This window comes from Bradyrhizobium sp. USDA3010 (assembly GCF_056429065.1).
In genome coordinates this window covers 56,510-113,279 of record NZ_JBWJZD010000014.1, presented here as the reverse complement: position 1 = coordinate 113,279, position 56,770 = coordinate 56,510, and the positions used below count along the sequence as shown (strand labels likewise).

The 56,770-nt window shown below is 63.2% G+C and carries 52 protein-coding genes (2 of these 52 cut by a window edge); 33 read left to right on the top strand and 19 right to left on the bottom strand.

Annotated features, from left to right (window positions below; translation table 11 throughout):
- The 3 genes from AC066Y_RS22170 to AC066Y_RS22160 form a co-directional block, all read left to right on the top strand.
- A protein-coding gene (locus AC066Y_RS22170; protein ID WP_478275717.1) for a M20 aminoacylase family protein crosses the window boundary here: on the top strand, nt 1-13 show its 3' end. Its footprint begins 1,157 nt before the window's first position; only the last 13 of its 1,170 coding nucleotides appear in the window; the start codon falls outside the window, past its left edge; its stop codon occupies nt 11-13.
- Entirely contained in the window at nt 10-1,410 is a 1,401-nt protein-coding gene (locus AC066Y_RS22165; RefSeq protein ID WP_478275771.1) for an L-serine ammonia-lyase, read from the top strand. Before AC066Y_RS22170 ends, AC066Y_RS22165 begins: the two co-directional genes overlap by 4 nt.
- 172 nt (nt 1,411-1,582) lie before the next feature.
- Nucleotides 1,583-2,656, top strand: coding sequence for an AraC family transcriptional regulator (locus AC066Y_RS22160; protein ID WP_478275716.1), 1,074 nt, complete (start codon nt 1,583-1,585; stop codon nt 2,654-2,656).
- 328 nt (nt 2,657-2,984) lie between these two features.
- Here AC066Y_RS22160 and AC066Y_RS22155 read toward each other — a convergent pair whose 3' ends face one another.
- The 3 genes from AC066Y_RS22155 to AC066Y_RS22145 all read right to left on the bottom strand — a co-directional run bounded on the left by AC066Y_RS22155 (nt 2,985) and on the right by AC066Y_RS22145 (nt 6,048).
- The gene (locus AC066Y_RS22155; RefSeq protein ID WP_478275715.1) at nt 2,985-4,184 is read right to left on the bottom strand and encodes a CaiB/BaiF CoA transferase family protein; all 1,200 of its coding nucleotides are present in this window, start codon (nt 4,182-4,184) and stop codon (nt 2,985-2,987) included.
- Between the two features lie 109 nt (nt 4,185-4,293).
- Nucleotides 4,294-5,268 (bottom strand): 3-hydroxyacyl-CoA dehydrogenase NAD-binding domain-containing protein, encoded by a 975-nt coding sequence (locus AC066Y_RS22150; RefSeq protein WP_478275714.1) that lies wholly within the window; start codon nt 5,266-5,268, stop codon nt 4,294-4,296.
- Nucleotides 5,269-5,289: 21 nt separating this feature from the next.
- Nucleotides 5,290-6,048, bottom strand: a complete 759-nt coding sequence (locus AC066Y_RS22145; RefSeq protein ID WP_478275713.1) for an acetoacetate decarboxylase — start codon at nt 6,046-6,048, stop codon at nt 5,290-5,292.
- Nucleotides 6,049-6,196: 148 nt separating this feature from the next.
- Between AC066Y_RS22145 and AC066Y_RS22140 the strand changes: the two genes are divergently transcribed.
- From AC066Y_RS22140 to AC066Y_RS22085, 12 genes are all read left to right on the top strand, one after another.
- Complete coding sequence (locus AC066Y_RS22140; RefSeq protein ID WP_478275712.1) at nt 6,197-7,384, top strand: AraC family transcriptional regulator; 1,188 nt, start codon at nt 6,197-6,199, stop codon at nt 7,382-7,384.
- Nucleotides 7,385-7,737: 353 nt separating this feature from the next.
- A complete protein-coding gene (locus AC066Y_RS22135; protein WP_478275711.1) occupies nt 7,738-8,760 on the top strand; it encodes an AraC family transcriptional regulator in 1,023 nt (340 codons plus the stop codon).
- A gap of 180 nt (nt 8,761-8,940) precedes the next feature.
- Nucleotides 8,941-9,750: an esterase/lipase family protein gene (locus AC066Y_RS22130; protein WP_092122169.1), complete on the top strand. Its 810-nt coding sequence runs from the start codon at nt 8,941-8,943 to the stop codon at nt 9,748-9,750.
- A 60-nt stretch (nt 9,751-9,810) separates the two neighbouring features.
- Nucleotides 9,811-10,251, top strand: coding sequence for a TIGR01841 family phasin (phaP, locus tag AC066Y_RS22125; RefSeq protein ID WP_478275710.1), 441 nt, complete (start codon nt 9,811-9,813; stop codon nt 10,249-10,251).
- A 38-nt stretch (nt 10,252-10,289) separates the two neighbouring features.
- Nucleotides 10,290-11,057 (top strand): SDR family oxidoreductase, encoded by a 768-nt coding sequence (locus AC066Y_RS22120; RefSeq protein ID WP_478275709.1) that lies wholly within the window; start codon nt 10,290-10,292, stop codon nt 11,055-11,057.
- Nucleotides 11,058-11,086: 29 nt separating this feature from the next.
- A complete protein-coding gene (locus tag AC066Y_RS22115; RefSeq protein WP_478275708.1) occupies nt 11,087-12,796 on the top strand; it encodes a long-chain-fatty-acid--CoA ligase in 1,710 nt (569 codons plus the stop codon).
- Between the two features lie 136 nt (nt 12,797-12,932).
- Nucleotides 12,933-14,486, top strand: a complete 1,554-nt coding sequence (locus AC066Y_RS22110) for a WS/DGAT/MGAT family O-acyltransferase (RefSeq protein ID WP_478275707.1) — start codon at nt 12,933-12,935, stop codon at nt 14,484-14,486.
- Nucleotides 14,487-14,584: 98 nt separating this feature from the next.
- Nucleotides 14,585-15,919, top strand: a complete 1,335-nt coding sequence (locus tag AC066Y_RS22105) for an MFS transporter (protein WP_478275706.1) — start codon at nt 14,585-14,587, stop codon at nt 15,917-15,919.
- A 94-nt stretch (nt 15,920-16,013) separates the two neighbouring features.
- Entirely contained in the window at nt 16,014-16,610 is a 597-nt protein-coding gene (locus AC066Y_RS22100) for an adenylate kinase (RefSeq protein ID WP_478275705.1), read from the top strand.
- Nucleotides 16,610-16,927 (top strand): hypothetical protein, encoded by a 318-nt coding sequence (locus AC066Y_RS22095; protein WP_478275704.1) that lies wholly within the window; start codon nt 16,610-16,612, stop codon nt 16,925-16,927. Before AC066Y_RS22100 ends, AC066Y_RS22095 begins: the two co-directional genes overlap by 1 nt.
- Nucleotides 16,918-17,715, top strand: a complete 798-nt coding sequence (locus AC066Y_RS22090; protein WP_478275703.1) for an SDR family NAD(P)-dependent oxidoreductase — start codon at nt 16,918-16,920, stop codon at nt 17,713-17,715. The genes AC066Y_RS22095 and AC066Y_RS22090 overlap by 10 nt, the downstream gene beginning before the upstream one ends.
- Nucleotides 17,681-18,559: an esterase/lipase family protein gene (locus AC066Y_RS22085; RefSeq protein ID WP_478275702.1), complete on the top strand. Its 879-nt coding sequence runs from the start codon at nt 17,681-17,683 to the stop codon at nt 18,557-18,559. The genes AC066Y_RS22090 and AC066Y_RS22085 overlap by 35 nt, the downstream gene beginning before the upstream one ends.
- A 27-nt stretch (nt 18,560-18,586) precedes the next feature.
- Here AC066Y_RS22085 and AC066Y_RS22080 read toward each other — a convergent pair whose 3' ends face one another.
- Together AC066Y_RS22080 and AC066Y_RS22075 are read right to left on the bottom strand one after the other, a co-directional pair.
- Nucleotides 18,587-19,507: a LysR family transcriptional regulator gene (locus AC066Y_RS22080; protein ID WP_478275701.1), complete on the bottom strand. Its 921-nt coding sequence runs from the start codon at nt 19,505-19,507 to the stop codon at nt 18,587-18,589.
- Between the two features lie 225 nt (nt 19,508-19,732).
- Nucleotides 19,733-20,797, bottom strand: a complete 1,065-nt coding sequence (locus AC066Y_RS22075; RefSeq protein ID WP_478275700.1) for a LysR family transcriptional regulator — start codon at nt 20,795-20,797, stop codon at nt 19,733-19,735.
- On the opposite strand from AC066Y_RS22075, the gene AC066Y_RS22070 reads away from it, so the two are divergent.
- The 5 genes from AC066Y_RS22070 to AC066Y_RS22050 are packed head-to-tail and all read left to right on the top strand — an operon-like array spanning nt 20,797 to nt 24,837.
- On the top strand, nt 20,797-21,624 hold the full coding sequence (locus AC066Y_RS22070) for a creatininase family protein (protein WP_478275699.1): 828 nt from the start codon (nt 20,797-20,799) through the stop codon (nt 21,622-21,624). The two genes, AC066Y_RS22075 and AC066Y_RS22070, sit on opposite strands and share 1 nt — an antisense overlap.
- Before the next feature lie 19 nt (nt 21,625-21,643).
- Nucleotides 21,644-22,075, top strand: a complete 432-nt coding sequence (locus AC066Y_RS22065; protein ID WP_478275698.1) for a cupin domain-containing protein — start codon at nt 21,644-21,646, stop codon at nt 22,073-22,075.
- Nucleotides 22,072-22,899 (top strand): cysteine hydrolase family protein, encoded by an 828-nt coding sequence (locus AC066Y_RS22060; RefSeq protein WP_478275697.1) that lies wholly within the window; start codon nt 22,072-22,074, stop codon nt 22,897-22,899. Before AC066Y_RS22065 ends, AC066Y_RS22060 begins: the two co-directional genes overlap by 4 nt.
- On the top strand, nt 22,893-24,251 hold the full coding sequence (locus tag AC066Y_RS22055) for an FAD-binding oxidoreductase (protein WP_478275770.1): 1,359 nt from the start codon (nt 22,893-22,895) through the stop codon (nt 24,249-24,251). The genes AC066Y_RS22060 and AC066Y_RS22055 overlap by 7 nt, the downstream gene beginning before the upstream one ends.
- 1 nt (nt 24,252) lies before the next feature.
- The gene (locus tag AC066Y_RS22050) at nt 24,253-24,837 is read left to right on the top strand and encodes an NAD(P)H-dependent oxidoreductase (protein ID WP_478275696.1); all 585 of its coding nucleotides are present in this window, start codon (nt 24,253-24,255) and stop codon (nt 24,835-24,837) included.
- Between the two features lie 63 nt (nt 24,838-24,900).
- Here AC066Y_RS22050 and AC066Y_RS22045 read toward each other — a convergent pair whose 3' ends face one another.
- Nucleotides 24,901-25,299: a RidA family protein gene (locus tag AC066Y_RS22045; RefSeq protein ID WP_478275695.1), complete on the bottom strand. Its 399-nt coding sequence runs from the start codon at nt 25,297-25,299 to the stop codon at nt 24,901-24,903.
- 285 nt (nt 25,300-25,584) lie between these two features.
- Here AC066Y_RS22045 and AC066Y_RS22040 point away from each other — a divergent pair, with 285 nt between their 5' ends.
- From AC066Y_RS22040 to AC066Y_RS22020, 5 genes are read left to right on the top strand one after another with little or no spacing between them, the layout of a single operon-like run.
- Nucleotides 25,585-26,580, top strand: a complete 996-nt coding sequence (locus tag AC066Y_RS22040; RefSeq protein WP_478275694.1) for an ABC transporter substrate-binding protein — start codon at nt 25,585-25,587, stop codon at nt 26,578-26,580.
- 56 nt (nt 26,581-26,636) lie between these two features.
- Complete coding sequence (locus AC066Y_RS22035; protein ID WP_478275769.1) at nt 26,637-27,443, top strand: ABC transporter ATP-binding protein; 807 nt, start codon at nt 26,637-26,639, stop codon at nt 27,441-27,443.
- The gene (locus tag AC066Y_RS22030; protein WP_478275693.1) at nt 27,440-28,240 is read left to right on the top strand and encodes an ABC transporter permease; all 801 of its coding nucleotides are present in this window, start codon (nt 27,440-27,442) and stop codon (nt 28,238-28,240) included. The genes AC066Y_RS22035 and AC066Y_RS22030 overlap by 4 nt, the downstream gene beginning before the upstream one ends.
- Nucleotides 28,237-29,598 carry an amidohydrolase family protein gene (locus AC066Y_RS22025; protein WP_478275692.1) on the top strand — a complete coding sequence of 454 codons (1,362 nt, stop codon included), beginning with the start codon at nt 28,237-28,239 and terminating at the stop codon, nt 29,596-29,598. Before AC066Y_RS22030 ends, AC066Y_RS22025 begins: the two co-directional genes overlap by 4 nt.
- A 15-nt stretch (nt 29,599-29,613) precedes the next feature.
- Nucleotides 29,614-30,639: an aromatic ring-hydroxylating dioxygenase subunit alpha gene (locus AC066Y_RS22020; RefSeq protein WP_478275691.1), complete on the top strand. Its 1,026-nt coding sequence runs from the start codon at nt 29,614-29,616 to the stop codon at nt 30,637-30,639.
- A 499-nt stretch (nt 30,640-31,138) separates the two neighbouring features.
- Here AC066Y_RS22020 and AC066Y_RS22015 read toward each other — a convergent pair whose 3' ends face one another.
- A complete protein-coding gene (locus AC066Y_RS22015) occupies nt 31,139-31,366 on the bottom strand; it encodes a hypothetical protein (RefSeq protein WP_478275690.1) in 228 nt (75 codons plus the stop codon).
- A gap of 195 nt (nt 31,367-31,561) precedes the next feature.
- Here AC066Y_RS22015 and AC066Y_RS22010 point away from each other — a divergent pair, with 195 nt between their 5' ends.
- The 3 genes from AC066Y_RS22010 (at nt 31,562) to pucL (ending at nt 33,891) form a co-directional block, all read left to right on the top strand.
- The gene (locus tag AC066Y_RS22010; protein WP_456719355.1) at nt 31,562-31,852 is read left to right on the top strand and encodes a hypothetical protein; all 291 of its coding nucleotides are present in this window, start codon (nt 31,562-31,564) and stop codon (nt 31,850-31,852) included.
- Between the two features lie 92 nt (nt 31,853-31,944).
- On the top strand, nt 31,945-32,826 hold the full coding sequence (uraD, locus tag AC066Y_RS22005; protein WP_478275689.1) for a 2-oxo-4-hydroxy-4-carboxy-5-ureidoimidazoline decarboxylase: 882 nt from the start codon (nt 31,945-31,947) through the stop codon (nt 32,824-32,826).
- A gap of 222 nt (nt 32,827-33,048) precedes the next feature.
- A complete protein-coding gene (gene pucL / locus AC066Y_RS22000) occupies nt 33,049-33,891 on the top strand; it encodes a factor-independent urate hydroxylase (protein ID WP_478275768.1) in 843 nt (280 codons plus the stop codon).
- Nucleotides 33,892-33,907: 16 nt separating this feature from the next.
- Here the strand turns inward: pucL and AC066Y_RS21995 are convergent, their stop codons facing one another.
- Entirely contained in the window at nt 33,908-36,628 is a 2,721-nt protein-coding gene (locus AC066Y_RS21995; RefSeq protein WP_478275688.1) for a molybdopterin-dependent oxidoreductase, read from the bottom strand.
- Nucleotides 36,625-37,446, bottom strand: coding sequence for an FAD binding domain-containing protein (locus AC066Y_RS21990; RefSeq protein WP_092122234.1), 822 nt, complete (start codon nt 37,444-37,446; stop codon nt 36,625-36,627). The genes AC066Y_RS21995 and AC066Y_RS21990 overlap by 4 nt, the downstream gene beginning before the upstream one ends.
- 132 nt (nt 37,447-37,578) lie before the next feature.
- Between AC066Y_RS21990 and AC066Y_RS21985 the strand changes: the two genes are divergently transcribed.
- A complete protein-coding gene (locus AC066Y_RS21985; RefSeq protein ID WP_478275767.1) occupies nt 37,579-38,928 on the top strand; it encodes an 8-oxoguanine deaminase in 1,350 nt (449 codons plus the stop codon).
- Between the two features lie 55 nt (nt 38,929-38,983).
- Here AC066Y_RS21985 and AC066Y_RS21980 read toward each other — a convergent pair whose 3' ends face one another.
- The 4 genes from AC066Y_RS21980 to AC066Y_RS21965 form a co-directional block, all read right to left on the bottom strand.
- A complete protein-coding gene (locus AC066Y_RS21980; RefSeq protein WP_478275687.1) occupies nt 38,984-40,060 on the bottom strand; it encodes a BMP family ABC transporter substrate-binding protein in 1,077 nt (358 codons plus the stop codon).
- Between the two features lie 70 nt (nt 40,061-40,130).
- Nucleotides 40,131-41,048, bottom strand: a complete 918-nt coding sequence (locus AC066Y_RS21975) for an ABC transporter permease (protein WP_478275686.1) — start codon at nt 41,046-41,048, stop codon at nt 40,131-40,133.
- Nucleotides 41,035-42,126 (bottom strand): ABC transporter permease, encoded by a 1,092-nt coding sequence (locus AC066Y_RS21970; RefSeq protein WP_478275685.1) that lies wholly within the window; start codon nt 42,124-42,126, stop codon nt 41,035-41,037. The genes AC066Y_RS21975 and AC066Y_RS21970 overlap by 14 nt, the downstream gene beginning before the upstream one ends.
- Complete coding sequence (locus AC066Y_RS21965; protein WP_478275766.1) at nt 42,110-43,681, bottom strand: ABC transporter ATP-binding protein; 1,572 nt, start codon at nt 43,679-43,681, stop codon at nt 42,110-42,112. Before AC066Y_RS21965 ends, AC066Y_RS21970 begins: the two co-directional genes overlap by 17 nt.
- A 543-nt stretch (nt 43,682-44,224) precedes the next feature.
- Here AC066Y_RS21965 and AC066Y_RS21960 point away from each other — a divergent pair.
- Nucleotides 44,225-45,319, top strand: coding sequence for a hypothetical protein (locus AC066Y_RS21960; protein WP_207833813.1), 1,095 nt, complete (start codon nt 44,225-44,227; stop codon nt 45,317-45,319).
- A 106-nt stretch (nt 45,320-45,425) separates the two neighbouring features.
- Here the strand turns inward: AC066Y_RS21960 and AC066Y_RS21955 are convergent, their stop codons facing one another.
- From AC066Y_RS21955 to AC066Y_RS21935, 5 genes are all read right to left on the bottom strand, one after another.
- A complete protein-coding gene (locus AC066Y_RS21955; protein WP_478275684.1) occupies nt 45,426-45,926 on the bottom strand; it encodes a nucleoside deaminase in 501 nt (166 codons plus the stop codon).
- Between the two features lie 186 nt (nt 45,927-46,112).
- Nucleotides 46,113-46,991 (bottom strand): ABC transporter permease, encoded by an 879-nt coding sequence (locus tag AC066Y_RS21950; RefSeq protein ID WP_478275683.1) that lies wholly within the window; start codon nt 46,989-46,991, stop codon nt 46,113-46,115.
- Nucleotide 46,992: 1 nt separating this feature from the next.
- A complete protein-coding gene (locus AC066Y_RS21945) occupies nt 46,993-47,874 on the bottom strand; it encodes an ABC transporter permease (RefSeq protein ID WP_092122254.1) in 882 nt (293 codons plus the stop codon).
- A gap of 66 nt (nt 47,875-47,940) precedes the next feature.
- Complete coding sequence (locus AC066Y_RS21940) at nt 47,941-49,233, bottom strand: ABC transporter substrate-binding protein (RefSeq protein WP_478275682.1); 1,293 nt, start codon at nt 49,231-49,233, stop codon at nt 47,941-47,943.
- Between the two features lie 17 nt (nt 49,234-49,250).
- Complete coding sequence (locus tag AC066Y_RS21935; RefSeq protein ID WP_478275681.1) at nt 49,251-50,285, bottom strand: ABC transporter ATP-binding protein; 1,035 nt, start codon at nt 50,283-50,285, stop codon at nt 49,251-49,253.
- Between the two features lie 361 nt (nt 50,286-50,646).
- Here AC066Y_RS21935 and atzD point away from each other — a divergent pair, with 361 nt between their 5' ends.
- The gene (atzD, locus tag AC066Y_RS21930) at nt 50,647-51,780 is read left to right on the top strand and encodes a cyanuric acid amidohydrolase (RefSeq protein ID WP_478275680.1); all 1,134 of its coding nucleotides are present in this window, start codon (nt 50,647-50,649) and stop codon (nt 51,778-51,780) included.
- 68 nt (nt 51,781-51,848) lie between these two features.
- Here atzD and upp read toward each other — a convergent pair whose 3' ends face one another.
- Entirely contained in the window at nt 51,849-52,481 is a 633-nt protein-coding gene (gene upp / locus AC066Y_RS21925) for a uracil phosphoribosyltransferase (RefSeq protein WP_249132048.1), read from the bottom strand.
- A gap of 531 nt (nt 52,482-53,012) precedes the next feature.
- On the opposite strand from upp, the gene AC066Y_RS21920 reads away from it, so the two are divergent.
- Together AC066Y_RS21920 and AC066Y_RS21915 are read left to right on the top strand one after the other, a co-directional pair.
- On the top strand, nt 53,013-55,277 hold the full coding sequence (locus tag AC066Y_RS21920; RefSeq protein ID WP_478275679.1) for a fused MFS/spermidine synthase: 2,265 nt from the start codon (nt 53,013-53,015) through the stop codon (nt 55,275-55,277).
- 192 nt (nt 55,278-55,469) lie between these two features.
- Nucleotides 55,470-56,770, top strand: partial view of a TadE/TadG family type IV pilus assembly protein gene (locus tag AC066Y_RS21915; RefSeq protein ID WP_478275678.1) — the 5' portion only. It continues 10 nt past the right edge of the window; only the first 1,301 of its 1,311 coding nucleotides appear in the window; it begins with the start codon at nt 55,470-55,472; the stop codon falls past the right edge of the window.

The following is a 56,770-nucleotide window of genomic DNA, read 5'->3' as shown; positions in this document are numbered from 1 at the left end:
GCCTGCTGCCTGATGCTTTCGGTCTTCGACATATTCAAGATCGGCATCGGCCCTTCGAGTTCGCATACGGTGGGGCCGATGCGCGCGGCCGGGCAATTCGTCCGCGCGCTCGAGCGCGATGGCCTTCTTTCGAGCACGGCGCAGGTCCGCGCCGACCTCTATGGCTCGCTGGGCGCGACCGGGCGAGGGCATGCGACCGATCTCGGCGTAATCCTCGGCCTGCTCGGCGAAAAGCCCGATACGGTCGATCCGGCCCAGGTGACGCCGCAGCTCGCGGAGATCCGGCGCTCCGGCGAGTTGCGGCTGCTCAATGTTCACCCGGTCCCGTTCCGGCGCGGGCGCGATATCATCTTCCAGCCCGACAGCACGCTGCCGGAACACCCCAACGGAATTCGTCTTGCGGCGTTCACGGCCGACGGCAGTCCGCTGGCGGAGCGCTATTATTTCTCGATCGGCGGCGGGTTCGTGATCGAACGTGGCTTGGGCGACGTGGCTGGCGGCGCAGGCGGCGAGCTTCCGGTTTGGCCGTATCCGTTCGGAACCGGCGCCGAGCTGGTCGCACGCGCGCAGTCGAGCGGGCGCTCGATCGCCGACATGGTGCTGGCCAATGAGTGCGTGCATCGCACCGACGCCGACGTCCGTGCCGGCCTCCTGAAGATCTGGGAGACGATGAAGCAATGCGTCGACCGCGGCTTTGGGATCGACAACGCGGGCGCGGCCGAACCGCTGCCTGGACCGCTGAACATTCGCCGTCGCGCGCCGGCTCTCTATCGCGAACTGTCGGCCCGCAACAGCGACACCGAGAGTGTCGATCCGCTGGCTGCGATGGATTGGGTCAATGCCTTCGCGATGGCGGTGAACGAGGAGAATGCCGCGCGCGGACGGATCGTGACCGCGCCGACCAACGGCGCCGCCGGCGTGATCCCGGCCGTGCTGCATTACTACGTCAAGTTCTGTCCGGGCGCGACCGATGACGGCGTCGTTACCTTCCTGCTCACCGCGGCTGCGATCGGCATGCTCTACAAGGCGAATGCCTCGATCTCCGGCGCGGAGGTTGGCTGTCAGGGCGAGGTCGGCGTCGCTTGCTCGATGGCCGCAGGCGGCCTGACGGCCGTGCTCGGCGGTGCGCCGGCCCAGGTCGAGAACGCCGCCGAGATCGGGATGGAGCACAATCTCGGTCTTACTTGCGATCCGGTTGGGGGCCTTGTGCAGATCCCTTGCATCGAGCGCAATGCGATGGGGGCCGTCAAGGCCATCAATGCCGCCCGAATGGCGCTGCGCGGCGACGGCAAGCATTATGTCTCGCTTGATGCCGTCATCAAGACGATGCTGCAGACCGGCGAAGACATGAAGTCCAAATACAAGGAGACGTCGCTGGGCGGGCTCGCGGTGAATGTTGTGGAGTGCTGACCAGAAGCACGGCGGCGCCGACGAAATACCTCGCGACCGAATTCGGCATCGCTGGATACGACCCGCGTGCGCGCTGCCCGTTGCTGGGGATAGGGGTAGCCGGCCAGCTGCCGCCGGCATTGCGAATGATTTCGATTTAAGCAAGACTCCAAGCCTAGGGAGGAATACGACCATGAGCGCTGGAAGGCGTCTGCGAGACGCCGTGCCGGAATGTCAATTGCCGCCGGATTTCGACCAGCATGTGTATTCGGCGCAGTTGATTGCTGCCATCATCGCCGAGCTCGGCAGGCAACAGGTTCGATCGTCCGTGGCGCTGGCGGGCACCGGCTTGACCGAGGATCAGCTCGAAGCTCACACGACGCGTATCTCGTACCGGCAGATCGACATCGTGGTTCGCAATGCATTGCGGCTGTCGAACGAACCGACCGTTGCACTCCAAGCCGGACAGCGCATGCGCGTGACGGCGCACGGAATGTACGGATATGCATTGCTGAGCAGCGCGACCTATGACGATGCGCGCGCCTTCGCCAATCGGTACCTTCGGGTCGTTGGCCCGTTGTGCGACGCGAAATATTCATATGACGGCGCGGCGGTTGTCTGTGCGTTCGAGCCGTTGCATTGGCCGAATCCGACGCAGGACGTGCATCGCTTCGCGGCCGAGTTCGCCCTTTCGTCGCATTTGACAACGATGAAGGACCTGGCGGGCGAGTCATTCCGCTTCTCGCAGATTTCCCTCGCCTATGGCGAACCGGCGCATGCCCGCGCCTACCAGGTGATCTTTGACTGTCCGGTCTTGTTTCGCCAGCGCGGCAACGAGTACAGGTACCAGCTGTCGCAGGCCGACGGGCCGGTGGCGTTGGCGGATTCTCGCACCCACGGAATGGCGCGCGAGATGTGCGAGCAGGTGTTGTCCGAGGTCAATCATGCGGGCGGGATCGCTGCCGATGTCAGGCGGGTGCTGATCGAGCAGCCCGGCAGGTATCCGAACATCGAGGCGATCGCCGAGAGGCTTTCGATGCATCCTCGCGCGCTGCGGCGGAGGCTCGAAGCGGAAGATACGTCATATCGTGAGCTGCTCGCCGAGGTGCGGACGCGGCTTGCGATCGAATATCTGCGCAAGACCGCGATGACCAACGAGGAGATCGCGAACCGGCTGGGCTATAGCGACGCCGCCAACTTCCGGCATGCCTTCATCCGCTGGACCGGAAAGAGCCCCTCCGACTTCCGGGTCTCTTCGCCGATGTGAAGACCGTGCGGGCAGGACGGCGCCGCGTCTGACCGCTCGTTACGCCGCGCTGTCCATAAGTCACCTCCGGACCGGCCTCGTCGAACCTCCTCCTGGTCGAACTCCACGCATAGATTGGCGATCGACAGTAAGCGCGATGGCTGGTCAAGGAGTTAGGGACGCGTCGGGCGCTGATCGCTTCTGCTCGGGGGCGTCCTCCGAACCTCAGCTGCGCCGCATCGCCGCTGTGGTGCCCCCCGGTTCGGGCGCCTCGAGACTGGCCGCGCTCCTCACCCGAGGGCGCGGCCTTTTCTCGTGCGCGCGATGAAGGCGGCCGGTGGTCAGCGTATCATGCCAGGATCTTGCTTTCGCGCATCCCGGCGATGGCCGCGTCATCGTAGCCGGCCTCGCGCAAGATCTGTGTGCTGTGCTCGCCGACCGCGGGCGCCTTGCGCGGCCTCACCTTGGTCGCACCGTCGACAAAGAACGGGCTGTCGATGGTCAGCATCTCGTCGTTCTCGAACGGCACCAGCACGCCGGCCGCCAGCATTTGCCGGTCGGCGCACAGGTCGCCCATCTCGGCAACGCATTCGAAGACGATGCCCGCTTCATCGAGGCGCGCCCGCCATTCGTCCCGGTCGCGTGCCGCGAATGCCGCGTCGAACAGGGCGATCAGTTCCGCGGAGCGGGCGAAGCGATCGGCCTGCTTGGCAAAGCGCGGATCAGTGAGCAGATCGTCGAGGCCCAGGCATTTCGCTACGGTCGGAAAGTCGCGCTGCTCGTTGACGATCGCGAGCAGCAGCCAGCGGCCGTCGCGGCAGCGGTAGTAGCAGCCGAGGGCATTGAACAGATTCTCGCGCGGTGGCCGCGGCGTGAACGTCGCCCCGCACAGCGCCGCCTGCGCCATGATGCCGTTCGACCAGACGCCGTTGGCGAGCAGCGAGGAGCCGACCCGGGTGCCGCGGCCGGTCCGCTCGCGCTGATACAGCGCCACCGCGACGGCCGCGAACAGCGAAACGCCCGACGGGTGATCACCCATGCCGGCGAGCGCCCGCGCCGGCGGCGTGCTGGCGTCGCTCCGCACCATGTCCATCAGTCCTGAACGCGCCCAGTAGGCAGTGACATCGAAGCCCGGCTTTCCCGCCTCGTCGCCGGTTTCGCCATAGCCGGTGAAGGATGCGTAGATCAGCCGATCATTCGCCGCGGCAAGCCGCTCGTAGCTGATCGCGAGCTTCCTGCGGACGGCGAGCGGATAATTGGTGATGAATACATCGGCGGTGGCGGCCAGGCGATGCAGCACCGCCTGGCCTTCGGGCTTCGATAGATCGAGCGCAAGTCCGCGCTTGTTGCGGTTATCGAGCAACCAGCCATAGGGTTGGTCGGATCTCGGCATGCCCGGTAGCTTCGGAACCTGACGGAACGCGTCGCCTGCGCCGGGCGGCTCGATCTTGATCACGTCGGCGCCGAAGTCTCCCAACAGTGTCGCGGCGGTTGGCGCGGCGATGAAGCTGCCGCAGTCGATGACCTTCAATCCCTCGAAGATGCTCATGAGCGTCCGTCTCCGCTTGATGCCCGAGGATCACCCCGGGCGCGTCTGGATTCCGAAAGATGGCGACCGCCTGTGTCCGCGAGCGCGCGCAGCTTTGAGGGCGAGCCGACTATGTGCGATCCCTGCCGTTGCGTGCCGCCAGCACGTGCAACAGCGCCACCTGCGTGTCGTCGCGCTCGCGCTCCATCCGCGGGATCGGCGTCCTGCCGAAAGACGCCGCAGCCTGGTCGATGATCCTGTGCTGTAGCGCCTCGTCGAGATCGACCTGCGGAATCACCTTGAACGACGCGGCCATGTTCTTGCCGAGATGCTGGAAGAACGATTCGAGTCCCTTCGGTCCACCGCCCATGTGGAACGAGCTGAACGGCCCATTCACGGCCCAGCGCAATCCGATCGAGCTGGTGACGATGTCGTCCAACTCGTCGACCGTCACGACGCCTTCCTGCACGAGATAGCAGGCCTCGCGCATGATCGCGCGCTGCAGCCGGTTGGCGACAAAGCCCTGAATCTCCTTTTTTAGCACCCGCGGCACCTTGCCGAGCGCCTCGTAGAACGCCACGGCGTCGGCGGTCGCCTGCGGATCGGTTTGCTCGCCGGGAACGACCTCGACGAGCGGGATCAGATGCGGCGGGTTGAAGGGATGGCCGACGAGCAGCCGGCTGGCATCCTTCATCTCTCGCGCCTGCTCGGTGGCCGGCCGCGCCGAGCTCGAGGACAACAGCAACGCATGCCTCGGCACCGCTGCCTCGATCTGTGCCCAGAGCTGCTGTTTCCATTCGGGTTTCTCCGGGCCGTTCTCCTGCACGAGGTCGGCACCGGCGACGGCGCGCGCGAGATCCGGCTCGAAGCGCAGATTGCGCTCCAACCCCTCATGCGGCAGGCCGAGCTTCAGCAATGTCGGCGCGATCTTGATCAGGGCGGCCTTGGTCGTGGCCTCGATGCCGGGCTGCGGATCGTTGATCACGACATTGAGCCCGTGCGCGAGAAACAGCGCTGCCCATGAGGAGCCGATGACGCCGGCCCCGATAACGCACACATTGCGATAGCGGTTGAGCGCCGCGGCGCGATCTGCGGATGATGGCATGGCTTTCTCCGACGTGTTCGCTTACCGCGGCTGATCGAGATAGTTGTGGCAGCGCTTGGCGCGGGACAGCGTCAAGTCGGTCATGATGTGGCTGCACGCGACGATCTCGCGCACCGGAAAATCGGCCATCGGGGCCAATGCGTGGGCGAACAGCTCCAGCCGGGCCGGGCCGGTCCAGGCGCCCTTGACGGTGATGTCGGTGATCTCGGAGCGCAGCAGCTCGCAGATGCGCGGCTCGCCCGCCGGCTTCGGACTGTCATAGGTCCACAGGATCTTCAGCATGAAGGTCGGTACGCAGATCTCGGCCTTTGCCTTTTCGAGGTCCAGCGCGCGGTGCTTGTAACCCATCGTCGCGGTGGCCACGCGCAGGCTGCCATAATCCATTGTGCCGACCAGCGTGTCGGAATCGATATAGAGCTTCGGCTTGCCGATCACCTTGGGATAGCCGCTGATTTCGCGGCCGGACGCCAGCGCCGGCAGGCTATCGAGGTACATCGCGTGAAGGTACTCACCCTTTTCGTCGCTAAAGCGCACCTGGACGGCCTGGCCGCATTCGGTGTAGTCGCCGAGACCGGAGGTGTCGGGCATCCGCATGATTTCCCAGCGGACCAGCGGATCGTCGATCTCCAGCGGCTCGGGAACGACGGCGCGCAACGCCTCGATGTCGGTGCGATACAGGATGTTGAGGTATTCGCGGTTGGTGAAGCGAAACGGTCCGCGGGGAAATGCCGGGGCGCCGATTGGCGTCGTCAGCTGCTTGAGAATGTCCTCCCGTCGCATCCGCTCCTCCCTTGATGGCGCTTGCCGTGGTCCGTGCGGGCCCTCCGGCTGCGTGCCGGTTGTCGAGCAAGGCATCGCGAGCGTAGCGATCTCGCGAGGCGGAGAAAGGTGCGATTGGACCGCCGACCGGGTGACTTCCGGACGCGGAATGCGGCGCGCGCAGCGCGCGGGTACCCCATCATTGCGTCGCCTGCGTGATCGGGCTTACGTTTGGAGCGGTAGATCAATCGTGGAGCGGAAACGCGCGGAATGCGAGGGACACGCGATCGGAATGACCAGGCAAGATTCGCACGCAAGCCAATCGCCGAGCCGAATGCTGCCCAGCTTCGCGCAGCGAATATTCCCGCCGCATTCGATCGCGGCCATCGCGGCCGAGCTTCGCGAGCAGGGCATTGATCCAGCTGAGGTTCTCGAGGGCACCGGGCTTGTGATCGGCCAGCTCGAGTCCCATACGACGCGAATATCCTATCGGCAGCTCGACACGGTGATCCGCAATGCGCTGCGGCTGGCAAGAGACCCCGCCATCGCGCTGCACTCCGGAGCGCGAATGCATGTTACCGCCTACGGCATGTACGGATACGCGCTGCTGAGCAGTGCAACGCATGCGGAGGCCCGCGACTTCGCAGCGCGATACATCCGCGTGGTGGGTCCGTTCTGCGATTTCGACCTCTCTTATGATGGTGAGACGGTGGTGGCGACGTTCCAGCCCATGCACTGGCCGAATCCGACCGAGAGTGTGCATCGCTTTGCGGTGGAGTTCGCACTGGCCGCGCATCTGACGACCATCCGCGACCGCTCCGGTCAGGGCTTCGGGTTCTCGCGCGTGCTGCTCGACTACGCACCGCCGCCATCCACAGCGGCGTATCGTGATCTTTTCGGATGCCCGGTCCTGTTCAATCAGCATCATTGTGGATACGAATACGCGCGCAATGACGGCCCGCGGGCGCTGGCAAATCCGCGTACCCACGCCATGGCGCGCGAGATGTGCGAGGAGATCCTCGGCGAGGTGAACCGCGCCGGCGGCGTTGCCGCCGATATCCGCCGGCTACTGATCGAGCAGCCGGGCAGTTATCCAAGTATCGAGGCGATCGCCGAGCAGCTCGACATCTATCCCCGCGCGCTACGGCGCAAGCTCGAGGCGGAGGGAACCTCATATCGCGGCCTGCTTGCAGAAGTGCGCATGCGGCTCGCGATCGAGTATCTGCGCAAGACGCGCATGACCAATGAGGAGATCGCGAGCCGCCTTGGCTACAGCGACGCGGCCAACTTCCGCCACGCCTTTTCGCGCTGGACCGGCAGGAATCCATCCGAGTTCCGGGGCGACGAGGGTCTTTAGACCCCGGGATATCCAAGAGGCGCTTCGCCGGCTCTGTCCGTAGTTCACCGGCAAATTGGTTCAATCGAACCTTTTGTGCGGCCGAAGCGCGCGTAAGCTCGGCGCCGTGGTTGCGCTCGCGATCGCGTTCTCCCAACCTGGACCGCCCTCCCTCGGCGGTCCTTCTTTTGGCCGGTCTTGTCCGGAACTCACCCCCAAACGCGACCAATCGAACCTTCCGTTGCCTGGTCCGGCTTACTACCCTCCCGGATTGCGGGACCGGAAACGGGCGCGCAAGGCGGACGAGGAAGCTCGTGTATCACCCGTCACCAAATCTCTTGCAGTGTCTCTATTCGCCGCAACGGATCGCTGCGGTGGTGGACGTCCTAGCCGAGGACGGGATCTCCGCGTCACGCGCGCTCGGCGGGGCCAATTTGACGAGTACCGACCTGAGGGATTCGTCGGTACGCGTCTCCTATCGGCAGGTCGCGACGGTCTTTCGCAATGCGATGCGGCTGTCGCGGGATCCGTCGGTCGCGTTTCGCGCCGGAGAACGAATGCATGTCATGGCTTACGGCATGTATGGCTATGCCATGCTGAGCAGCCGGACCCGAGCCGAAGTCATCGACTTCGCGGCCAAGTATGGTCGCATCCTCGGAACGGTCGCCGACATCGACCTTGCCCGCAAGGACGATACGGTGAGCTGTCTGCTCGAGCCTCTGCTCTCGCGCGATCCGGCCGATGACGTCTATCGGTTCGCGCTTGAATTCGCGTTTGCGACCTATCAGACGCTGAGCCGCGACGTCTATGGCAGCTCGTTCCGTTTCTCGAAGCTGAGCGCCGCCTATGCGCCGCCGCCGCATGCCGGGACCTACGATCGCATCTTCCAGTGTCCGGTCGAGTTCGACCAGTGCAGGAACGCGCTGGAGTTCGACGCGGCCTGGATCGACCATCCGGCGGTCTGCCCCGACGAGATGACCAGGGCGATGGCAGGCCGATTCTGTGATCAGCTTTTCGATCATGTCGTGCCGGACGACGGCCTCGCCGCCGACATCCGGCGGCGGCTCGTCGAGCATCCCGGCCGCTTCCCGAGCATCGAGGCGATGGCGGCGGAGCTCGCGATTCATCCGCGGACGTTCCGCCGCAGGCTACAGCTGCAGCGGAAAACCTACCGGCAGATCGTCTCCGAGGTCCGTATGCAGCTCGCCGTCGGCTATCTGCGCAACACGCAAATGACCAATGACGAGATCGCCACGCGGCTCGACTACAGCGACGCGGCGAACTTCCGCCACGCTTTTGTCCGCTGGACCGGCAAGAGCCCTTCGGACTTCCGCGATCGCCGGGCATCACGCATCGCAGAAGGGGCGCAAGATTTATTGGCGGATGTCCCAAACTAACCGGTCAAGCGGGCCAATTGCACCTTTTACGGGTCTGACCTGCTCGATAGCGTTTTGAGACCAAGAGGATGCGCGGTTGCGCGATCGGGTCCGCACGGAGCCGCTCGCGGAGCGAGGCAGCAATCATAAAATGTCGGGTCGTGCGGGACACGCTGCATGATTCGGGAGGGGACATTCTGCATGAATACGGTCGTCGACCGCTCTGCGCCGCCGTCGCAATTGCTGCTCGCGCTCGAGGTGCGTGGGATCTGGGAGCTGCAGGCGTTCTTCGCAAGCTACCCGCTGCTTCGCCGCGCGCCGCGCGGCGACGGACATCCGGTCCTCGTATTGCCGGGGCTCTCCGCCAGCGATATCTCGACGCGACCGTTGCGCGCCTACCTGAAGGCGCAAGGCTACGCGGTACATGGCTGGAAGCTTGGACCCAATCGCGGACCGCGTCCCGGCGTCGAGGCCGCCATGGACGCAAGGCTGGCCGAGCTCGCCGAGCGATACAAGCGCAAGGTCAGCCTGATCGGCTGGAGCCTTGGCGGCGTTTTTGCCCGCGAGATTGCACGGCGTGCACCCGATCTGGTCCGCCAGGTGATCACGCTCGGCAGCCCGTTCGCCAACGAGCCGAAGGCAAGCAATGCCTGGCGTCTCTACGAGATCCTGAGCGAGCGCCAGGTCGACGACTGGCCCGACAGGGACATGATGAAGTTGCCGCCGCCGGTACCGAGCACGGCGATCTACTCACGCACCGACGGCATCGTCTCGTGGTGGGGTTGCCGCGAGCAGCATGCCGACCGGACGCAGAACATCGAGGTCGAAGGCAGTCATTGCGGGCTCGGACACAATCCGGCCGTGCTCTATGCGATTGCGGACCGCCTCGCGCTCGGGGAGGAAGAATGGTCGCCATTCGACCGCAGCGGTCTCCGCGGCATGGTCTACCCCGATCCGGATCGAGCCGATGACAGCGTCGCCCTGTTTCGGCCGCGCTGGCCGGCGGCCTGACGCGTAGTCCACGGGTCGGCGTTTCGCCGCCGCCAGCCAAACACCAGAGGGAGGACGTCGATGGGGACCGATGACAGGCAATCCGACGCAGGTGGCACGGGCGCGATGCCGTGGCTCGGGGATCTGAAGAAAATGGCCGAGAAGTTCGCGCTGCCCGGGTTCGATGTCGCCGCGTTGGTCGAGTGGCAGCGCAAGGACATGGAAGCGTTGGTGGAGGCGAACCGGCAGGCCTACGAGGGCATCCAGGCGCTGGTCAGCCGGCGCAACGAGATCCTGCAGGAGACGCTCGCGCAGTGGCAGGCGGCGATGAAGGGCTTCGCAAGCGGTGAAGCCATGACGAAGCAGACGGAGACCGCCAGGCAGCAGGTCGAGAAGGCGGTCGCGGATTTCCGCGAGCTGTCGCAGCTGGAGGCGCAGGCGCGCAACAACGCCTGGATGGTCATGCAGGAGCGCATGCAGGAGAACCTTACGAACCTTCAGAAGCTGTTGCAGCCGAAGTAGTGCTGCACGTGTGAGGCGCCAACCATCGGGGGAAAGCCATGAGTCTGGCCAAGTTGCAGGACTTGACAGGTCGCGTCGCGCTCGTCACGGGCGGATCGCGAGGTCTCGGTCTTCAGATCGCCGAGGTGCTGGGCGAACTCGGTGCCAAGGTCGCGATCACCGCGCGCAAGCGGGATGAGCTTGATGCCGCGGCTGCTCACCTCAAAGGGCTTGGCATCGAGGCGCTTCCGGTGGTTTGCGACATGGGCAGGCTGGAGACAATCTCGCCGATGATCGAGCAGGTCGTGGCCGCGCTGGGCCCGGTCGACATCCTCGTCAACAATGCCGGGACTTCCTGGGGTGCCGCCACGATCGAGCATACCCTCGACGGCTGGAACAAGGTGATCAACCTGAATGTAACTGCGATCTTCATCGCCACCCAGGAGGTCGGCCGCCGCTGCATGGTGCCGCGGCGAAGCGGCAAGGTGATCAACATTGCGTCGATCCAGGGCCTCACCGGCTGCTATCCGGAAGGCACACCGACGCTGGCCTACAACACGAGCAAAGGCGCGGTCGTCAACCTGACCCGTACGCTCGCCAATGAATGGGCGCCGCTCGGCATCAACGTCAACGCGATCGCGCCGGGCTATTTCCCGACCAAGATGACCGCGCAGCTCGACCAGAGCGCGACCGCGCATATGGCGCCGATGAATCGCGAGGGCGGCCCCGAAGACCTCAAGGGCGTCGTCGCGCTCCTCGCCTCCGATGCCTGTGCATTCATCACCGGCCAGACCATTGCCGTCGACGGCGGCGTGACCGCCGTCTGATCCGAGAGACCATAGAAGGGAGAGATCTCATGAACGACATGCCCTGGATCCGATCCTATCCCGACGGCGTGCGCTGGGACATCGAGATCGCTGCTGGACCCGTGCAGAAGATATTGGGCGATGCCGTCGCCAAATGGCCGGATCGTCCCGCGATCGATTTCATGGGCAAGCGGATTAGCTACGCCGAGCTCGGGCGGCTCACCGATCGCGTGGCCAAGGGCCTGCAGCTCCTTGGCGTGAAGCCGGGCGTTCATGTCGGCCTCTATCTGCCCAACACGCCGCACTACATCATCTCGTTCTTCGGCATCCTCAAGGCAGGCGGCACGGCGGTCAACTACTCGCCACTAGACGCCGCCAAGGTGCTCGAACACAAGATCGAGGACAGCAAGACCGATATCCTGATCACGCTCGACATGGTTTCGCTCTATCCGCAGATGGCGGCGATGCTGGGCAAGACAAGATTGAAGAAGCTGGTCGTCGGCTCGCTTGGCGAGATCACGGCCGACCCCGACACCGTCGTCAACGAGATGAAGGCGGCCAAGCAGCTGAGCGAAGTCGCCTGGGATGATCGTCACATCAGCTTCGGCCAGCTGACCCATAATGATGGCGCCTACCGGGCCTATCCGATCGATGATCCGCGCGAGACGATCGCCGTGCTGCAATACACCGGCGGGACGACAGGGTTGCCGAAGGGGGCGATGCTCACCCACGCCAACCTGACCAGCGCGTGCCAGCAGTACCGGGCGACCACGGCCGGCTCGCCGCCGGTGCTGGTCGATGGGCAAGAGCGCTTCCTGGCTGTCTTGCCACCGTTCCACATCTACGCGCTTTCCGTGAATGTACTGTTCGGCGTCTTGATGGGCGCGGAGATCATCCAGCACGTCCGTTTCGATCCGAAAGCCGCGCTCGAGGAAATCTCGACGAAGTCGGTCAGTGTCTTCTGCGGGGTGCCGACCATGTTCACCGCGCTGATCAACCATCCGGAGACGCCGAAGCACAGCCTGCGCGCGCTGAAATATTGCGGATCCGGCGGCGCGCCGTTGCCGCTCGAGGTGGCGCAGCAATTCGCCTCGATCACGGGCTGCAATTTGAGTGAAGGCTGGGGCATGACCGAGACCTCGCCGAGCGGCACCTACACGCCGGCGCAGCATGGCGCCATGCGCAAGGCCGGCTCCTGCGGCATGCCGATGCCCGGCATCGTCATCAAATTCCTCAACGTTGACGACGGCAGTGGATACGTCCCGCTCGGCGAGCGCGGCGAGATCTGCATCAAGGGCCCGAATGTCATGAAGGGTTACTGGAATAAGCCGGACGCCACCGCCGAGGTGACGACCGCAGACGGCTACCTGCGCACGGGCGACGTTGGCTACATGGATGAGGATGGCTTCATCTTCATCGTGGACCGCACCAAGGACATGCTCCTGTGCAGCGGATACAATGTGTATCCGCGCGTCCTCGAAGAGGCGATCTACAAATATCCGGCGGTCGAGGAGGTCGCCGTGATCGGCATCCGCGACGAGTATCGCGGCCAGTCGCCGAAGGCGTTCATCAAGCTGAAGTCGGACGCCAAGCCGTTCAAGCTCGAAGAGCTGCAGGCGTTCCTGAAGGACAAGCTCGGCAAACACGAGATGGTGCAGGCGCTCGAAATCCGCGCCGAACTGCCGAAGACCGCGGTCGGCAAGCTTTCGAAGAAGGAGCTGTACGACGAGGAAGAGCGCGCGGCCCGGGCGCAGGCCTGAGAGCGCCTGCGTGAACCGGATCGGCAGCGGCGGAGAGGCGTCAGGCCCGACCGCAACGCAATGACCGTGACGCGCGAGATATCGGCATACAGTCATTAAGTCGGCGATCGCCGCCACAACGTCATGGGAGGGAAGAATGGATCAACTCAGCAGCATGGATGCATCGTTCCTGCATCTCGAAACGCCGGAGACGCCGATGCATGTCGGCAGTCTCATGATCTTCGATCTCCCAGAGGGCTATCAGGGCGACTACTACGAGGATGTCAAGGAGATGCTCGGCAAGCGTCTCCATCTCTCGGCATTGCTGAACCGCAAACTGGCGCAGATGCCCTTCCAGCTTGCCGAACCGGTCTGGATCGAGGACGATGATATCGAGCTCGATTATCATGTGCGGACCGTCACCTTGCGGCGGCCAGGCACCATGGCACAGCTCGAGCAGCTCGTCGCGCGATTGCACGCCTCGTTGCTCGACCGCAGCCGTCCGCTGTGGGAGATGTATGTCATCGATGGCCTCGAGAACGGCCAGGTCGCGTTCTACACCAAGGCGCATCACAGCGGCGTCGACGGCAAGGCCGGTGTCGAACTCGCCAAGGTGCTCTATGATGTCTCGCCCAAGATGCGCGAGGTGCCGCCGCCACGGCGCAAGCGCGCCGCCGCGCAATACCAGCTCGGCGTGACCGAGCTATTGCAGGCGGCGGCCAACAACGCGGCCCAGCAATATCGCAAGCTCGCGGAGCTCCTGCCGACGGCGGCCAAGGCGCTCGGCACGGCCGCGAGCGTGGTGGCCAGCCAGCGGTCGCAAAAGGGGGAGCGCTCGCTCAGCCTCGGGTTGGCCCCGAAGACGGTGTTCAACGACTCCATCACCAATCAGCGCTCCTACAGTACGATGTCGTTGCCGCTGGCCGACATCAAGGTCCTGGGCAAGCGTGTCGGCGGTACCGTCAACACCATCGTCATGGCGATGTGCAGCATCGCGCTGCAACGCTTCCTCGCCGAGCGCGGCCTGCTGCCCAAGGAGGCCCTGATCGCGATGGTGCCGGTTAGCCTGCGTGCCGAAGGCGACAAGGCGATGAACAACCAGGTTTCGGCGGTGCGCGTCGACCTGGCGACCGATATCGATGACCTGCCGACCCGCTTCAAGGCGATCCACGCGTCATCCGAGGCGGCCAAGGCGGTGGTGCGCGAACTCAAGCCGGTGCTCGGTGTCGATGTGCCGATCACAGGTTCGCCGTGGCTGATGACCGGGCTCGCCTCACTGCTCGGGCGCTCCAACCTCGCCAGCCGCATGCCGGCAGCGGGCAACGTGCTGATCTCCAATGTGCCGGGGCCGGGGCAGCATCTCTACATGGCCGGTGCACGGATGGTGCATTATTTCCCGGTCTCGATCCCCTATCACGGCAGCGCGCTGAACATCACGGTGCACAGCTATGCGGGCCTACTCGAATTCGGTCTGACCGCATGCCGGCGTGTACTCACGCAGGACGAGTCCTACGAGATGATCGAGCATCTCCGGGCGGCCCTACGCGCGATCGAAGCCCTGCCGCCGGTCGAGGCCGAGATCGTCGAGTTGACGACGCAGGCTGCGGCTCAATCGAAGGTGGCACCGGCGGCCGCGGCGTCGGTGACGGTCATCCAGACAGACGAGGTGCCGCCGGCCGCCGCAAACGACAAGGCGAGCCGGGCCAGCTAGGCGCCCGGGCCTTCAACGCGTCACATCGCCGGAGCTGGGGACGCCACCACGGTCTCCCGCTCGGCGTCGGACTCAAAAGAACATTGGAGGACACCAGGATGCACCCACCCGCCGCAAAGGGATCTCTGTCGGTATTGGAAAGTCCGGCGCACAAATCCCTGTTCTCGAAGATCGATTGGCGCCTGATCCCGCTTTTGTTGATCGCCTATATGATCGCCTATCTCGACCGCATCAATATCGGCTACGCACAGTTGCAGATGAAGCAGACGCTGCCGTTCGACGATGCGGTCTATGGTCTCGGCGCTGGCATCTTCTTCGTCGGATATTTTCTGTTCGAGGTGCCGAGCAACCTACTCCTGGAGCGGATCGGCGCGCGCAAGACCCTGCTGCGCATCATGGTGCTATGGGGGCTCGCGGCAGCCGCCATGATGTTCGTGTCGACACCGTTCCAGTTCTATCTCGTCCGGTTCCTGCTCGGTGTGTTCGAGGCCGGCTTCTTTCCCGGCGTGATCCTGTACTTCACCTATTGGTATCCGTCGGCGCGGCGGGGACAGGTGATCGCCACCTTCATGTCGGCGACGACGATCGTGTCTGTAATCGCCGGCCCGCTGTGTGGCTCGATCCTGAAATACCTCGACGGTGCCGGCGGTCTTCATGGCTGGCAGTGGCTGTTCCTCGTCCAGGGCCTGCCGGCGCTGATTCTTGGCATCCTGGTTTACGCCTTGCTCGAGGACAAGCCCGAGCGGGCCGCGTGGCTCTCGAAGGACGAGAAAGCCTTGCTCGAAGACGCCTTCCGGCGCGATGAGAAAGACATCGCGAGCGAACCCTCGGGAACGTTCGGGCAGATGCTCAAGGACCCCAAGGTCTATGTGCTGTCGTTCGTCTATCTGCTCCTGCTCGGCGCGACCTACACGATGGTGTTCTGGATGCCGACCCTGATCCAGAGTTGGGGCGTCAAGGATCTGTTCCTTGTGGGCGTTTATGCCGCGATCCCGAATGCCGCTGGCGTCATTGGCATGATCCTGATCGGCCGACACTCCGACAAGTGGCACGAGCGTCGCTGGCACTACGCCGCCTGCGTCGCGATCGCCGCTTTCGGCCTGTTCATCACGACGATGCTGCAAGGCAACCTCGTCGGGTCAATCCTTGCGCTGTCCTTTGCGGTGATCGGAATTGCGTCGGCAACGCCGCTGTTCTTCGCGCTGACCAGCGAATATCTTTCCACCGGCGCCGCCGCCGGAGGGCTTGCGCTGATCAGCAGTCTTGGCAACCTCGGTCCGGCGATCAGCCCTTCGATCAATGGACTGATCGTGCGAGGCACCGGCGACAACATCTACAGCATGTACTTCGTGATGGCGCTCTACGTGTTGTCGGGGTTGCTGTTGCTGCTGTCGATGCGGCCTGCTCCCAGTGCGCGGCTGGCGATGGCGTGAGGACAATTCGAGCAACCCGGCTCGCACGGAGCCAGATTGCTCGACGCTCCGTCGGAAAGCTGCCGGTGATCAAGCGAATATCGGGACACATGCGATGAGGATCGTTCTGCTGGGGCCGCCCGGTGCGGGCAAGGGAACGCAGGCGAGGCGCCTGGTCGAGGAGTACGACATACCGCACCTTTCGACAGGCGACATGCTGCGTGCTGCGGTCGACGCGGACACCGGCATCGGACGGAAGGTCAAGGATATCATGGTGAGTGGTGGCCTCGTTCCGGATCAGCTCGTGATCGCCGCGGTGATCGAACGCATCTCGCAAGCGGATGCCGAGCGCGGCTTTGTGCTCGACGGCTTCCCGCGGACGATGGCACAGGCAGTCAGATTCGATGATCTGCTCGATACCGAAGGTCTGGCGATCGACCACGTCGTTGAGCTCCGGGCCGACGAGACGGTGTTGTTGGACCGGATCGAGGCGCGGGCCCGCGAAGCGCGAGAGCAGGGCGGTGCGGTGCGCGCCGACGACAACCACGAAACGCTCAAGCTCCGTATCGACGCCTACAACGAGCAGACCGCGCCGCTGGTCGACTATTATCGATCGCGGAACATCCTCAGAACCGTCGACGGGCTGCAGCCAGTCGAGGCCGTCGCCCTCGACGTCGTCAGAGCGATCGGCCAAGATCGTTCGGTGACGTGATGCCGGCGATACAAAATCGCGATCCGCAGGCCCGACTGTCGAGCCATGTCGACCGGATCGAGGTGCTGGAGCCGTTGCGCAGGTCGCTTGGTGAGGTGAACGAAACGGCCGCTCAATTCGAGCAGGCCCAGGCGTTGCTGCGGGCGATCGAACGGTTCTCCCGCACATATGCTGCCGACCGGAAGTGCGCCGGCACGCCTGCCGAGCTGGTGTGGCGCGACGCACGTCGTCTGGCGCGGCGGCGGCTTGTTGCGCGCGCCGTTCGTGGATCGCGCAGAACCGTTCTGGCAGCGAAGCGAGGCGCCTCATGTCGGTGAGCGGAAATGAAGGTCAATGCGCGCTGGTGACCGGCGCAGCGGGCGGCATTGGTCTCGAGCTCGCGCGCGTGCTTGCGGCCAATCGATTCAGCCTCGTGCTGCTGGCGCGCAGCCGCGACAAGCTGCAGGAGCTTGCCCGCGAGCTCAAGGCCGATCACGGCACCAAGGTGACCATCGTTGCCGCCGATCTGAGCGAGCCGGCGGCGCCGCAGGCGGTGTTCGATTCGCTGAAGGACGCCGGCGTGCGGGTCGACCTCTTGGTGAACAATGCCGGCCTTCTGCTCGAAGGACGCGTCAGCGCAATCGGCCTCGATGACCAGTTGCGGCTGCTGCAGGTCAATGTCGTAGCCATGACGGCGTTGACTCGTCTCTTCCTCGCGCCGATGCTCGAGCGCAACAGTGGACGGATCCTGAATGTTGCGTCAGTCGCGGCGTTCATGCCGGTGCCAAACTTTGCGGTCTATGCCGCGTCAAAGGCCTATGTGCTGTCGTTCGGCGAGGCATTGTCCCAGGAATTGAGCGGCAGCAAGATCACGCTGACGACGTTGTGTCCCGGCGTGACGGACACCGGAATGGTCCACGGCACCAATCTCGGAAATATGCCGAGCATGATGATCATGGATGCGAAGACCGTCGCGCAGAAGGGCTATCGCGCCTGCATGGCGGGAAAGCCGGTACATGTCGCAGGAATTGCCAACGAGCTGGCGGTCCAATGGATCAAGTATCAGCCGAGTTGGCTGTTGCGGGCCATCGGTGGGGTATTCGGAAAGGCCGCGCCGCCGAACTGACGTCTCGTGCTCGCCGGCGATGCACGGTTGCCGGGCTATTCTTGACCATCAACAAGGGACGTTGCTCATGGGACGTGACGAGCAGACCGTCGAACCACCCTCGCTCGCGCTGCTTGCCGCGGAAGGGCGCGGTATTCTCGACATCCCGGCGCTTCTTGCCGTGGCGGCGCCGCTTCTGGCGACCGCGCCGCGGGGGCAGCGGCATCCGGTCATGGTTCTGCCCGGGTTGGGCGCCGATGACCGGTCGACATTGGCGATACGCTCATTCCTCGAGTTCCTCGGTTATCAGGTTCATGGATGGGGCCGCGGCCGCAACGTGCGCGCGCCGGACGCGGACCTCTCCGCCGTGGCGGCGCGAGTCATCGAACTCGAAAAGCAGGGCGGCTCGAAGGTCAGTCTGGTCGGCTGGAGCCGCGGCGGCATCATCGCGCGCGAGGTTGCGCGGCAGATCCCCACGGCGGTGCGGATGGTCATCACGCTCGGCAGCCCGTTCGCGGCTCCGGGTGCGAGCAATGTCCGCGCGATCTGGCGGCTCCTGACCGGTCAGAAATATGAGCCGCCGACCGCCGAGCGGATCAGCCGCCTCGCGCACCCGATCCCCGTGCCGACAACATCGATCTATACCCGCACCGATGGCGTGGTGGCGTGGCGCGCCTGCCTGGAGCAGGAGGGTGGGGAGCGCGAAAACGTGGAGGTGAACACGACGCATATCGGGCTTGGCTTTCACGCGCCGGCGCTGTGGGTGATTGCCGATCGCCTCGCCCAGCCGATGGGCAGCTGGAAGCCGTTTCGGCCGCCTCCGCAGGTCGCGTTCTGGTTTCCGGCAACGGCGCGTCGCGATTGAGGTCGCAAAGGCGCGGCCTGCCTCAGTCTACCGCGCACTGCTTCCCGGTGATCGCATCTCGCCGACCATCATCCGCAGCAGCTGCATCGCGGCGGGCGGCAACGTACGTCCCTGACGCGACACCACATGGGTGCGGCCACGATGCAGCAGCGCGTTCTTCATCGGCAGCGCCACCACCTTGGCGGCGTCGGCCTCCGTCATCGCAAGGCGCGACGCCAATGCGTAGCCAAGTCCGGCGGTCACGTAATGGGCGAGCGCATCGAACGAGGCAGTCGTAAACGCGAAATTGAGGCGGACGCCTTCGCTGATCTCGGCGGCCTGGACATGCTGGCGCAGGCCGAAATTCGGATGCATTGCGGCGCCCGGGTAGGGTGCGAGGTCGGCGAGCTTGAGCGGCCGACCGAGCTGGGTCAGCGGATGCCCGCGCGGCACCACGGCCCTGATCGGATGCGGCTGCGAATGGTGCGAGCGCAGTCGATCGTCGCGAGGCGGATTGAACAGGACACCGATATGTGCGCGTTCTCCGACGACTTGCTGCACGATCTCGTCGGTGCTCCCGATGTCGAGGCTGATCGTGATCTTCGGGTGGGTTTGCATGAAGCGGCACAGGCAGCTCCTGGCCAGCCAGTCGACATAACCTTCGCCCGTCACCAGATCGATATGACCCGACTCGACCTTGCGGATGCTGTCCATTTGCGCGAGCAGCGCCTGTCGTTCGCCCTGCTGGCGGTGCAGGTAGGCGGCCAGCAGCTGGCCGGCGTCGGTCGGCGCAACGCCGCGGCCTCGCCGTTCGAGCAGGCGCGCGCCATACTCCCTCTCGAGCAGGCCGAGCGCCCGGCTGACCGCCGAGGCATCCATGCCAAGCGCACCGGCGGCGCCGCGCACGGAGCCGCTATTGAGCACCTCCATGAAATAGTGCAGTCGACGCGGCTCCAGCTTGGCGCTCATCGGCATGGTCCTGATCGTTGCAAACAGTGCAGCGAATATTCAATCGTGCGGCCATTTATGCAAGCACGTCGGGGGTGGGCCCCGATAACGGCCAGGCATCGGGAGTTGGGTTCGCGATGCGGTCGCGCATCAGATATCTTTGCGCCGAAGCTCCAGCTTGTCGGATTGGCGCGTTTTCTTCCACGCGAACCGGTGTCTGCTTCGCTCGAAGCCGCTGCAGTCGGTCTACAAGATTGTATCCTGCATCATCGCCTTGAGCATCTCGGCGAGAACACTCGCAATGGCGCTGGTGCCACGCTCGTGGCCGATCAGCATCAGCGCCTGGGCATCATTGGTGAGCTCGCGGACCGGAACGTAAGCGAGCCGGCCCGCCCGGCGTTCGAACTCGATGTCGAACGGAGTGAGGAACGTGATGCCGTTGTCCAGGATTGCGGCGTGCCTCATGATCTCGATGGAATTTGTCTCGATGATCGGCCGGAGATCCAGCGCGGTCCTGGTGAAAGCGGCGTCGAGGTAGGGTCGTATCGCGCTACTGGTGTCGGCAATGATAATCGGAAAGTCGACACAGTCGTTGAGACGAATACTGGCGCGTTTCGCCAATGGATGGTCCGGGGCCATCACTCCGCCAAGCCTAGCGACCGCGCGCGCGAGCAACTTCAGGTTCGCATCTTTGGCGAAATCGAAGCCGATCCCGAGATCGGCCTCTCCGTTTGCGACCGCGGATTGGATCTCCGCCCCGGTATTGAAGAGCGTCAGGTTCAGCTTGACGCGGGGGTTGGCGAGGCGGAATTCCTTCACCGTGCCCGGTACGAGGTTGGAGGCGAGCCCGCTCATCATCGCGACCGTAATCTCGCCGCGGCGCAGTCCCTTGAGTTCCTCGATCTTTGCCTGAGCCCGCGTCAACTCCTTCAGCGTCTGCCGGATGTGCCCGATCAGGACTTCGCCCGCGGCGGTCAGGATCAGCTTCTTCGGCAGACGCTGGAAGATCGGGGTACCCAGTTGCGTTTCGAGGGCGAGGATCTGGCGACTGATGGCGGAGGCCGCGACGTTGAGGTGGTTTGCCGCCTTGCGGATCGACCCGGTCCGCGCGACCTCGTCGATGTAGCTCAGGAGGCGGCTGTGCAGCATTGTTACCGATCTGAAAGATGATGCGGCGACCATGGCGCGCCGTTGCCCAAAAGGCAACAGGGTTGCCGAATCTAAGCGCTTTGAAGTGATGGATGCACGTGCAAAATCCTCCGTCGGTGGTCGACGCATATGCGCGGCCGGCCAACGGCTTGGGTCTTGCAATGGCAGTCAAATCTCGCTGGTGGTGGGATCTCTCGACACGTGACTTTGCCGAACTCGACGGCGAACGAGCGGTCGCGATCCTTCCGGTCGGCGCCGTCGAGCAGCATGGACCGCATCTGCCGGTCAAGGTCGATGCGGCGATCGGATGGGGGATAGTGACCCGCGCGGTCGAGTTGATGCGCCCCGATTGTCCCGCGCTCGTGCTTCCGCCGTTGCCGTACGGCAAGTCCGACGAGCACCTGGCTTTTCCGGGCACGCTGACGCTCTCGTATGAAACGCTTGGGAAGGTGTGGTCCGAGATCGGAGAGTCGGTGTACCGCGCCGGGATCCGCAAGATCCTGTTCCTGAACTCGCATGGCGGTCAGCCGCAGCTGCTCGAGATCGTCTGCCGCGACCTTCGCGTCCGCCTGGGCATGTTCGCGGCGACGACGATGTGGCCGCAACTGATTGACATGACCGATCTGTTCGACGCGGACGAGATCCGTCACGGGATTCACGGCGGCCAGATCGAGACCAGTGTGATGTTGCATCTGGCGCCGGACTCCGTGGTGATGAGCCGGGCCGAGAACTTCGAGCCCGCGACGACACGGATCGCGCGCGATTTCGAGATGCTGGGGCTCGAAGGCGTCGTCAAATTCGGCTGGCAGACCCAGGATCTGCACCCCAAGGGCGCCTGCGGCGACGCCACCAGGGCTACCGCCGAGCTCGGCAGGATGGTGGTAGAGCGCGCGGCCGCGCGCCTGGTCGCGCTCGTCGACGAGATCGTCCGATATCCGCTGGCGGCGGTTGCGACCCGCACCGCGTTTGATCGGCCGGGGCCGATCTGACCACGACAGGAGCTGATGCATGGCATTCGGTATCGCGCAACTTGCCAAGGCCAAGGCCAAGGCCTTTCGCATCTCGCCGAACGACACGAACTATTTCGCAATCCTGTTCGATCATACGACCGATCAAATAGACAACATTTTCGTCATCGAGATTTTCCGGCCCGGCGGCGCCACGCCGCCGAACGAGCACGCCATTGCGCATGAGTTCTTCCACGTCCTGCACGGCGAAGGACTTGCCAGCTGCGACGGCAAGACGGTGCCGATCCGGAAGGGCGATTCGCTGCTGCTGCATCCAGGCTCCGAGCATCTGATCGAGAATACCGGTGCCGGCAAGCTCTACACGCTCACGGTGATGACGCCGAACGAGGGATTTGCGGAGCTGATCCGTGGCGGCGAGCCGGTCGAGCTCGATGCGGAGGATCTTCGCGTGCTGCAGGGGCACCAGGCATGAACTTCGCTCCCCGCCATGACCCGGCCGCCGAACCGCTGACGCCGTTGGGCTCGAGCGAGCGCAACCGCTGGCTGGTGTCGGAGAGCCGCGCCGATTTGGTACGACAGCCGGCCGCGCCGCGCCCGGTTAGGCTCCGGGCCGACGGCAAGGTGATTTCGATCGACCTTGCGCGCAGCGCAATCATCATCGTCGATATGCAGAATGATTTCTGCCATCCGGACGGCTGGCTGGCCCATATCGGGGTCGACATTGCGCCGGCGCGTGCACCCATCGAACCGCTACGGCGTCTGCTGCCGGTGCTGCGCGATTGCCGACTGCCGGTGATCTGGGTCAACTGGGGTAACCGGCCCGACCGGCTCAATCTCAGCCCGGCACTGCTGCATGTCTACAAGCCGAGCGGCGCCGGCGTCGGGCTCGGCGACGCGCTGCCGCGGTCCGGGGCGAGAGTGCTGGAGCGTGGCAGCTGGTCTGCCGCCGTCGTCGAGGAACTCGCCGTCAGCTCCTCCGATATCGAGGTCGCAAAATACCGGATGTCGGGTTTCCAGGATACTGAGCTCGACAGCATTCTGCGCAATCTCGGCGTCACGACACTGATGTTTGCCGGCGTCAATGCCGACCAGTGCGTGCTGTGCACGCTGCAGGACGCCAACTTCCGCGGCTACGATTGCCTGCTGCTGCAGGATTGCACGGCCACGACGTCGCCAGATTATTGCCTTGCTGCCACGCTCTACAACGTTCGCCAGTGCTTTGGCTTTGTCGTCAGGTCGGACGAGGTACTGTCCGAGCTCAGCCAGGTGCAATGCAGCCGGGGCGAGACATCGTGAGCGAAGTTTCAGCCGGCGCACTGGACAGGCTGGTCGCCGATCTCGGCGACATGACGGTGATCAGCGACCACAAGGTGGTGCGGCGCCGTTCGCGCGACTTCTTCTGGTACAGCCCCATCCTGAACGATCTGCTGAATGATAAATCAGCGGACCTGATCGTCGTCCCGCGGGACGAGCGCGACGTCCTTCGTCTCGCCGCGGCCTGCGCGCGCCATCGCGTGCCGCTGACAGTCCGCGCCGGCGGCACGGGAAACTATGGTCAGGCCGTGCCGCTCAAGGGCGGGGTGCTGCTGGATATCATGGCGTTGTCAGCCATTGAATGGACAGCGCCCGGAGCGATACGGGTTGGCGCGGGCGCCAAGCTCAATGCCATCGACGCCGAGCTGCAGCCGACGGGCTGGGAATTGCGCATGCATCCGTCCACCAAGCGCACGGCGACGATCGGTGGCTTCGTTGCCGGCGGCTCCGGCGGCATCGGATCTGTGACGTATGGTGGATTGCGCGAACCGGGCAATATCCAGGCAGCACGGGTCGTCACCGTCGAGGAAACGCCCCGGATCATAGAATTGCGCGGCGAGGCGGCACAAAAGATCAACCGCGCCTATGGCACCACCGGGATCATCACAGCACTCGAAATGCCGCTGGCTCCTGCCTGGCGCTGGATCGACGTCGTCGTCTGCTTCGACGACTTCCTGGATGCGGTGGCGGTCGGCTACGAGGCAGCTCTTGCCGATGGCATCACGAAGAAGTTGCTGTCGCCGGTCAGCTGGCCGCTTCCGTCCTACTTCGGTGCGTTGAGACCATGCGTGGCCGAGGGCCAGAGCATCCTGATCGCAATGATCGCCGAGCCGTCGCTCGAAAGCTTTAAATCGTTGCTCGGTCGTCGCGGGACCATCACGCTGGAGACCCCGACCGATGACGGCCCGGGCCAGGTGCCGCTCTACGAATACACCTGGAATCACACCACGCTGCAGGTCCTGAAGTCCGATCGCACCGTCACCTATCTGCAAAGTCTCTATCCGCATGATGCCCTGATGGAGAAAGTTGCCGAGATGAGGGCGCTGTTTCCCGATGAGGTGCTGCAACATCTCGAGTTCATCCGCTTTGGTGGTCGGGTCACCTGCAGCGGCTTGCCGGTCGTGCGCTACCGCAGCGCTGAACGGCTGAACGAGATCATCCGGATGCATGAGGAGCGCGGCGTTTTCATCGCCAATCCGCACGTCTACACGGTCGAGGACGGCAGCCGCTACAAGCGCGCCGACGCCGATCAACTGGGCTTCAAGCGCGAGGTCGATCCGCACAATCTGCTCAATCCCGGCAAGATGCGCAGTTTCGTCGCTGCCAGGCCGTGACATGCGCGTCCTCTATGTCTACTGCCATCCGCTTGCCGACAGCTTCCACGCCGCGCTCCGCGGGGAAGCGCTGGCTGGGCTCGCCGAAGCCGGCCACGCCGTTGATCTGCTCGATCTCTATGCGGAGGGGTTCGATCCGATCCTGACGGCCGAACGTCGGCGCGACTACCATGATCCCGTGCGCAACCGGCACAACAATCAGGCCTACGCCGACCGCCTGATGGCGGCCGACGCGATCGTAGTACAGTTTCCGACCTGGTCGTTCGGGCCGCCGGCCATGCTCAAGGGCTGGTTCGATCGCATGTTCGGCCCCGGCATCGCGCTCGATCTGTCCGATCCCGCGCGGGCGCGGCCGATGCTGCATCACATTCGTCGCATCTCCGGCATTGCGACCTACGGCCGCCCGCGCTGGCAGGCGATTGCGATGGCCGATCCGCCGCGCAAGCTCATCAAGCGATATCTGCCGTGGTTCACCGGCGCAAAGGCGACGACGCGCTATCACGCGCTCTATCACATGAACGTTGCCACGCCGGCCAAGCGTGCGCACTTTCTGGCCAAGGTCAGGCACGAAATGCGCCGGTTCTAGAGCCTGTTCCGTCCCAAGACGCGCTTTCTCCGCGAAGCGAGATGCACTTCGCTCGGAAGCTCTCTAGCTCGGGTCCGGCGCGGCCGCGACCGCTTCGATCTCGACCAGGAATTCCGGCCGGCTGAAGCCGGACACGATCATCAGGGTCGAGGACGGCGGCGTCCCGGGAAATTGCCGGTCACGCGACCGCATGTAGCCCTGCATGTGCTCGCGGGCCGTCACATAGGCGTTGAGCCGGACAATGTTCGCCAATGTCATCCGATCTTCGGCGAGGATCGCTGCGATGTTCGCAAAACAGAGATCGGACTGCGCCTCGCTGTCCGCAGGGACTGTCTCGTCGCCAGCGATGCCGAGCTGCCCGGACGTGAACACCAGGCGGTGTCCGGCCGGCACGACGATGCCGTGGCTGTATCGTGCGAACGGGGAACGAATTGCAAGAGGGGAAAGCGCGCGCAAGCTCATCGCCACAGGCTCAAAAGTTGTCATTGCTGCTGCGAGCTTAGGCCAAGGCGCCGACGCCGGCATGCCGAAATTTGGCTGATTGGCGCCGCCATTTGGTGCCCCTTGCTCAAAAAATTGGCGTTGCCGGAAAGGCAACAGATCGCTCGAATTAAAATGCTTTCGGGCGACAGTAGTCGCGTGCATCCTGAGTTCATCGAGGACGCGGCCCGTGCGAGCACATGCCCGTCCAGACAGTATTGACGTCATCCGCAGCCGGCATTCACCGGACGATCAAAGGTAGCCACGATGGCCATGACGATTGCCTCCCGAACGATTGCCTCCGCCCTGGTGGGGACCGCCATGTTTGCGATGTCGTTCGCACCTACTCTGGCCGCCGACAAGGTCACCTTCCTCACCAGCTGGTTCGCCCAGGCCGAGCATGGCGGATTCTACCAGGCCAAGGCGACCGGTCTCTATGACAAGGCCGGTCTCGACGTGACCATCAAGATGGGTGGTCCCCAGGTCAACGGCACGCAGCTCCTGCTCGCAGGCGATGCGGATTTCATCATGGGTTACGACATCCAGGTGATGAAAGGGCGCGAGCAGAATCTGCCGCTCGTGACTGTCGCATCGTCGTTCCAGTTCGACCTGCAGGGGATCATGACCCATGATGACGTGCCGGACCTTGCCGCGCTGAAGGGCAGGCCGGTGCTGATCGCCGGATCCTCGCGGGTGACGTTCTGGCCATGGCTCAAGGCCAAGTACGGTTACAGCGACGACCAGATCCGGCCTTACACGTTCAACTTGCAGCCGTTCTTCGCTGACAAGACCATGGCACAGCAGGCCTACCCGTCATCCGAGCCGTATCAGGCGCAGGAGCAAAAGGAGAAGGTGAAATTCTTCCTGCTGGCAGACGGCGGGTATCCACCCTACGGCTCGACGATCGTGACGACGGAGAAAATGGTCGCCGAGAAGCCGGATGTGGTGGCGCGCTTCGTCAAGGCGTCGCTCGAAGGTTGGCGCGACTATTTGCAGAATCCTGCTCCGGCGAACGGCCTGATCAAGGCTGACAATCCCAAGATGACCGACGGGCAGATCGCATTTGCGATCGAGAAGCTCAAGGAGAGCAAAGCGGTCGACGGCGGCGACGCAGCAAAGCTTGGCATCGGCATCATCACTGCCGAGCGCTACAAGCAAGTCTACGACTTCCTGGTGGCCGGCGAGCTGCTCGATCCCAAGACCGCCTGGCAAAAGTCGTTTGACGATCGTTTCGTCAAGGATCTCAGGATTGGCGTGAAATAGGGGCGGCCATGAACGTTCTGCCGCCGCCCTACACGTTCGACGACGATACCGAGCCCATGACGACCTCCGAAGGCCGCCCGCCCGTCGTCGAGGTGCTCTCGGCGGAGAAGCTGTTTCCGAACGGCACGCGGGGCCTTGCGCCGATCGATCTCACGATCGCGGACGGCGAATTCCTGACGCTGATCGGCCCCTCCGGCTGCGGCAAGAGTACGCTGCTCAAGCTGATCGCCAACTTGATCGAGCCAACCGACGGTCGGCTGTTGTGGTGGCGCGGCGACCACCGCCAGGTCGGGCAGCAGGGGAGGCGGCTCGCCTTCGTATTCCAGGAGCCGACCCTGATGCCCTGGGCGCGCGTCGAGGCCAATGTCCGACTGCCTCTGGAGCTTGCCGACATGCCCAGGGTGAAGGCGGCCCCGCTGGTCGAGGATGCGATCGCGCGTGTTGGCTTGTCGGCGTTCAGTCAACACTACCCGCGGCAGCTGTCGGGCGGCATGAGGATGCGGGTATCAATCGCCAGGGCGCTGGTGACGCAGCCCAACCTCCTCCTGATGGACGAGCCCTTCGGCGCGCTCGACGAGTTCACGCGCAACAGACTGGACGACGATCTCGTTCGGCTGTGGTGGGAACGCAAGCTCACGACAGTGTTCGTCACCCATTCGATCTATGAGGCTGTGTTCCTTTCGACCCGGATCATCGTCATGGCTGCCGGTCCCGGCCGCATTTTCCGCACCATGACGATCGACGAGCCGCAGCCGCGTGAGGTCGGGTTTCGCGACAGCCCGAAGTTCGCCGCCTATTGCCGGGAGCTTTCGACCTGGCTCGCTGAAGCTTCGCTGCCGCAGTCGGGCGGGGGCGAAGCATGAAGCCGCTCCTGCAATCGGACGCCTTCGTCCGGGTCGCGGCTCCGGTCGCCGTCGGGATCGTGCTGTTCGGCCTGTGGGAGGCCAGTTTCCGCCTGGCCTCCGTTCCCGTGTACCTATTTCCCAAGCCGAGTGATATCTTCATAAGTCTTATGCAGCACGGGCCGTCACTGCTGCGTGCCCTGCTGGTGACCTTGCGGGTGACGCTGCAGGCCTTCATTGCGGCGACCGTGTTCGGCACCCTGATCGCATTCTTGTTTGTGCAGAGCCGGGCGATCGAGGTCAGCCTGTTTCCCTATGCGGTGCTGCTGCAGGTGACGCCGGTGGTCGCGATTGCGCCGCTGATCATCATCCTCGTGAAGAACACCCAGCTGTCGCTGACGATCTGCGCAACCCTGGTCGCGCTATTCCCGATCATCTCGAACACCACGCTGGGTCTGCGCAGCGTCGATCCAGGCCTTGCCAATTATTTTCGGATGAACCGGGCCAGCCGCTTGAAGACCCTGATCAAGCTTCGTATCCCCGGCGCGTTGCCGTACTTTTTCGGCGGGCTGCGCATCTCGAGCGGCCTCGCGCTGATCGGCGCGGTGGTCGCCGAATTCGTGGCGGGCACGGGAGGGCGGTCGTCGGGCCTCGCCTATGAGATCCTCGATGCCGGCTTCACGCTCGATATTCCGCGCATGTTCGCGGCGCTGTTCCTGATCACGCTGACCGGCGTCGTGCTGTTCAGCGTCATGGCGGCGCTTTCGCGGTTTGCGTTATCAAGCTGGCATGAAAGCGAGATCCGGGCCGAGACATGACATCAATGCTGATCGAGAATGCCGCGGGGATCTTCACGGGCCTGTCGGGCGATGCGATGCGTGCGGCGGGTGCGATCCGGATTCGCAATGGTGTGATCGTCGCAATCGGCATGCTGCAGCCGGAGCCAGGCGAGCGCAGGCTCGACGCAGAAGGCTGCGTGATCTATCCGGGTCTCGTATCGACCCATCACCACATGTTCCAGAGCGTGCTGAAAGGCGTCCGCGAAGGCATCAATCTTCCGCTCGCAGGGTGGCTGCGGTCGGTGCCCTACCGCTTCTGGTCGGCCATCGACGAGGAGGCCTTGGCGATTGCTGCGCGGATTGCGCTCGCCGAACTGCTTTTCTCGGGCACCACCACGGTCGCCGATCACCACTATCTGTTCAGCGACACGTTTCGCTTCGATCCGGCGCAGGTGATTTTCGATGTTGCCCGCAGCCTCGGTATCCGCCTCGTGTTCTGCCGCGGGGGTGCCACCGTCAGCCGCCATTTCGATACCGATAAGTCCGTGCCGATGCCGGTCGAAACGCTGGACCGGATGCTGCAATCCGTCGAGGCCTGTGCGCAGCGCTTCCACGATCCGTCGCCAGATAGCCTGACCCACGTCGCGCTGGCGCCGACCACGCCCACCTGGTCGCTGGATCCGGGCGAGTTGCGCGAGGTGATCGCCGCCGCGCGGCGAATGAAGCTGCGGCTGCACAGCCATCTTTCGGAGACGTCGGATTATGTCGACTTCTGTTTGTCGGTTCATGGCAAACGGCCAGTCCACTGGCTCGCAGAGCACGACTGGCTCGGCGAGGACGTTTGGTTCGCGCACCTCGTGCATCTCGATCCGGAGGAGGTGGCGATCCTGGCCCGCTCCGGCACCGGCATGGCGCATTGTCCGCAATCCAATTGCCGCCTGGGTTCCGGCGTCGCGCCGGCGGACGCGATGGCGCGGCTGGGCGGCGCGGTGTCGCTCGGCGTGGATGGCGCAGCCTCCAACGAGGCGGCCGACATGATCAGCGAGATGCATAGTTGCTGGCACACACATCGCGCCGTGAAGGGAGCCGACGCGGTGACCGCGGAAGACGTCGTGCATTGGGCCACGGCGGGAGGTGCGCGCGTGCTGGGCCTGCCGCGGATCGGTACGCTGGCGCCAGGCCAGCAGGCCGATATCGCCATCTTCAGCCTGGACCAGCCACGCCACTTCGGCATGCACGATCCCATGGTCGCGCCGGTGACGTGCGCGGGTTCGGCGCACGTTCGCCATTTGCTGGTCGGTGGTCGCCCGGTCGTCGAGAACGGCGCGATTCCCGGCCTCGACCTGCAGAAGCTGAAATTCGATGCGGCCCGCGTTGTCTCGCGTCTGGCTGCCTGAACCGCGGAGGAAATGATGCTCGTTACCAAGCAACCCGTGTTGCGCCGCTTCTGGTACGCAACGATGCCCGTCGACCATCTCAAGGAGGGCCCGCAGCCCTTCACCCTGCTCGGGGAGCCGATCGTGCTGTTCCTGGATGCCAATGGCGAGCCGGCCGTGCTCGAGGATCGCTGCTGCCATCGCACCGCCAAGCTGTCGAAAGGCTGGTGCAACAACGGGAATATCGTCTGCGGCTATCACGGTTGGGAGTACGACCGCGACGGCAAGCTGGTCATGGTCCCGCAGTTTCCCTTCGAGCAGCCGATTCCCGATGCCAGGGCGCGCTCGTTCCGCGCCAGCGCACGGTATGGTTATGTCTGGGTCGCTCTGGATGAGCCGCTGCGCGGCATTCCCGACATTGCCGAAGAGAACAAGGCGGGCTACCGCCGCATCCATCAGTTTTATGAAAAGTGGGACACGGCGGCGCTCCGCCTGATGGAAAACTCGTTCGACAATGCCCATTTCGCATTTGTGCACAAGGGGACGTTTGGCGACATCAATCAGCCAAAGCCCGAGAAGTACGAGATCACCGAAACCGAGGATGGCTTCGACGCCGAGACGATCATCACCATCCGCAATCCGCCGAACTCTTTCCGGATCAGCGGCACAACCGATCCAACCACGAAGCGTCATCAGCGCAACAAGTGGTTCATGCCGTTCTGCCGCCGCCTCGACATGGAGTATCCGTCCGGCATTCGTCACATCATCTTCAATTGCGCGACGCCGATCTCCGATGGCCAGATCCAGGTCGTGCAGCTGCTGTTCCGCAACGATACCGAAGCCGATTGCTCCACCCAGGAGCTGATCGATTGGGACGCCGCCATCATCGCAGAGGATCGCGAGATGCTCGAATCGACTGACCCTGACGCGATCGTCGACATGAGCCGGAAGCTCGAAATGCACATGCCTTCCGATCGGCCCGGAATGATCATGCGAAAGCGCCTGCTCGAGCTTTTGGGCGAGCACAACGAAAGGGAGCAGCCGAGGGAGAGGGTTGCTTGAACCGCGACGAACTTCCGTCGTTGAGGCCTGGAGAGCCTGCGTTGCTTCGACGGAAGCAGGTCTGGCAATTCACCGACAAGACTGGCCGCACGCTGCCTCCGACGCTTAGAGCATAGACCGATCGATGCGCCCGGGTCTTGGAGTGGCTCTGTGAGATACACAGCGGGTGTTGTTCGGACCGCGCTCGTGCAGGAGTGCCTTCGGGAGATCCGGCTCTGGCCGGGGTGTGAAGCCGTGGAGGAGGTCGGGGTGCTTGGAGACCCAGACGGCGGCTTCTCGGTTCATGTCGTCCAGTACGGCACTGCGAAAAAGTGGCTCGCTGATCGCGCCATTCGTTGCATCACACGTGAGAAGCTCCGGTGGTACCACCTTGAAGCAGAGTAGCCATGTCTGACGGTCGAGCCATGTTGCGCGCAGCGAGCCGTTGTGGGCGCGACTTCGGCCGGACGGGCAGGCATCAGGCCGAAGTTGTCTTGGCGCGCCAGAGTCTGGAATTGGCCTAGTGTCCGGCCGGAGCCGAATAGCCGCCGGTGTAATAAGAGGAAACGGGGCTGCTTACCCTGGGTTGCTGCCAGGCCGCATAGGCGTCGGTCGGACGGGACTGCGATTGCTGAACCGGTGCAACCTGTGGCTTGCGGTGGCGCTCCGTGGCCATGGCGCTTTGCAAGGTCGATCCGAGCAGCAGACCGGCCGTCACGACGTAAACAACGCGAGTGTTTTTCTTCATTGGGTTCTCCCTTGGGCTCCTGGCCGGAGGAATCGCTCGGCCTGGTTTTTCGCAAATAGTGCTTGCAACAGCGTTGCTTAGCCCGGAGGCGATCACGAAGTGGTGCGCAAAATAATTGGGCGCGACTAAATTTTTGGCAGGGTCTATCGTTGGCGGACTCCAATCACGCACGCACCATCCGAGAACACACAGCCGATGAAGACGAAAATCTTGTTAGTCATGCTGTTGGCCGCTTCGCCGGCGGCGGCCGAGACGCGGCCAGCGCCCAAAGCCGTTCCGAAAGCTGCGGCCGTACCAGCAGACATTTGCGCCCCGATCGGCCGGACTGCGAAAGGCGAGCTGGTCTATTCGATGAAATGCCAAGACGTGCCGGTCGCCGCAGCGCCAGCGGCCGAGTCCAAGGAAGCGGCGCCGCCGCCCGAACCGGAAACGCAGCGGACCGGATTATTCGGTTTGTCCTACGACCGGCGGAAACCGGGGGACTAGTGCGTTACAGCATGCGGTGCATCGCGCGGAATGACCGTCCGGCGCGCCGCATGTCGAACAGCCATCCATCGAATGGACCAGCGGACGAATTCATGACGACGTTGATCGATCTCAACAATGCGAGCCGAGATGACTTTGTCGCGGCCCTCGCCAATGTCTTCGAGCATTCGCCGTGGGTCGCCGAACAGGTTGCGACGAAGCGGCCGTATACCGGTATCGCTCAATTGTTCATGGCGATGAAGGCGGCGGTCGAGCAGGCACCGTCCGAACTGCGACTGGCACTGATCAAGATGCATCCCGACCTCGCTGACAAGACGCAGCGTGCAGCCGGTCTCACCGATGATTCCTTTGCCGAGCAAAATAGCGCGGGGCTCGATCGGCTGTCGGGTGCGGAATACGATGCGTTTCAGCGCGTCAACAATGCCTACCGCGCCAAGTTCGGATTTCCTTACATCGTCTGCGTGCGCCGCCACACCAAGGATTCCATTCTACGTGATTTCGAGCGACGCCTGCCGAATGACATCGCGGTCGAAATGCAGACCTCGGTGGAGGAGATCTGCCGCATCGCGGCCCTGAGGCTCGACCAGATCGTGATGGCTGACGACCGGCTTGCGGTTCACGGGCGTCTCTCGACCCACGTGCTGGATACCCACAGCGGCAAGCCCGCTGCCGGGATTGCGGTCGAGCTGATCGAACTCGCAGGGCTGGGCACGAGCCGCGTGGTGGCGCGCGCCTTGACCAACGCCGACGGCCGGACGGACCAGCCCTTGATTGGCGGCCGTCCCGTTCCGGCCGGGACGTACGAGCTGCTGTTCAGCGTCGGCGATTATTTCGCCAAGCGTGGCGTGCCCTTGTCCAATCCGCCGTTCCTGGACAAGATACCGTTGCGCTTTTCGGTCAGCGAACCCGAAGGCCATTTGCATGTACCGCTCCTCGTGACGCCATGGAGTTACGCGACCTATCGCGGAAGCTAGGTACGGAATCGCAAGCGGCTGATGACTGCTGAAAGGTGCGGCAGGGATGGTGAAGATTCCGGCAGCGAGGCCATACCGTGGGTGCCACTTCCGGTGATCGAACCTGGTCTATCCATGACGCGGTGGGTGGCGCGAGCTTGCCGATGGCACGAACGTTGCTCGATACTGGCTACGAGAGGCGGCGGGCGTTGCCGGCCTGGTGCCATTGCTGGAGACTTTGACGTGCCGCTGATCAAGAACCGATATGGCAAGGGCCGGGTCCGCGTGATGCGGATTCACCGTGATGGGGAGCGGCAGGAGGTCAGTCAATTGAGCATCAGGGTGATGCTCGAGGGCGATTTCGCTCCCACCTTTACCCACGCCGACAACCGGATGACGGTCTCGACCGACACCATCAAGAACATCGTCAACATCGTGGCGCGCGAGAACACCGGTCTCTGTGCCGAGGAATTCTGCCAGGTCCTGGCCAGCAAATATCTTGAGACCTATCCGCAGGTTTCATCCGTCGCGATTACTTCGCACGAGACCAAATGGAGCCGGCTGAGTTTCGACGGCAAGCCACATCCACACAGCTTCGTGCTCGACGCCAACGGTCGTCCGACGGTTGAAGTCACGATGACGCGCACGGGTGGGCCGGCGCTGGTTTCGGGCGTCGATGGGTTCGCATTCATGAAGTCGACCCAGTCGGGCTGGGAGAAATATGTCAAGGATCGCTACACCACGATCCCGGAGACCGCAGATCGCATCTGCGCGACCAGCATGGTCGCGTCGTGGACATGGTCCGCAAAGCCCGAAAGCTATCCGGCAGCGAATTCAAATATCCTCGATACCTTGCTGAAGGTCTTTTCGACGACCTACAGCAAGAGCGTGCAGGACAGTCTATACCGCATGGGAGAGGCGGCGCTCGCCGCAGTACCCGAGATATCCGAGATCAGCATGGCTTGCCCGAACATGCACTTCATCCCGGTGAATCTTTCGCCGTTCGGGCTGGACAACAACAACGACGTGTTCCTCCCTACCGACGAGCCGCATGGCCAGATCGAGTGTACGGTGGGGCGGAGATAGGCCGGGCTGCCCAACGCTAGCCGAATTTCTTCAGTAGTGCCGGAAACAGCCGGTCAGGCTTGAAGGGAACGTCGGTAAAGCGGATGCCGGTGGCGTCGGCGATGGCGTTGCCGAGCGCGGCGGCGACGGGGTTGTAGGGGCTCTCGCTCATCGATTTCGCACCCATCGGGCCGACACTGTCGGAGGTGTCGGCAAAATAGACGTCGGTGCGCGGCACGTCTGCGAAAGCTGGCAAGTGATAGTCCCGGAAACTTGGATTGATCACGCGGCCGCCGCTGTCGATCACCAACTCCTCAAAGAGTGCCGCGCCCAGCGATTGCGCCACGCCGCCCTCGACCTGACCGCGGCACTGCATCGGGTTGGCGACACGGCCGGCATCGGCGGCCTGCACGCTCCTCAGGATCTTCAGCGCGCCGGTGCCCTTGTTCACTGCGACGCGAAACCCCTGCACGTTGAATGCGACCGAACGCGGCGTTCCGTCCGACGTACCGCTGGCTTGCAGGACCTGGCCGCTGCCGCGCGCCGAGCGCGCAAGCTCGATATAGGGCAGTCGCTGCCTGCCGCAGATCGCGTGATCGGCCTCCAGCACGCAGGTGCCGGGATCACCTCCAGCCAGACGGCAGGCCAGCGCCTTCAGGTCGCCCGCCAGATTCTCGGCCGCGGCCTGAGTGGCGCTTCCGGCCACGAAAATCCCCGCGCTGCCATAGGCGCCGGTGTCGTGGCCGCCATGCGCGGTATCGGATTGTCTCAGGCGGATACGATCGACCGACGTGGCGAGCGCGGTGGCCGCGATCTGGCGATGCACCGTGCTGGTGCCGTTACCGAATTCCGCGGTGCCGACGGTCAGCTCGAAATGCCCGTCGTCGCAGAGCCTGATCCTGCAATCCGCGAGGTGGCCGGCGGGTGGTACGGTATCGATCATGGTCAGCGCGATGCCGTCGCCGACCAGCCAGTCGGCGGAGAGCTGCGGTGTGGGGGTTTCCGCTGACATCGCGCGCTCGACCAGGTCGAGACACTGGTCGAGGCCGTAGGAGCCGTACGTCACGTCGTGATATTCGGAGCCGGGTGGCGAGAGCATCGGGTCGCCCGGCCTGACCACATTGCGACGGCGCATATCGAACGGCGAGATGCCGAGCTGCTTGGCGAGTTCGTCGATGGCCGCCTCGACGGCGATCAGCGTCTGCGGCAGACCATAGCCGCGGAAGGCGCCGGCCGGCAGCGTGTTCGTGTAGCAGGCAATCGCATCAACCTTCTTGTTCGGGCAGTTGTAGACGCTGATGGATTCGCTGACCGCGTGGAAGAGCACAGGGCCTGCGTGATTGCCATAGGCACCCGTGTTCGAGAGCACATCGAGCTGCAGGGCCGTCAGATTGCCGTCCTTGTCTGCCCCCGCCTTGACTGTCACCCGCATTGGATGCCGCGTCGAGGTCGCCGTGAATTGCTCTTCGCGTGTGAGTTCGAGCTTGACCGGCCGCCCCGTGCGGAGCGCGGCGAGCGCCAGGATGTCCTCGACGAGCATCTCCTGCTTGCCGCCGAAGCCGCCGCCGACGCGCTCGCAGAACACCCGGACCTTGTCGGCCGGCAGCTTGAAGAGGCCGGCCAGCGCGCGGCGGGTCAGGAATGGGACCTGCGTGCTGGAACGGATGTTGAGCACGCCCGAGGCGTCAAGCCATGCCAGCCCGCCATGGGTCTCCAGTGCGGCGTGCTGGACGCGCTGGGTGGTGAAGGTCCCCTCATAGGTGACAGCCGCCTCGGCGAATCCGCGTGTGACGTCGCCAAATTCGCCATGCGTTTCGGCGACAATGTTGCGCGCGGCATTGGCGACGCGATGCATGGTCGTCTTGTCGGCATGAATGGCCGGAGCGCCTGCGGCGATAGATTCGGCCGGATCGAACACGGCAGGAAGGATCTCATACGCGACCTTGATCAGCCGGCAGGCATTTTCGGCGGCGGCTTCGCTGTCCGCCACCACAGCTGCGACCTTCTGACCGATGAAGCGGACGGTCGTGTCGAGCACCCTTGTGTCATCGGGATCCATCCAGTCGCGCTCGTGGCGCGCGGTCGAGAACAGGCAATCAGGCGCGTCCTCATGCGTCAGCACCGCGTGGACGCCGGCGGCCTTCAGCGCATCCGTCTTGTCGATCGCGACTATTCTCGCGTGGGCGTGAGGAGAACGCAGGAGCTTGATGTGCAGCAGGCCGTCGATCGTCGTGTCGAAGGTGTAGGGCGCTGCACCGCGCACGATCAGGGGGCCCGCGGGGGCGGGCAGGCTGCGGCCAAAGGCCGTGCCGGCCGTGGCATCCTCTATCTTGGTCTTGCCGTCGAGCGCGTCCTGGATCGAACGATAGCCGGTGCAGCGGCAGATATTGCCCTTCAACGCCGCGTCCAGGTCCTGCCGTTGTGCCTGGTTCAGCGAGGCACATGTCAGGATCATGCCGGCAGTGCAGAAGCCGCACTGAAATCCCTGCGCATCGAGAAACGCCTGCTGCAGCGGATGCGTGCCGGTGGTGCCGGCAAAGCCCTCGATGGTGGTTATCGCATGGCCGTCGGCGCGGAATGCCGGGATCAGGCAGCTATGGACCGGCTCGCCGTCGAGCAGCACCGTGCAGGCGCCGCAGTCGCCGGCATCGCAGCCCTTCTTGACGCCGAAATGGCCGAGCTCGCGCAGGAACGTGCGCAGGCATTGTCCGGCACGCGGGTGGGTCGAGAACGTCTTGCCGTTGATCTCGAACGTCATGGGTGCGCCTGCAATTCGTCGCGGATCTCCTCGGCAAGCCGCAACGTCATGTGCTTGCGCCACAGCGGCCTGCCGTGGACGTCGGCGTGGTAGAGGCCATCCGCAATGCGCCGCTGGATCGTGTCGCGGAGTTGGTCGGCACGAGGCATGGCAGGAAACGACAATTGCACCGGCCGCACCGTCGAGGCGGTGACGGTCAGTGTGAAGCTGCCGTTGTTGTCAACGCTGCCGATCAGCAGCGCGGCTGAGCGGCCGACCGGCGTCAGCGAAATCTGGCGGAATGCGGAGCGCCGCTTCAGGGCAGCGATCGGGATATCGATTTGCCGCAGCAGGTCGCCGGGGGCCAGCACGTTTGCATGATCGCCGGTCACGAAGTCCATGACCGGGATGGTTCGCTCGCCGCCGCGGGCTGGCCAGATCGTGCACACGCCATCGAGCGCCGAGGTCAGTGAAATCATCGGTCCCGCCGGGAGCGACATGCAGATGTTGCCGCCGACGGTCGCGGTTTTCCAGATCTTGAACGAAGCGAGAAAAGCACGGCAGCACTGGTTGATCAGCGGCGCGGCCATCCAGTCCGGCGGGCAGGCCAAGGCATCGAGCTGCGCGACCGTACAGGTCGCCGCAATGCTCAGATGCGTGTCACCAATCGTGAGGGCCGGCCAGTTCAGCTCAGTGAGATCGATCAGGCGGATGAGATGCACCTGGGGCTCCGAGAACAGCCAGGTCCCGCCCGCGAGCCAGGCATCGCCTGCCGTCCAAACGGGCAGTTGCGCCCGCGAGAGCGGACGGACGACCTCGGTGATGGTGTTTAAGTCCATGGATACGCCAGCGCTTTCAACGAGATGCATCATTGACTATGAAGTCTTGCAAGAGCAACGCCAAGTCTCGCGGGACGTGGGACGGTCCTTGCAGGTCAGGAATGGCGTTCGCCGGCTCGGGAGACGAGAATGATGGATCAAATGCAGGCAACCTGGATCAAGGATCCCCTGTCGATTCTGGCCAACGGAGCCGAACGCGGCGTTGTGGTCCATGGCGGCAAGATCGTCGAGTGCGTGGGCGCCGGGCATCAGCCGACGACGGCGAATGTTGCGGTCTACGACGCGAGCGCCCATGTCGTGCTGCCCGGGCTGATCAATACCCACCATCATTTCTATCAGACGCTGACGCGGGCGCTGCCGGCTGCGATGGATCGCGAGCTGTTTCCCTGGCTGCAGGCGCTGTATCCGGTGTGGGCGCGACTGACCCCGCAATCGCTCGAACTCGGCGTCAGCGTCGCGATGTCCGAGTTGCTGCTGTCTGGTTGTACCACGACCACCGATCACCACTACGTGTTTCCGGCGGGCCTCGAGGAGGCGATCGACATCGAGGTTGCGGTGGCAAGGCGGCTGGGTATCCGTGTGCTGCTCACGCGCGGCTCGATGAATCTCTCGCAGCGTGACGGTGGATTGCCGCCAGACAGTGTGGTGCAGGACGAGGATGCGATCCTCGCCGACAGCGCACGGCTGGTATCGAAGCATCATGAGCGCGGCGAGGGCGCGATGGTGCAGATCGCCCTGGCGCCGTGTTCGCCGTTTTCGGTGACGACGTCGTTGATGCGTGCAACCGCCGATCTCGCCGATAGGCTGGATGTCCGGCTGCACACGCATCTTGCCGAGACCGAAGACGAGAGCAGGTTTTGCCAGCAGATGTATGGCTGTCGCCCGCTCGATTACCTCGAGCAGTGCGGATGGCTGAATGCCCGGACCTGGCTGGCTCACGGCATCTTCTTCGATGCACAGGAGATGAAACGGCTGGCCGGGGCCGGAACGACCATCAGCCATTGCGCCTGCAGCAACCAGATCCTGGCGTCGGGCTGCTGTCCGGTCTGCGAGATGGAGGACGCCGGCGTGGTGATCGGGCTCGGCGTCGACGGCTCTGCGTCGAACGACGGATCCAACCTGATGCAGGAGGTCCGTGCCGCGTTCCTGCTGCAGCGTGCCCGTTACGGCGTAACGAAGGTCAGCCATAAGGATGCGTTGCGATGGGCGACCAGGGGCTCGGCCGCCTGCGTCGGCCGTCCGGAACTGGGCGAGATCGCCGTCGGCAAGGCGGCTGATCTCGCGCTGTTCAAGCTTGATGAGCTACGCTTCTCCGGCTCTGGCGACCCAATTGCCGCGTTGGTGCTTTGCGGCGCACATCGTGCTGATCGGGTGATGGTCGGAGGGAGATGGGTTGTGATCGACGGAGCCATTCCCGGGCTCGATGTCCCGGACCTCATCCGACGTCACAGCGCAGCTGCGAATGCAATGCACGCGGGATAGCGCGCAGGGAGACTCGGGCCGGATCACCCGAGCCCGAGCCTGGTCGTGATCGGGTCTATTTCCCGGGGAGCTTGTCGTCGATCCCTTTGACGTAGAAATTCATGCCCAGGATCTGAGTGTCCTCGAGGTGATCGCCGCCCTTGCATTCGACGTCCTTGCCGTCCTGCGTGACGACGGGGCACTTGAATGGATGCAGCTTGCCGGAGGCGATAGCGGTCTGAGTGTCCTCCGCCATCTTCTTCACGTCGTCGGGCATGTTGGTGTAGGGAGCCATCTCGAACATCTTGCTTTCGAGGCCGCCCCAGGTGTCTTCGGACTTCCAGGTGCCGGCGAGCTCGGCCTTGACGCGCTCAATGTAGTAGGGCGCCCAGGTGTCGAGGATCGAGGTCAGCTGTGCCTTGGGACCGAACTTGATCATTTCAGAGTCCTGGCCGAATGCGAGCTTGCCGCGTTCGCTTGACACCTGCATTGCAGCCGGGCTGTCGGTGTGCTGCATGATCATATCGGCGCCCTGGTCGAGCAGGGCCTTGGCGGCGTCGGCTTCCTTGCCGGGATCGAACCAGGAGTTCACCCAGATGATCTTGACCTTGATGTTCGGGTTGATGGTCTGGGCGCCCAGCATCGTCGCGTTGATGCCCGACACGACCTCCGGAATCGGGAAGGAGCCGATGTAGCCGAGCACGCCGGCCTTCGACATCTTGGCCGCGATCTGACCCTGGATGTAGCGGCCCTGGTACCAGCGCGCCGAATAGGTCGACATGTTCTTGTCACGCTTATATCCCGAGCAATGTTCGAAGTGCACATTGGGATATTTCTTCGCGACCTTCAGCGTCGGATCCATGTAGCCGAAGGATGTGGTGAAGATCAGCTTGTTGCCGGCACGCACGAGCTGTTCGATCGCGCGTTCGGCGTCCGGTCCTTCCGGCACGTTCTCGAGGAACGTCGTTTCGATCTTGTCGCCGAGCTCCTTCACAAGAGCCTGGCGCGCCAGTTCGTGCTGATAGGTCCAGCCAAGGTCGCCGACCGGCCCGAGATAGATAAAGCCAACCTTCAGCTTGTCGGCGGCCCAGGCGCCGCTGTTGATGCATCCGGCCAGGAGAATCGCTGCCGCCGCAAATAATGTTCTCTTCATCTCAATCTCCAAACGGGGAAACCATAGTTCGGAACGTGGGCGCCCCATCGCGGCACGTACCGACATCAAGCTAGCGGTCCGGCACGAATACGGTTCCGAGCGCAGCGGGCGCCGTCGAGCCGCCGGTGCGCGCGCGAGAGAGCAGAACCAGAACGATGATGGTCGCGAGATAGGGCAGCGACGACATGAACTGCGATGGAATTCCGATGCCGGCGCCTTGCGCGTGGAGCTGAAGAATGGTGACGGCGCCAAACAGGTAGGCTCCGACGACCAGCCGGGCCGGCCGCCAACTTGCGAAAACCGTCAAGGCCAGTGCGATCCAGCCGCGGCCCGCCGTCATGCCGGGAATGAAGAAGGGTGTGTAGGCGAGCGGCAGATAGGCGCCCGCAAGCCCGGCGCAGGCGCCGCCGAACATCACCGCATAGAGCCGGATCCGCAGCACCGGATAGCCCAACGCATGGGCGGAGACGTGGTTGTCGCCGCAGGCGCGCAAGATCAGCCCGGCCCGCGTCCGATAAAGGAACCACCAGACGCCGACCACCAGGGCGATCGAAAGATAGACAAAGGCGTCCTCCCCGAAGAGGATTCGCCCCGCCAGCGGAATGTCGCTGAGGCCCGGAATGTGGAGATGCGGTGCAGGTGTGATGCGTTCGCCGACGAAGCCGGCGCCGATCAGGCCGGACAATCCGATTCCGAGGATAGTCAGCGCGAGGCCGGTTGCGACCTGGTTGACCGCGAGCCCGAGCGCCATCAGCGCAAAGATTAGCGACATCAGGATGCCGGCGACCATGCCGCAGAGCGCGCCGACGATGATCGAACCGGAGAGCCACGCGCCGCCGAAGCCGCAGGCGGCGCCGACGATCATCATGCCTTCGACGCCGAGGTTGAGCACACCCGAGCGCTCGGTCACAAGTTCGCCGGTGGCCGCGAGCAACAGCGGCGTGGAAGCTGCCAGCACCGACAGGATGATGGCTTCAATGAGCCCCACTTTGCACCTTTGGCGATGAGGAAATAAGCCGAAAGCGGTAGAGGATCAGGGAATCGCAGGCGAGCACGTAGAACAGCAGAATGCCCTGGAACACCTTGGTGACGTCCAACGGGATTTTCATCGCGATCTGGGCCTGCTCGCCGCCGATAAAGGTCAATGCGAGGAACAGTCCTGCAATTAATATTCCAATTGGGTTCAGTCGCCCGAGGAAGGCGACGATGATCGCAGTGAAGCCATAACCTGGCGAAATGCCGGGCTGGAGATGGCCGACCGGGCCGGCCACCTCGATGATGCCGGCGAGCCCGGCCAGCGCGCCGGAGATTGCAAAGGTCAGCAGCACCAGCTGATTGGCGTTGAACCCGCCGAACCGCGCTGCCCGCGGCGCGGCGCCGACGACCCGGATCTCGAAGCCCTTGATGGTCCTGCCGAGCAGCACCGCGCCGGCGGCCACCACGAACAGTGCGATGATCGAGCCAAGGTGCAGCCGGCCGCCTTCGATCAGCGTCGGCACGGTCGCCACCGGATCGAACTCGGCCGTGGTCGGAAAGTTGAAACCTTGCGGATCACGCCAGGGACCGCGCACGAGATAGTCCAGCAAGAGGTCGGCGACATAGACCAGCATCAGCGAGGTCAGGATCTCGCTGGCGCCGAACCGCACCTTGCAGATCGCCGGAATCAGTGCGTAGAGCGCGCCCGCGGCCGCGCCGAGCACGAGCATCGCCGGCAACACCCAATAGCCGGCATCGGTGCCCTGGGTCTTCACCGCGAGCCAACTCCCGGCCACCGCGCCGATCAGGAATTGGCCTTCGGCACCGATATTCCAGGCGTTGGCGAGATAGCACAACGACAGGCCGATCGCGATCATGACCAGCGGCGTCGCCTTGACCGCGATTTCCTGCAGGGAGTAGCCGTCGGTCAGAGGGGCGATGAAGTAGACGGCGAGCGCGGCAATCGGATTCTTGCCGAGCACCGCGAACACGATGCACAAGGTGGAGATCGTGAGCCCGATTGCGATCAGCGGCGAGATGAGCGCGATCGTGGCCGAACGCTCGGCGCGCTTCTCAAGCACGAGTTGCATGAGGTGTCTCCGAAGCTTCGATGCTGCTGCCGCCCATCAGCAGGCCGAGTGTCTCGCGGCTGGCTTCGGCGGTTGGCACGGGGGCCGACAAGCGGCCATGGAACATCACGGCGATGCGGTCGGTGATTTCGGCAAGTTCATCGAGGTCCTGGCTTGTCACCAGCACCGCGGCGCCGCCTGCGGCAAGATCGAGCAGGGCCTGCCGGATCACGGCGGCCGCACCCGCGTCGACGCCCCAGGTCGGCTGGTTCACGATCAGCACGACGGGATCGCGCAGGATTTCACGGCCGACGATGAATTTCTGCAGGTTGCCGCCCGACAGGCTCGCCGCCTCCGGGTCGCGCTTGGCTTTGCGCACGTCGAAAGTCTCGGTGGTGCGGTCGACGGTCTTCAGGGTTGCGGCCGTGTTCACGAAGCCATGAAGCACCATATTGCCGATGGCGTGGCCGGTCAGGAGGGCGTTTTCCGAGAGCCGCATGCGCGGCGCCGTGCCGTGGCCGAGCCGTTCCTCCGGGATGAAGGCCGCACCCAGCTTGCGGCGCCTGGTGATCGACAGGTGCCCCGCCGCATGTCCGTCGATCACGATCGTGCCGGGGTTTTTCGCCAGCCGCTCGCCGGAAAGGGCTGCGAACAGTTCGTCCTGTCCGTTACCGGCAACACCGGCGATGCCTAGAATTTCACCACCCCGGAGCTCGAACGAGATGTGCTCGAGCCGGATGCCGTGCGGATCGTCGGGTGTAAGGCTGAGATCATTGACCAGCAGGCGAGGCACGGTGATCTGGCGGCTCGCCGCAGCCTTCACTTCCATGATCTCGCCGCCGACCATCATGCGCGCAAGTGACGCCGCGGTCTCAGCCCTGGGATTGCAGGTCTCGACCTTCCGTCCGCCGCGCAGGATCGTTGCGGTGTCGCAGAGCCGCTTCACCTCGTCCAGCTTGTGGCTGATGTAGAGAATCGCGCGGCCTTCGGCCTTGAGGCGATTGAGCACGATGAAGAGCTGATCGGCCTCCTGAGGTGTCAGCACGGCTGTCGGCTCGTCGAGGATCAGGAATTGTGGATTCTGCATCAGCGCGCGCACGATCTCGATACGCTGCCGCTCGCCAACCGAAAGCTGCCAGACCTCCCGCTTCGGATCGAGTGGAAGTCCGTATGTACGCGACACCTGCTCGAGGCGCGCCGACATGTCCTTGAACGGCTCCTTGCCGTCGAGGCCGAGCGCAACATTCTCGGCGACCGTCAGATTGTCGAACAGCGAGAAATGCTGGAACACCATGCCGATTCCATGTGCCCGCGCATCGGATGGCCCAGACAGCACGATGGTCCTGCCCTGCCAGCGGATATCGCCCTCGCTCGGCTGGATCAGGCCGTAGATCGTCTTGACCAGGGTGGATTTTCCGGCGCCGTTCTCGCCGAGCAACGCATGGATCTCTTGCGGCCGAATATCGAGATCGATCTTGTCGTTGGCGAGAAACGAACCGTAGCGCTTGGTCAAGCCGACCGTCTGCAGAAGCGGCGTGGCACCTGTGTGCTGCGCGGCAGATGTCGTGTCTGGCATCCCGGGATATCGCATGCGTGGAGAGAGGAGCCGCAATAGTGGGCCAGTTTTCACGCACGCGTAAGTAGGGAAAAAGCGCCAGTGCTTGCTCAAGGCTTCGGCACGATTGAATCGCCCCGCAAATTTGCGGGGTCGACGGTCAGTCGGCCTTGCTGCCACGTCCGTGGAAGTTGTTGCAGAAATGTGACTGTCGATCCAATTCGAAAGTGGAGCGGTCAACGATGACGCAAAGTTGAGCAGCGTGTCGCTGCAGGATTCCAGCGGATTTCCCGCGCCCCGGCGGTACGTCCCCGCGCTGTGCGCAAATGTCGCGGAAGTCGAGCAATGATGGGCATAATTTGAAAAATCCCGAATTCCGTCGAAGCGAATTTTGCGGCCGTCAACCGCTACAGGACTGGCCCAACCAAACTGATCTCGCGGAGGTTGCTGATCAAACACGCGTCAGCGCGTGGAGAAACTTCGGGCTTCCTGTTCGCCCCGAAGCTGCGCCACGCTGCTGCATCAGCACGAATTCGTTGCGTTCACTCCTGGGGGTCTTTCACAATGTTCAACATCCGCCGAACCTTGTCGGCCGCGGCACTATCATTGGGGTTGATGCCGGTCGCTAACCTTGCAAGCGCCGCAGATCTGCCAGTCAAGGCACCCAAGCCGGCAGCTGATCTGCCATTCTTCCTGGTCATCGACGACCGCGTGACCTACTCCTACATCTTCTCCGGCACTGATCCGGGCGTATTCTCCGTCCGCCCTGACGGCAGCATCAACGGAAAGACCGCCAAGCAGGTCTACTCGTTCACGCATTTCGATATCTGGGCCTATGGCCAGAACTTCTTCACGATCTCGATGTACAAGTCGGATCATAACGACCCGGCGTCACCCTGCTCGAATGTCGGTGTGACCATCACGGGAGCTCCAGCAACCTGCGCCGGCGCGACCGAGATCTACGGGCTGTTCCGCTCGACCTTCGGCTGGAATCAGATCTTCAACACGAAGGCGTTCAGCATGGGGCCGCTGAACAACATCTCGTTCGAAGTCGGCATGGACGCCAACACGGAGAACAATTTCCTGGCGCCCGCCAAGCGGGACGTCGTCGCCGGTCTCCAGTTCGAGTTCAACCTTCCCTACAAGGGTTACATCAACGTGTCGCCGTTGATGTACTACGAGTTCTCCAATCACAACGCGTTCGACCAGTGCGGGCTGTTCGGCCCGGGCGTGCCCGGGGTGACCTGCCTCACCGACGGCAATACCAAGTTCAACCCGACCTGGGCCGTCGAAGTAAACTACTACATGGATCTCGGCTTCCTGCCCGAGAGCATGCAGTATTTCTCGATCAGTGGTCGCGCCGGCTGGTACGGCAAGAAGGGCACCGAGAACGAACCGATGGCGTTCAATCCGGTCACCAACATCAGTACGGCCGTCGAGCTCAACTCCGAACCGATCCGTCTGACCTTCGACGCGAGCAAGGCGCTCTGGGGCCCGAAGTATTCACATTTCGTGGACGTCTGGGTGGCCTACCGGTATTGGCAGAACAAGTTCGGCCTCGATCACGCCAAAAGCGTCGTCTGCAATGTCTCGCCCGGCGTCAGCAACAATTCCTGTACCGAAGAATCGCTCTACTCCGGTATCTCCGTGAAGTTCTGATCCACCCGATCCGTTCCACGGGTGGCTCCTGGTGGCGCCGCGACACACCGCGGCGCCACTTTCACGTCCGCGCGCGGAGGCATTCAGCTGAGGGATCACCGCGCGACTATCGCGCCCAGATGCCCTCGTGCACGACCGCGGCTTCGTCTTCAAGCAACGGGCCGACCACCATTGTCTTCCGTTGACCGCTATCGAACACATTGCGGCAGGGCAGATCGAGCGTCGGATTCTCGGGGTGATTGCCGGTCAGTTCGCGCAAGCGGTGTTCGCTCAGTCCGTAGACGACGCGGCCGATGCCGGCCCAGTAGATCGCGCCGGCACACATGGCGCACGGCTCGGCGGATGAATACAGCGTCGCAGTCGCGAGGACCTCCGCGGACAACGTCGTGCATGCCAGGGTCGCCAGCAGTCGCTCGGCGTGGGCCGTGCCGTCGCGCGATGGCATGAAGCCGTTCTCGGCCTCGAGCAGGACGCTGCCTTCGCGATTCACGAGAACGGCGCCGAAGGGATGATTGCCATGGCTGATCGCGCGGCGCGCAACCGCGAACGAGTGCCGCAGAAAGCTCTCGTCGTCGAGCAGGTGGTTCGAGTTGTTCGCGTCGCTCATGAACGGTCTCCTTGCCAGTCACATCTGCGCGGCGGCCGCGAATTTCCGGCCGGCGTCTTCCTTGCCTGAAATCGTGACGACGGTATTCTCGGCTCTCACGGCTGCAATAATGGCGTCGCTGGCCCGGCCATTCTCTCCCGGTCAAGGCGGCGGTGCCGTGCGACGATCCGGATGCGTGTGAGGATTTTACACCAGTCCCTTGCCCGCGTCCGATCCATGACGTCTCTGCCGGGCCTGAAGCACAAGAATGACAACCAGCGCCAGAAAGATGACGAGAAAGGAGACGGCGCTCGTCAATGTTCCGAGCGCATAGATATCTGGCTTCGTGACGGTGGTCGTCAGGCCCTGCAGGTCAAGCGGCAGCGTGTTGACAGGGCCGATGGTCTGGCTCGAGCGCGCGAGTTCGTCCCAGGACAAGGTGAACCCAAACAGGCCGATACCGACGACCGATGGCAATATGATCGGCAGCACAACATGCCGAAATGTCTGCCACGGCGTGGCGCCCAGGTCGCGTGCCGCTTCTTCAAGCCGGCTATCGAACCTGTTGAAGATCGCAAACATGATCAGGAGACCAAAAGGCAAGGTCCAGGTCAGATGTGCACCGAGGCCCGATGTAAAAAGCCCCATTGCCGTTGTCCAATCCGTGGCGCCGCTCTTGATGATGAAGTCGTCAAGCAGCCGGAATTCCAGGGCGATGCCGAGCGAGGTAATGATCGATGGCATGATCAGGCTGGCAATGGCCACGTAGAATAGCAAGGTCGCGCCGCGGAACGATCTGCGAAAGGCCAGGCCTGCCGAAACCGAGAGAACGACCGTAAGCACCATGACGACAAGGCCGAGCTGAAGCGATCGCCTGAAAGCCGCGGCGATGTCGACGATGCCTGAGCCGGAGAACACCTTGCCGAACCACACCAGGGACACACCATTCATGGGGAATGTCAGGCCGCCATCCGGCCCCTGGAACGACAGGATGTAGATCGCGAACATCGGTCCGTATAGAAACAGGACGTAAGCGGTGAAAAATGCGGCGAGAAGATAGAAGAATCGCGATCGCTTCTCGTTCATCTCACAGCTCCTTGCGAACATCGACGATTCGGGTCAGCGCCGAAATGATCAGGATCGTGATGCCGAGCAGGATGACCGCATTGGCCGCAGCGGCCGGGAATTGCAGCGCATTCAGGCGCGTCTCGATGATCTTGCCCGCAGATGCAATCTGTTGGCCGCCCATCACGCCGATCGTGACAAAATCGCCCATCACGATCGTGATCACGAAGATCGAACCAATGACGATTCCGGGTTTTGCCAGCGGAATAACGACGTTGACCAGGGTCTGCCATCCGGTGGCGCCGGCGTCATAGGCGGCTTCGATCAAACGCTTGTCGATGCGAATCATCGAGTTGAAGATCGGCACCACCATGAAGAAGGTGAAGAGGTGAACGAGGGCAAGTACGACGGAAAACTCGGAGAACAGGAGCCACTCCAGCGGTTGCCGGATCAGTCCCACGCCCTCGAGTCCCCTGTTGACCAACCCGTTCCGGCCAAGCAGCGGAATCCATGCGATCATGCGGATCACATTCGACGTCCAGAACGGGATGGTGCAAAGCAAGGTAAGTACGATCTGCCAGGTTTTGGACCGGACGTGGAATGCGAGAAAATAGGCGACGGTGAAGCCGATCAGAAGCGTCAGGCTCCAGGTCAGCAGGCACAATTTCAACGTCTTCAGATAGGTCTTCAGGATGGTGCAGAGGTTGGGCAGATCGGCGATGCATCCCTCGAACGTGTCGCTGTAGCCACGCAGGCTAAAGGCCGGGATCATTTCATACTCGTTGTAGTCCCACGCGCTGACAATCGTCACAAGAAGCAGCGGCAAGAGAAAGAACACCGAGAAAACGAGCATCATCGGTGCGGCCTGGAGCCAGGCAACGAAGGTCTTGCGGTCTTGCATCATCGAACGGAGAATCGCGGTGATGGCGCAGCAGGAGTTGTCAAACGCCTTGTCCTCCTGTGGATTGCATCAGGCGGCGATGAATTCATTCCACTTGCGCACCATGTAATCGTTCTCATCCATAACGGCATTCCAGCAGGCGACCGCGCCCATGCGGTCTTCGTAGGATCCCCCGTCGCGCTTGGTGCCGGCCTTCTCGAGAATCGTGCCGTCGGGTGCCTTGATGTCGCTGACGGCGGCCTTGCCTTCCATCCAGTAGCCCCACTCGTCCGCCGTCATGTTGGCCTTCGCAGTGGACAGCACAGCCGAATAGTAACCCTGGCGGTTGAGATAGGCGCCGGCCCAACCCGACAAGTACCAGTTCACGAATTCATAGGCCCAATCGAGCTTTGGCCCCGTAACCGCCTTCGATACGCAGAACCCCGACGCCCACGAGCGATAGCCTTCCTTGAGCGGCTGGAATGTGCAGGCGATCCCCATCGAGCGCACCTTGGTGACCGCAGGCGACCACATCGACTGGATGACGGTTTCACCCGAGGCCATCAGGTTGACGGATTCGTTGAAATCCTTCCAGAACGCGCGGAACTGGCCGGCCTTCTTGGCTTCCGTCATGATCTTCATGGTGAGATCAATCTCGGCCTTCGTCATGTTGCCCTTGTCGGCATAGGTGTGCTGACCGCTGGCTTCGACCACCATCGCGGCATCCATGATTCCGATCGACGGAATGTTGAGAATCGAGGCTTTGCCCTTGAATTCGGGATTGAGCAATTCGGTCCACGATGAAATTGGCCGTTTGATCAGATCCGGCCGGATACCGAGCGTGTCGGCATTGTAGACCGTCGGGATCAGCGTCACGAATTCGGTCGGCGTTTTTGAGAACGTCTTGGAGTTTGCACCCTCAAGATAAAGCACCTTCCACGGCGCGGTGCCCTGATCGCCGATCTTCTTGCCGTTCGGCAACTGACCCTTGGTGAACACCGGGGTGATGTTGTCGAATTCCTTGATCTTCCTGGCGTCCAGCGCAAAAATATTGCCCGACGGCACCAGCTTCCTCAGCGAGAAATATTCGGTATCCAGCACATCAAACGAGTTCGGCTGGGTGATCACGCGTTTGGTCACGTCGTCGGTGGTTGCCGTGATGTATTCGATCTTGATGCCGGTATCTTCCAGACACTTCTTTGAGATCTCGTCACCTTCGTTCACCGCCGTTCCGAGATAACGCAGAACCTTCGGATCGGCTGAATGGACGTGGGGAAATCCGGTAATTGCGCCCGAGCCCGCCGCAAGGCCGACCGCTCCGGCCGCGCCCTTCAGCATGGTGCGACGGCTAATGCGACGATCGAATTTCGAGGATTTGCTCATGATTGTCTCCTTGGGTGTCACGCCGCCCTTTCAGGCGACCGGGCGATTTCAGGACTCGTGGTTTTAAGAAGGCTAGCCTGCGTCGGGTCCCATGTGGCGAGAACACGTTCACCGACAGCGTAGTTGGCCGCGTCGAATTGGGTTTCCGTGACCTGGGCCGAGATCTCGGAGCCACCCTCGACGGCAATGACGACGCGGACATAGGTTCCCTGGTATTCGACCTCGCTGATGGTGCCTGCAACCGATGGACCAGCGACCGCTTCGCTCGGTCGCTTCAGCATCAGCCGGTCAACCCGAACGGCGAAGGTCTCGGGACCCACAGCAATAACATTGTGTCCGCCGATGAATTTCGCCGTGAATTCGGTTCGAGGGTGATTGAAGATTTCACGCGGCGAACCCTGCTGCTCGATCCGGCCCGCGTTCATGAGAACCACGATATCGGCCAGAGCCATCGCCTCGTCCTGGCCATGCGTTACATGGATGAAGGTAAGCCCGAGCTCGCGCTGCAGCTTCTTCAACTCGGCTCTCATCCGCAGCCGCAAGAACGGATCAAGCGCCGACAACGGCTCGTCGAGGAGCAGGATTTGAGGAGAGGTGATCAGCGCGCGCGCGAGTGCGACTCGCTGCTGCTGGCCACCGGAAAGCTGGCCTGGCAGCCTTCCCGCATAGGGCTGCATGTCGACGAGCTCCAGCAACTTGTTGGCCTCGGCATGGCGTGCAGCCTTGGCGACGCCTTTCATCTTCAAGGCGAAGGCAACATTGTCGATGACCGAGAGATGAGGGAACAGGGCGTAAGACTGGAACATCATCGCCGTGCTTCGATCGGCCGGGGGCAGGTCGGTTACATTCTTCGGCCCGACCAGGATGTCGCCTGAAGTGACCGATTCGTGGCCGGCCACCATGCGCAGCGTCGATGTCTTGCCGCAGCCGGACGGCCCGAGCAGGCAGCAATAGGAGCCGGGGGGAATCTTGAGGTTGATGGCGTCAACGGCGGTGACGCCACCGTACATCTTGGTCAACTGTACGAGTTCGAGCGCCGCCGTCGTCGTCATCCGCACCATTCCGCTTAGTCTTGCCAGGGATCTTGAGCAACACTGTCGCCCCGGCCCGCGATCCGGAGTTCGATGCAACAGATGTGCCAAATCTTGCGACAGACCAGACAAAAATTGGGCAGATTCCGCCGGCCGACGAGGTCGGCCGCGCCGCTGCGACCGAGATCGGAGGTCAGTTGCCGGGTGCGCTGTCTATGAGGCTTGAGTTCCGGACGTAGGCGATCGAGGCGATGTTGAAGGCCGATCCCTTTGCCAAAGCCATCTCGATGCGATCAAAACCGGTGCCGTGCCCGCAGGCGCCGGGAGACGTTTTGGCTTGCCATATCTTTTTGCGAGCCCGAAGATATCCGAGGGGAAGAGCATGCGCACAAAATCGGTCGACGTCGTTCGTATTTCCACCAAGGGCCCCGGTGACGTCTCTGGTCTGCTGAGCCTGATCGAGCAAGGCAGGATCGATCCAAAGTCGATCGTTGCGATCTTGGGGAAGACTGAGGGCAATGGAGGCGTCAACGATTTCACGCGTGAGTTCGCCGTTTCTGCTCTCCGTACGACCCTGGCGCCTTATCTGGATTTGCCGCCGCATCGCGTTGAGCAACGGATTGCGTTCGTGATGTCGGGTGGGACGGAAGGTGTGCTCAGTCCACATATCACCGTGTTTACGCGTGACGGTGCCGCCAATCACGATTCAGGTATCTCCGGGAAACGCCTAAGCATCGGGATGGCACAGACGCGGGATTTCCTGCCCGAGGAGATCGGTCGCGGCGTGCAGATCAGGGAAACCGCAAGGGCGGTGGCTGCCGCCATGGCCGATGCTGGGATCGTCGATCCGCAAGACGTTCATTTTGTGCAGATCAAGTGCCCGCTTCTGACCAGCGACCGCATCGAGGCAGCGGTGGCGCGGGGTCATGAGACCGTGACCAACAGCGCATACGGTTCGATGGCGTATTCACGTGGCGCGTCGGCGCTGGGCGTGGCCGTCGCGCTTGGCGAGGTTGAAGGCGAGATTGACGACGAACACGTTCTCCGGCGGTTCGATCTGTTTTCCTCGGTCGCCTCCACGTCGGCGGGCATCGAACTGATGCATAACGTGGTCATCGTGCTCGGCAATACGACGTCGTCGGCGGCTCCATTCGAGATCGGACACGCCGTGATGAGCGACGCCATTGATTCGACAGCGGTGATCGATGCGTTGAAAAGCGTGGGGCTGCACATCGACGATGCCTCCAGGCCGCCAACGGCGTCGCGGCAGCTCGTCAATATCTTTGCCAAGGCGGAAGCCGCGCCGAACGGGAGCATCCGCGGATTTCGTCACATCATGCTTGAGGATACCGACATCAGCTCAACCCGGCACGCTCGCGCTGCCGTCGGCGGATTGATCAGCGGCTTGTCGGGAACCAGCGCTGTGTATGTTTCCGGCGGAGCCGAACATCAGGGACCCCCAGGTGGCGGGCCGGTTGCCGTAATCGCTCGACTGTTGGCAAACGGGTCGGGCTGAGCATCGGGCGTCGTGTGCCGTTACGAACGGCATCTGTTCACGCACAGCACGAAAGCGCTGCCGACGGCTCACCTGGTGCCGAACATTCTGTCTCCTGCGTCGCCCAAGCCTGGCACGATATACCCGTGATCATTCAGTCTTTCGTCGATAGCAGCGGTCCAGATCGGAACGTCCGGACACTCGTCCTGGAATCGGGCAATTCCTTCGGGGGCTGCGAGCAGGCAGACGAACCGAATGTCTTGCGCGCCTCGCGATTTGAGCAGGCGGGCCGCCGCGCTGGCGGAATTTCCCGTAGCAAGCATTGGATCCAGCAAGATCACGATGCGCTCCGAAACATCCTGCGGCGCCTTGAAGAAGTACTCCACGGCTTGAAGCGTTTCCGGATTCCGGTAAAGGCCGATGTGCGCGACGCGTGCTGACGGGACGAGCGCCAACATTCCGTCGAGAAACCCGACACCCGCCCGCAAGATCGGAGCGAATGTGAGTTTCTTGCCCGCAATTTTGGGTGTCCTCATCGCAGCGAGCGGCGTATCGATGTCGACCATCTCCAGGGGTAGATCCCGGGTGACCTCATAACAGAGCAGCATTCCGATCTCGTTCAGTAGCTCGCGAAACCCCTTGGTGGAACGATCCTTGTCGCGCATCAGCGAGAGCTTGTGCTGCACGAGGGGATGGCTGACGAGGTTCACGTTCTTGGTCATGATATCGCTTTCTCAATAAAGGGGGCGCGTGCGAGTTCGTCCAAGTCGTCGCGTGTGCAAGTAGCGTGCCCCGCTTCTTCTGACTGTCGAGCGCGGCCTCATTCATTGGGCGGGAGGGCCATTCTTCAGGGCGATCCACCCGGCTCCTTCATCGCTTGGCTCGTTGTTCGTGTTTTGCGGAACACGATCATGGCCCATTCGGAGGATAGGGAATCTGCTCGTCGAAACCGATGCATTACTGCGCGAAGTCTACCAGGCTATCGAAAGTCCGGCGTGCGCGGCAGCCCCGAGGCAATGAACCGACATTATGGCTACGACGCAGAAGCCGTCGCGGCGACGCTGGAGGAAAAACCATGACCCGCGCTTTCCAAATCGCCTATGTCGATCTCGATACGCTGCCGCAATTGCTTTGTCATTCAACGAGATTGTCGGGCCCTCCCTCCGCCGCCGATGCACGCTCCCCGAACTGCGATTAACCCTTGCTTAGGCGTGGCTAACTACCTTGCAAGTAAAGATTGCAAGGGCCAACGAATGTCACTTTTCGAGAATGCGCCGGAGCCGACACTTCCAGAGGTATCGCGTTCTGCCGACGAAGCGCGCCTGTTGCCGGTTCTCAGCGTGGCGACGCTATTCGTATCCGCGCTGCTGCTGTTCCTGATTCAGCCGATGTTCGCGAAAATGGTGCTGCCGAAGCTCGACGGCGCGCCCTCGGTCTGGTCGGTGGCGATGGTGTTCTTCCAGGCGGTCCTGCTCGCCGGCTATGCCTATGCACATCTGCTCGGCCGGTGGTTCGGACCGCAGCGCGCGGGCCTCGTCCATCTGCTCCTGCTCGCGGTCACGGCCATGACCTTGCCGATCGCGATCGCGCCCAATTGGGGTGCGCCACCCGCCGATGGAACCGCGCTCTGGCTGTTCGGGCTGTTCGCTGCGTCAATCGGCCTGCCGTTCTTCGCGTTGTCGGCGAGCGCGCCCTTGCTGCAGAGCTGGTTCGCCGCAAGCGGCCATCGCGATGCCGACAATCCCTATGTGCTCTATGCCGCGTCGAATCTTGGCTCGTTCGCGGCCCTGTTTGCCTATCCTGTCGTTGTCGAGCCGCTGCTGGCGCTGAATATGCAGGCGAGCATCTGGTCGTTCGGCTTTGCGGTCCTCGCGCTGCTCGTCATGGCGGTTGCCTTCGTGCTCGGACGAGGTCATGGCCCCGGAAGGGCGACGCCGTCGCCGGAGACATCGGTCATCAGCGTGGCCGACAGGCTGCAATGGATCGCGCTTGCGGCCATTCCGTCCGGGCTGGTCATCGCGGTGACCGCGTATCTGACGACCGACGTCGCGGCAGCGCCCTTTCTGTGGGTAATTCCACTGGCGCTCTATCTGTTCACCTTCGTTGTCGTGTTCCGCGATCGGCCGTGGATCAGCCACGCGACCGTGGTGCGTCTCGTTCCGTTCGCCGTGGCCCCCCTTGCGATCAGTCTGGTCGGCGCCAAGGTGTTCTGGCTCACGACGACCGTGCTCCACTTCGTCGTGTTCACGCTGTTGGCGCTGCTCTGCCATGGCGAGCTCTACGCCCGGCGTCCGCACCCGCAACGGCTGACGGAGTTCTTCCTGTGCACCTCGTTTGGCGGTGTGCTGGGCGGCGCTTTCGCCGGACTGCTGGCGCCGCAGATCTTTTCCGGCAACTACGAATATCCGATCCTGATCGCGCTCGCATTGCTGGCGCTGCCCGGGATGTTCGCAGGCGGTGCGCGCCAGGCGCTGATCAAGGCGGCGCCGTGGCTGGCGGTGGCGATCGCGCTTGCCATGGTCTGGTACGTGACCCAGCTGCAGCTCCCGGCGTCGTTCGAGCTGCCGTTCAGGGCCCTGCTGGTCCTGCTCACGGCTTGCATGCTGTTTCTGCGCCAGCGGCCGGTGTCATTTGCCGGATTGGCGATCACCGGCCTGATGCTCACGACGTTCTGGCGTCCCGGCATGGCCCCGATCGAGACCGCGCGCAGCTTCTTCGGGGTCCATACCGTGGTCGACCTCGCGGACGGCCGCGCGCGGCTGCTGTTTCACGGCAACACGATGCATGGCGCCGAGCGGTTGCGGAACGACGACGGTACGCCGGTCGAGGGAGCGCCTCAGCCTCAAAGCTACTACTATCCGGGCAGCCCGCTAGCCGAAGGGGTTGCGGCGGCACGCGGCGCCCGGAGTGGCTTCGAGCGGGTTGCTGTCGTCGGTCTCGGTACCGGCACGCTCGCCTGCCTCCGTCGCGGCGCGGAGAATTGGACGTTCTTCGAGATCGATCCCGAGGTGATCCGGATCGCGAGCAATCCAACCTTCTTCACGTTCCTGTCGCGCTGCGCGCCGAAGGCTAGCCTCGTGCTTGGCGATGCGCGTCTCACACTGCAGGCCTCGCTTGATCGCTACGACCTGATCGTGCTGGATGCCTTCTCGTCCGATAGCATTCCCGTCCACTTGCTGACGCGTGAAGCAATCGCCGGCTATGTGTCGAAGCTGGCGCCGCACGGGGTCATTCTTGTGCATATCTCCAACCGCCATCTCGATCTCGCGCCGATCATGGCGAATATCGCGCAGTCCCAGGGATTGATCGCACTCTTCAAGGAAGGGCATCCCGCCGGCGACGTCATGACCACGCTGAGGACGGCGTCCCGGGTGGTGATGCTTGCGCGCACGCCCGAGGATGTCGGCGAGGCGGCCCGGCATTGGGCCGCCATGTCGCCGGATCCGGCCAGCGCACTCTGGACGGACGATTACTCGAATCTCCTTGGCGCCATGCTGCGGGCGAAGTTCGGCTCCTGAGCGCGCATCGAAGCTGCGCGCGGCGAACGTCTACGGTCATGTTTGCTGCGGCACGACAGAGGATCGGACAGCCCGGATTAGCTAAAGGAGTGTTAAGAGCCATGTCCGATTTTCGTCGATCGCGCAGAACTGACATTAAATTGTCACGCTGTAGGAATTGTGGAAGCTTGCCACAAGCGGCGTGAGGACAACATGACGGCCTTCATCACTTGGAAGGCGGAAGTTGGAATATCCTCGCAAATGAGGTCGGTACCGGATGAGTGCCGAGCGTGCCCGGATGGTCTCCTGAAGCGCTTTGCGCGCGACCAGTCCGGCAGCTACGCGATTATCATCGCCTTGCTGATGCCAGTCCTGGTCGGAACCGCAGGACTCGGTACCGAGGTCGCGTGGTGGTTCTACAAGCACAAGAATATGATGAGCGCGGCCGATTCGGCGGCTGTCAGTGCAGCCACCGCCGGCACCAATTTCGTGACCGAGGCCAACGCCATCACGGCTTTCTACGGCTACGCGAACGGGATCAGCAACGTCACTGTTACCGTGAACCAGCCGCCGTCCACGGGAAGCTTCACTTCCAGCTCCCAGGCGGTCGAAGTCATCATCACCCAGCCGCAAGCGCGGCTAATGTCGGCGTTGTTTGGCTCCGGGGCGGTGCCGGTCACGGCCCGTGCCGTCGCACTGGGCAATGTCGGGACAGGCTGCGTGCTGGCGCTTGACCCGACCGCCAATCCTGCCGTGACGGTGAAGGGCGCCACTCAGCTCAACCTGATCAATTGCAACCTCTATGACGACTCCAATGCTGGCTCGGCACTCAATGTCAGCGGGTCGGCCACGATATCCGCGGCCATGGTTGGGATCGTCGGCGGGGTTTCCGGCGCGAGCAGCATCACGGCGACCAACGGCATTCGGACCGGCATCAGGGCGATCGCCGATCCCTACGCCAATGTCACGCCCACGATGCCGACATGGTGCGACTACTCGAACAAGTTCAACGTGAAGGGGACGACGACCCTCAGTCCGGGCAGCTATTGCGGTGACATTTCGGTGGCCGCGGGTGCCACGCTGACATTCAATCCGGGGATTTACTATCTCAACGGCGCAAACCTGTCGGTGGCCGGCAACGCTACGATCACGGGAACGGGCGTCACCTTGGTGTTTACCGGCTCGGCCGGCAACTGGGGCTCGGCGACGATCGGAAGCAACGCCAATGTCAGCCTCACGGCGCCGACGAGCGGAATGACCGCTGGAATCGCAATCTATGGCGACCGGAGGATGCCGGTGGGTACCAGCTTCAACTTGACGGGCGGCGGTACACAGAATCTGCAGGGAGCGGTCTACCTCCCGAAAGGGGCGCTGAACTTCAGTGGCGGCAATGGCACGAGCACGACATGTACGCAAATCATCGCCGACACGATCTCGATCGTCGGAAATTCCAATGTCCAGGTCAATTGCGCCGCGATGGGCGGCAACGCCATCGGTACGGCGACAGCGCAGCT

What these genes read in the sequence shown, in the direction of transcription:
- AC066Y_RS22010 (WP_456719355.1), top strand. Translation starts at nt 31,562, where the DNA reads ATGAAGACGAAAATCTTGTTAGTCATGCTGTTGGCCGCTTCGCCGGCG.
- upp (WP_249132048.1), bottom strand. Translation starts at nt 52,481, where the DNA reads ATGACCAAGAACGTGAACCTCGTCAGCCATCCCCTCGTGCAGCACAAG.
- AC066Y_RS22025 (WP_478275692.1), top strand. Translation starts at nt 28,237, where the DNA reads ATGACATCAATGCTGATCGAGAATGCCGCGGGGATCTTCACGGGCCTG.
- AC066Y_RS21945 (WP_092122254.1), bottom strand. Translation starts at nt 47,874, where the DNA reads ATGATGCAAGACCGCAAGACCTTCGTTGCCTGGCTCCAGGCCGCACCG.
- AC066Y_RS22130 (WP_092122169.1), top strand. Translation starts at nt 8,941, where the DNA reads ATGAATACGGTCGTCGACCGCTCTGCGCCGCCGTCGCAATTGCTGCTC.
- AC066Y_RS22035 (WP_478275769.1), top strand. Translation starts at nt 26,637, where the DNA reads ATGACGACCTCCGAAGGCCGCCCGCCCGTCGTCGAGGTGCTCTCGGCG.
- AC066Y_RS22080 (WP_478275701.1), bottom strand. Translation starts at nt 19,507, where the DNA reads ATGAGCGCCAAGCTGGAGCCGCGTCGACTGCACTATTTCATGGAGGTG.
- AC066Y_RS21960 (WP_207833813.1), top strand. Translation starts at nt 44,225, where the DNA reads ATGTTCAACATCCGCCGAACCTTGTCGGCCGCGGCACTATCATTGGGG.
- uraD (WP_478275689.1), top strand. Translation starts at nt 31,945, where the DNA reads ATGACGACGTTGATCGATCTCAACAATGCGAGCCGAGATGACTTTGTC.
- AC066Y_RS22095 (WP_478275704.1), top strand. Translation starts at nt 16,610, where the DNA reads ATGCCGGCGATACAAAATCGCGATCCGCAGGCCCGACTGTCGAGCCAT.
- AC066Y_RS22155 (WP_478275715.1), bottom strand. Translation starts at nt 4,184, where the DNA reads ATGAGCATCTTCGAGGGATTGAAGGTCATCGACTGCGGCAGCTTCATC.
- AC066Y_RS21955 (WP_478275684.1), bottom strand. Translation starts at nt 45,926, where the DNA reads ATGAGCGACGCGAACAACTCGAACCACCTGCTCGACGACGAGAGCTTT.
- AC066Y_RS22060 (WP_478275697.1), top strand. Translation starts at nt 22,072, where the DNA reads ATGAACTTCGCTCCCCGCCATGACCCGGCCGCCGAACCGCTGACGCCG.
- phaP (WP_478275710.1), top strand. Translation starts at nt 9,811, where the DNA reads ATGGGGACCGATGACAGGCAATCCGACGCAGGTGGCACGGGCGCGATG.
- AC066Y_RS22140 (WP_478275712.1), top strand. Translation starts at nt 6,197, where the DNA reads ATGCGGCGCGCGCAGCGCGCGGGTACCCCATCATTGCGTCGCCTGCGT.
- AC066Y_RS22045 (WP_478275695.1), bottom strand. Translation starts at nt 25,299, where the DNA reads ATGAGCTTGCGCGCGCTTTCCCCTCTTGCAATTCGTTCCCCGTTCGCA.
- AC066Y_RS22100 (WP_478275705.1), top strand. Translation starts at nt 16,014, where the DNA reads ATGAGGATCGTTCTGCTGGGGCCGCCCGGTGCGGGCAAGGGAACGCAG.
- AC066Y_RS21970 (WP_478275685.1), bottom strand. Translation starts at nt 42,126, where the DNA reads ATGCAACTCGTGCTTGAGAAGCGCGCCGAGCGTTCGGCCACGATCGCG.
- AC066Y_RS22120 (WP_478275709.1), top strand. Translation starts at nt 10,290, where the DNA reads ATGAGTCTGGCCAAGTTGCAGGACTTGACAGGTCGCGTCGCGCTCGTC.
- AC066Y_RS22050 (WP_478275696.1), top strand. Translation starts at nt 24,253, where the DNA reads ATGCGCGTCCTCTATGTCTACTGCCATCCGCTTGCCGACAGCTTCCAC.
- AC066Y_RS21980 (WP_478275687.1), bottom strand. Translation starts at nt 40,060, where the DNA reads ATGAAGAGAACATTATTTGCGGCGGCAGCGATTCTCCTGGCCGGATGC.
- atzD (WP_478275680.1), top strand. Translation starts at nt 50,647, where the DNA reads ATGCGCACAAAATCGGTCGACGTCGTTCGTATTTCCACCAAGGGCCCC.
- AC066Y_RS22105 (WP_478275706.1), top strand. Translation starts at nt 14,585, where the DNA reads ATGCACCCACCCGCCGCAAAGGGATCTCTGTCGGTATTGGAAAGTCCG.
- AC066Y_RS21940 (WP_478275682.1), bottom strand. Translation starts at nt 49,233, where the DNA reads ATGAGCAAATCCTCGAAATTCGATCGTCGCATTAGCCGTCGCACCATG.
- AC066Y_RS21920 (WP_478275679.1), top strand. Translation starts at nt 53,013, where the DNA reads ATGTCACTTTTCGAGAATGCGCCGGAGCCGACACTTCCAGAGGTATCG.
- AC066Y_RS22040 (WP_478275694.1), top strand. Translation starts at nt 25,585, where the DNA reads ATGGCCATGACGATTGCCTCCCGAACGATTGCCTCCGCCCTGGTGGGG.
- AC066Y_RS21990 (WP_092122234.1), bottom strand. Translation starts at nt 37,446, where the DNA reads ATGGACTTAAACACCATCACCGAGGTCGTCCGTCCGCTCTCGCGGGCG.
- AC066Y_RS22065 (WP_478275698.1), top strand. Translation starts at nt 21,644, where the DNA reads ATGGCATTCGGTATCGCGCAACTTGCCAAGGCCAAGGCCAAGGCCTTT.
- AC066Y_RS21965 (WP_478275766.1), bottom strand. Translation starts at nt 43,681, where the DNA reads ATGCCAGACACGACATCTGCCGCGCAGCACACAGGTGCCACGCCGCTT.
- AC066Y_RS22145 (WP_478275713.1), bottom strand. Translation starts at nt 6,048, where the DNA reads ATGCGACGGGAGGACATTCTCAAGCAGCTGACGACGCCAATCGGCGCC.
- AC066Y_RS22110 (WP_478275707.1), top strand. Translation starts at nt 12,933, where the DNA reads ATGGATCAACTCAGCAGCATGGATGCATCGTTCCTGCATCTCGAAACG.
- AC066Y_RS22070 (WP_478275699.1), top strand. Translation starts at nt 20,797, where the DNA reads ATGGCAGTCAAATCTCGCTGGTGGTGGGATCTCTCGACACGTGACTTT.
- AC066Y_RS21985 (WP_478275767.1), top strand. Translation starts at nt 37,579, where the DNA reads ATGGATCAAATGCAGGCAACCTGGATCAAGGATCCCCTGTCGATTCTG.
- AC066Y_RS22015 (WP_478275690.1), bottom strand. Translation starts at nt 31,366, where the DNA reads ATGAAGAAAAACACTCGCGTTGTTTACGTCGTGACGGCCGGTCTGCTG.
- AC066Y_RS22115 (WP_478275708.1), top strand. Translation starts at nt 11,087, where the DNA reads ATGAACGACATGCCCTGGATCCGATCCTATCCCGACGGCGTGCGCTGG.
- AC066Y_RS21995 (WP_478275688.1), bottom strand. Translation starts at nt 36,628, where the DNA reads ATGACGTTCGAGATCAACGGCAAGACGTTCTCGACCCACCCGCGTGCC.
- AC066Y_RS22150 (WP_478275714.1), bottom strand. Translation starts at nt 5,268, where the DNA reads ATGCCATCATCCGCAGATCGCGCCGCGGCGCTCAACCGCTATCGCAAT.
- AC066Y_RS21935 (WP_478275681.1), bottom strand. Translation starts at nt 50,285, where the DNA reads ATGACGACGACGGCGGCGCTCGAACTCGTACAGTTGACCAAGATGTAC.
- AC066Y_RS21950 (WP_478275683.1), bottom strand. Translation starts at nt 46,991, where the DNA reads ATGAACGAGAAGCGATCGCGATTCTTCTATCTTCTCGCCGCATTTTTC.
- AC066Y_RS22030 (WP_478275693.1), top strand. Translation starts at nt 27,440, where the DNA reads ATGAAGCCGCTCCTGCAATCGGACGCCTTCGTCCGGGTCGCGGCTCCG.
- AC066Y_RS22020 (WP_478275691.1), top strand. Translation starts at nt 29,614, where the DNA reads ATGCTCGTTACCAAGCAACCCGTGTTGCGCCGCTTCTGGTACGCAACG.
- AC066Y_RS22090 (WP_478275703.1), top strand. Translation starts at nt 16,918, where the DNA reads ATGTCGGTGAGCGGAAATGAAGGTCAATGCGCGCTGGTGACCGGCGCA.
- AC066Y_RS22160 (WP_478275716.1), top strand. Translation starts at nt 1,583, where the DNA reads ATGAGCGCTGGAAGGCGTCTGCGAGACGCCGTGCCGGAATGTCAATTG.